Source organism: Pseudoxanthomonas sp. F37 (assembly GCF_022965755.1).
GTDB lineage: Bacteria > Pseudomonadota > Gammaproteobacteria > Xanthomonadales > Xanthomonadaceae > Pseudoxanthomonas_A.
In genome coordinates this window covers 3,630,252-3,686,826 of record NZ_CP095187.1, presented here as the reverse complement: position 1 = coordinate 3,686,826, position 56,575 = coordinate 3,630,252, and the positions used below count along the sequence as shown (strand labels likewise).

Below are 56,575 nucleotides of genomic sequence, written 5' to 3'. Positions count from 1 at the left end.
CGCTGCCAGGATTTCATCCGCCAGGAAGCGCAGCACGGCGTGGCGCACAAGCGCTATTGGGACAACCTGGATGCGCAGGGTTACGCCTATCGCGGGTTCGAGCGCATGGTGGACCGCTCGGTCTTCCGGACCATGGACCGTCTTGCGCCGCTTTGGTTTCGGGTTTCGCTGGTCAGCTGCGTCGAGCACATCAATGCCTTCCTGGGATACGAATTCCTGTCCCAGTCGATTCTGGCTTCCGCAGATCCGCGCATGCGCGACCTCATGGAATGGCACTTTGCGGAGGAGATCGAACACCGCGCGGTCGCTTTCGATCTGCTGCAGGCGGTTTCACCCCGCTATCCGGTGCGTCTGCTCGGCGCGGTCACGACGAGCACGCTGTTCTACCTGCTGATGACCGGGCTGGCGATGGCCCTGTTGGCGCAGGACCGCCGGCTCTGGTGGAGGGCCACCTGGGGGCAGGCGGTCCGGCATCTGGGTGCGGGCCATGGCATGGCGCGCCGCACGTTGCGGCATCTGCTGGACTACCTGCGGCCCGACTTCCACCCTTGCCACCTCACGGGCGCCGACGCGCTGGCAGCGGGCGTACTGGCGCGCCAAGCCAGCCGGCGGCCCCCTGTCGTCGTGCCGATGGGGGCTCGAACCTGAACGCCAGCTCGACCCGCGCCGGGGTGGACGCCCACCTGGCGCGCATTACGCGGCCAGTCCATCGCCAAGGCATTGATTGAGAAGGGGCTTTGGCGCTGAGTGGGAGGGAGGGCCATTGTTGCAGCGCTGGGACAATGGGGAACTTCCCATGTGGTTAGCAGTCGAACTCCCCGACTGCTACCATCCCTGCCCATGAGCCAGAACACCTCCACTACCGCCCTGGTCGCCAACAACCTGCCGATCCCCAGTGCCCTGGGCTCGCTCGACGCCTACATCAGCGCCGTGCACCAGATCCCGGTGCTGACGGTCGAAGACGAGCGCGCGCTGGCGCAGCGTTACCGCGAAGAGGAAGACCTCGATGCGGCCCGTGAACTGGTGCATTCGCACCTGCGTTTCGTCGTGCATGTGGCCCGCGGCTACAACGGCTACGGCCTGCCGCTGGGCGACCTGATCCAGGAAGGCAACATCGGCCTGATGAAGGCGGTGAAGCGCTTCGACCCCGACATGGGCGTACGCCTGGTGAGCTTCGCGGTGCACTGGATCCGTGCCGAGATGCACGAGTTCATTCTGAAGAACTGGCGCATCGTCAAGGTCGCCACCACCAAGGCCCAGCGCAAGCTGTTCTTCAACCTGCGCAAGTCCAAGACGCGCCTGGGCTGGATGAACGCCGAAGAAGTCAGCGCCATCGCCAAGGACCTCAACGTGTCCGAGCGGGAAGTCATGGAGATGGAGGCGCGCCTGTCCGGCCGCGACATCGGCTTCGACGCGCCGTCGGATGAAGACGAAGAACATGCGCCTCCGTCGCCGGCCAGCTATCTGGTCGCGCGCGACGAGGATCCGTCGCAGGCGTACGAGCGCGCCGACAGCGAAGACAACCAGCTGGAACTGCTGCGCGAAGGCCTGGCCAACCTGGATGACCGGTCGCGCGACATCATCAAGCGTCGCTGGCTGGATGGCGAGGGCAAGGTCACGTTGCAGGAACTCGCCGACGAGTACGGCATCTCCGCCGAGCGCGTGCGCCAGGTCGAGGCCAATGCGCTGAAGAAGATGAAGGCCCTGTTCGCCGCCTGATCCGCATCGGATGTCGTATTCGAAGAGGCCCCGCAAGGGGCCTTTTCCATTTGCGTGTTCATCGTCCGGCGGAAGTGTGGTCCACTACGCCGCGATCCGCCTTGGGCGGCAGACCGGCAAAGGAGTAGGGCATGGGGTGGGGCAACAGGCGGTGGGCGAGGTTCGGATGTGCGGTGGCGATGGCGTGGAGCCTGCTGGCATCGCCCGCGATGGCCGCCCTGGGTACGCAGGACAACGCGAACGAAAAGTCCGGCCAGACCGGGCGCGGCATCCGCTTCGGCATCGATCGCGAGGAATACGATGCGCAGGCGCGCGCGGCGATGCAGGTCGATCCGGTCGTGGCCGCGCAGTTGGGCGCGATCCGCAAGGTGACGCTGGACGAAGCGGCCAGCATGGACGAACCCGGCCCGGACGTGCTGGTGTTCGACGTGGAAGGAAGCCGCGGCAAGGGCCGCGTCACCGCGCGTTTCATCACCGTCAGCGCCACCCAGGAGGCGCTGGGGCCGGGCATGCTGGTGATGGCTGACGGCACCCGGCACGTGATCGAGGGCGACGCCGATGCGCTGGCGGCAGAAGAAGGCCACGCGCACGACCATGAGCATGATGAGGATGTCGAAGTGGGCGCCGGCCTCTTCACCCGGCAGGCACAGGAAGCCGCACAGCGCTATCCGCTGATCCGCCAGTACATCGGGCAGATCACCACGTTCGAGATCGATACCGAGGCTACCGGTGCCGCCCCCGGCATGAACACCTTCGTGTTCGACGTGGCGGGCGACAAGGGGCGCGGACGCCTGCAGGCCGATTTCATCACCGTCGATGCCGATACCGAGCGCCTGGGCAAGGGCGTGTTGACGCTAGCCGATGGCCGGCGGCTGCCATTCGAGGGCGAGCCGCCGGGCGATGACGAGGCGTCCGGCGAAGGCGCGGGCATCGACGACCTGTTCGGCGACATGCAGGACAACATCTTCACCCGCCAGGCCCGCGTGGCCGTGCAGCGCTACCCGCTGGTGCAGCGGTACATCGGCACGCTGCAGACCTTCGAGTTCGACATGGCCGCCACCGGCGAAGCCGAGGGCGTCAACGAGTTCGCGTTCGCACTGGTGGGCGACAAGGGCCGCGGGCAGATCGTGGCGGAGTTCATCACCGTCGATGCGGACACCGAACGCCTGGGCAAGGGCGTGCTGACGCTGGCCGATGGCCGCGAACTGCCATTCGAGGGCGAACCCCCGTTCCCGGGCGAACAGGTCGACGAGGACGTTCCCGAGACCTTCGCGCGCCAGGACGGCATCTTCGTGTTGCAGGCCAATGCGGCGATGCAGGCGCACCCGGTGGTGCAACGCCACATCGGCGACATCCGCGAGGCGGTCTTCGATCGCGACGCATCCTGGTCGGCAGAGGGCGAACGCTATTTCTTCGACCTGAAGGGCAGCAAGGGTCAGGGACGTCTGGAAGCCGAATTCATCACCGTCGACGCCGACCGCGAGCGCATCGGCGAGGGTGAGCTGGTCATGGCCGACGGCACGCGTTATCCGCTGGACTCGAACTAGGCCGGGCCCCACAAGATCCGGATAGCGCCGCCCCGGCGGGCGGCGCGAGCATGGCCTCCCGTCTTCCGGAGCCTGATGCCATGTCGTTCGTGATCCGCGGGCTGTCGCCCGACACCTTCCGGCCGTTGTTCGCGCTCGACGATGCGGCGCTGGCGGCGCGCAACATCCGCCGCGTCGTCGCCGATGCCGACCGGGGCTTTCCGTGCCGCGTCACCCTGGAGGACGCGCGCCAGGGCGAGACGCTGTTGCTGCTGCCGTTCCTGCACCACGACGTGGCGGGCCCCTATCGCGCCAGCGGCCCCATCTACGTGCGCAAGGCCGCCATGCAGCAGCCTGCGGCGGTGTTCCGCGATACGCTGCCGCCCAGCTTTCCGCGACGCCTGCTGTCGCTGCGCGCGTACGATGCGGGCGGGCTGATGCGCGATGCCGATGTGGTGGACGGAAACGACGCGCTTCCCCACCTGCGGCGCCTGCTTGCCCTGCCGGACGTCGCCTACCTGCACGTCCACAATGCGCGCCCGGGCTGTTACGCCTGCCGGGTCGACCCGGACTGATCCTCGCGATCCCCGCCCAGGATGATGCGCGCGCCGCGCTGGTAGCTCCAGTACGCCCAGAACCAGTTCAACAGCACCACCAGGCGGTTGCGGAAGCCGATCAGGAAGAACACGTGCGCGGTGAGCCAGAACCACCACGCCAGCAGGCCGGAGAACTTCAATCGGCCGAAATCCACCACGGCCGCCATGCGGCCGATGGTGGCCAGATTGCCGTAGTCGCGGTAGCGGAACGCACCGGGCGACGCACCGCCCGACAGGCGTGCGCGCAGCACCTGCGCCACGTGCCGGCCCATCTGCTTGGCGGCCGGCGCCACACCGGGCACCGGCTTCCCGTCCGCGGCCACCGCCGCCAGATCGCCGGCGACGAAGACGTCCGGATGCCCCGGCACGCTGAGGTCCGGCTGCACGATGACGCGGCCGGCGCGATCCAGCGGCACGCCGAGCGAGCTTGCCAGGGGCGATGCCGCCACCCCTGCCGCCCAGACCACGGTCTTCGCCGCAACGAACGTGTCGCCGAGCTGGTAGCCATCGGCGGTGATGTCGCTGACCGGGGTGCCGGTGACGACATCCACGCCCAGTTTCTCCAGCTGCTGGCGCGCCTGCTCCGACAGCGCGGCGGGGAACGAGGCCAGGACACGCGGCCCACCCTCCACCAGCCGCACGCGCGCCTGTGACGGGTCGATGCGGCGGAACTCGTTCCTCAGCGTATGCCGGGCGATCTCGGCCAGCGTGCCGGCGAGCTCGACGCCGGTCGGTCCGCCGCCGACGATGGCGAAGCTCAGCCACGCGGCGCGCTTCTCCGGATCGGTCTCGGCTTCCGCGCGCTCGAAGGCGAGCAGCAGATGGCGGCGCAGCTGCAGTGCGTCGTCCAGCGTCTTCAGGCCCGGAGCGTGCGGCGCCCACTCGTCGTGGCCGAAGTAGGCATGCGTCGCGCCCGTGGCCAGCAGCAGTGAGTCGTAGGCGATCATCGTGCCGTCGGCCAGCACGACCCGCTTCTCGTCCGGCGCGATCGCGGCCACCTGCGCCAGCCGCACTTCCACGTTGGCCTGCCTGCGCAGGATGTGGCGCAGCGGCGCGGCGATGTCGGGCGCGGACAATCCTGCAGTGGCCACCTGGTACAGCAGCGGCTGGAACAGGTGGTGGTTGTGCCGGTCGATCAGGGTGATGCGCACCGGTGCGGAGGCCAGGGCACGCGTGGCCCAGAGGCCGGCGAATCCACCGCCGACGATGACGAAATGGTGTGCTGCCTGCATGCCGTCTCCCGCGGCCACGAAGTGCGTGGCCAACCGCGGACGATTGTCGCATGCGGCCTGCCGCGGTCGCTCGGTCCGGGTCGCGGTCGATCAGCGAGGTGGCGCGCGTGTCCGGCATCCACAGGTACACCGGCAGGGAACAGGCGATGCAGGCGGTGACGTACCCATAGAAGCCGCTCTCCATGCCGTTCTTCTTGAACCACAGGGCGACCATGTCCGCCGTTCCCCCGAAGAGTGCGAGGGTCAGTGCATAGGGCAGGCCGACGCCGAGGGCGCGGATCTCCACCGGGAAAGAACGCTTCGGCGAAGTACAGCCAGAACGCCGCGTAGACGTACCCGTCGTACCACTCCACCAGGTTGCCGACCTAACCGCTGAAGATGCTGCGCAGGCGTTGGGCGGGCGTCAGTCCGGCACGCGACGCGGGCGTCATCAGTACAGGTCCATGGGGTCGACATCGAGCGACCAGCGCGTGCGGCGCGCCTCCGGCAGGGCGTGGATGTCCGGCAACGCCAGATCGAGCGCGCGATGCAGGGCGCGCCGCTCGGGCGAGGACAGCAGCAGCTGTACGCGATGCAGGCCGGCACGGCGCGGCATCGGCGCAGGCAGCGGTCCGTGCATCTCCAGCGCGGCGTCGTGCGCGCGCAATGCGCGCTTGGCCTCTTGCAGGAACTGCTGCGCGGCATCGACGTGCTGCGCTTCGGCGCGCAGCAGCGCCAGGTGCGCGAAAGGCGGAAAGCCGGCCATCCGGCGCTGTTCCAGTTCGGCTTCGGCGAAGGCGTGGTAACCGCCGCTGATCAACGTGTTCAGCAGCGGGTGATCGGGATGATGCGTCTGCAGCCACACGTCGCCGCGCTTGCCCGCGCGGCCGGCGCGTCCCGCCACCTGGATCAGCTGCTGCGCCAGTTTCTCGCCCGCGCGGAAATCGGTGGAGAACAGGCCCTCGTCCACGCCGACCACGGCCACCCGGGTGAGATGCGGCAGATCGTGGCCCTTGGCCAGGATCTGCGTGCCCACCAGGATGCCGGGCATCTCGCCCAGCTTCGACAGTTGCTGCGCCAGGCCGTCGCGCTTCTGCGTGGTGCCGCGATCCACGCGCAGCACCGGCACGTCTGCGAACTGTTCGGCCAGCAGTTCCTCCAGCCGCTCGGTGCCGATGCCCTGCGGTTGCAGCGCCAGGCCGCCGCAATCGGGGCAGGCCGGGGGCGACGCCTGCCGCGCGCCGCAGTGGTGGCATTGCAGCCGCCTGCCGCCCGCATGCACCGTCATGGGACTGTCGCAGCGCTTGCAGTGCGCGCTCCAGCCGCAGTCGTGGCACAGCAGGACCGGCGCGTAGCCGCGCCGGTTCTTGAACACCAGCACCTGCCCGCCAGCGTCCAGCGCCTGGCCGATCGCCTGCAGCGTGTCCGACAGCAGGCCCGCCTGCTGCGCGCGCTTGCGCATGTCCAGCACGCGCACGCTGGGCGGCTGCGCCTCGCCGGCACGCCGCGACAGGCGCAAATGCGCATAGCGGCCGCTGCGCGCGTTGTGCAGCGTTTCCAGCGAGGGCGTGGCGCTGCCCAGCACCACCGGCACGTCCAGCGCCTTGCCGCGCACCAGCGCGAAGTCGCGTGCGTGGTAGCGGATGCCGTCCTGTTGCTTGTAGCTGCCGTCGTGTTCCTCGTCGACCACGATCAGCCCGGCCTCCGGCAGCGGCGTGAACACCGCCGAGCGTGTGCCCACGATCACCCGCGCTTCGCCGCGCAGGCAGGCGGCCCAGGTGCGGGCGCGTTCGCCATCGTTGAGGCCGGAATGCAGCGCATGCACCGGCACGCCCAACCGTTGGCGGAAGCGCGCCAGCGTCTGCGGGGTCAGGCCGATCTCGGGCACCAGCACCAGTGCCTGGCGTCCCCGGCGCAGGCAGTCGGCGATGGCGTGCAGATAGACCTCGGTCTTTCCGCTGCCGGTCACGCCGTCAAGCAGGAGGGCGCCGAACCCCGTGGTGCCGATGATCGCGTCGGCGGCGGACTGCTGTTCGTCGTTGAGTGCCGGACCGGGCCGCGGCGACGCAGCGACGGCGGCAGGCAGGGTCGCGAAGCGCTCCGCCAACCCGCGCTTGCCCAGGTCGCGTGCGGTGGCGCGACCCGCGTCCACGTGCAGGTCCAGCACGTCTTCGTCCAGGGCGCCATGCTGCGCCAGCAGGTCGGCCAGCCGGCGGGGCCTGCTGCCTGCGCGCAGGCGCTCGCGCCCGGAAAGGCCGGCTTCGGTCAGGCGCCAATGCCAGGCATGGGTGTCGGGCAGTGGCTCGCCCTGGCGCAGCAGCGCCGGCAGGGCGGTGGCCACCACCTCCCCCAGCGGGGCATGCGTGTAACGGGCCAGCCAGTGCAGCGATTCCAGCGGTTCGCCCTGGAGCAGGGGGGCCGCATCCAGGATGGCTTCGACCGGGCGCAAGGCCAGGTCCGGGTCCGCCGCCGGGCCGGAGCCGGCGATGAAGCCGACGAGGGCGCGATTGCCGAACAGCACCTGCACCCGTTTGCCGACGTCCCTGTCTGAGGCGACATGGCCGGGTGGGGGGAGGTAGTCGAACAGCCGTGGCAGCGGCACGGGCAGGGCGACATGGAAGACCGGGAAGGGAGGCATCGGGGTGCAGTGTATCGGCCTGCCAAGGCAGGGGTCAGCCTCATGGATTTGCATCCATCTGCTGTCAGATTCTTGACGAAAATCACGCAAGTGCCGATCCCCAAAGGGGATTCCGGTTTATCCACACGGGCTGTGGATAAATCTGTGCATGGCGCGAATGCTTCACGGCGCAATGACGGTCCTGCAAGCCTCCGGGTCAGGTTGGCGAAAAAAACGCCAGCGCCATAATTCCAAATAGAATCAATGAGTTGATCGTGAAACCGAAATGAAACATGGGCGCCGGGGGCGGGTCAGCGGCCACGGATGACGGATCGATGACCGCTGTGCACAACGTTGTTTCGTGGAAACCCTTGTGCCATCGGGGAGAGCAGATTCCGGCGCGCTGTCAAGCGTCCGTATGGGCCGGATGGGTGACTATCATCGGCCATCCGCAACCGGTTCCATGATGGCCTCCCAAGACACCGTCGCCTCTCCCGCCCCCGCCGCCCTGGCCGCCTTCCTGCGTGGCTGCGAGCGCCGCGGCGCCGTGTTCGCCGAGCTCCAGTGCGGCGATCCGGACCACGGCGATGTCGCCCTGGCCGCTGCCTTGCGGGCCTTCCGCGGCAACGCTGCGGCGCTGCCGATGGCGGACTGGCCCGCCCGCTTCTGGTCGCTGCTGGCCGCCGCACCGCCGTTGCGGACGACGACCGCTGGCGCCCGATGGCCGGGCGCGCTGTCCGCCCTGGCCGCGGCCGCGCCGCTCGATCGCGCGGCGCTGCTGCTGCGCCTGGCCGGTGGCCTGCAGGAAGCCGACGCTGCCGCCGCCCTGGGGCTCGACGGCGCCGCCTACCGCGATGCCCTGGCCCGCGCCTGCCCCCGCGATGCGTTGGGCCACCCCGACGCGGCCGCGTGGCGTGCGGTGGCCGAGGCGATCCAGGCGCAGCTGCGGGAGCTCCCGCCGGACCGGCTGGCCAAGCTCGCCCGCCTGCGCGAGGACGCCCTGGCCGGCGTCCGCGTGCCGGCCGTGGTGCCGGTAAAGGTGCCAGAGTCCGGGACTGTCGATGCCCGGCGCCGCTGGCCGTGGATCCTGCTGGCCGGGATCCTGCTGCTGGCCGCCGCGGGCGCGGCCCTGTGGTGGTGGCAAGGGCAGGCGCCACCGCCGGCACCGACGCCGACAGGAGCTCCCGCCGCGGAAGAGGGGGTCTCGGCGCTCCCGCCTGATCCGGTCATCACGTCGGCACCCCTGCCTGCGGCCGAGGCGCCCGCCTTGCGCGCAGACAACATGATCGCCGCCGAGGCCCATGGGGATTTCGCGCTCCTGGCCGATGCCGATGACGAGGCATACGCCCGTGAAGCGGATTTTCTGGCCTGGTACGTCGCCGGTGCCGGCGCGACGTCGGCGACCGCTGCGCCCAACCCCGATGCAGGAGCCGCGGCCGATGCGGCGCGCTGACCGCAGGCGGGCGACTGCCATGCGCGCGATGGCCGTCATCGCCCTGTTGGCGAGCATCGGCGTGTTGCCCGCACAGGACGCAACGCACGCGACCCGCTGGGCCGCCATGTCGCCCACGGCGCAAACCGAGTGGCAGCAGCGTCGCCTGGCCTGGGACGCGCTGCCGCGGCACGAGCACGAGGACCGCCGCGCGCGCTACGCCGCGTGGCGCGCGCTGGACGAGATGCAACGCGCGCGGTTGCGCGCCGCCGCCAGCGAGATCGCCGCGCTGCCGCCGGAACACCAGGCCGCGCTGCGCACGCAGTTCGGCATGCTGGACGCGATGCAGCGACAGGGCTGGCGGTTGGGGCCGGACCTGGGCGCCGACTGGCCGCGCCTGCAGCCGTTGTTCGCTTACGTCCCGCCCGGCGAGCGCGATGGCTTGCTGGCGATCCTGCGACAGCTGGATGCGGAGCAGCGCGACGATCTGGCCGCGCTCGCGCAGCGGCTGCCGCCGCAGGATCGGGATGCGTTCCGGCAAGAACTGCTGGCCGTGCCCGCGGGACAGCGTCGCGCGTGGTTGCGGCAACGGCGGGAGCGCTAGCGTGGGAAGCGCGGGACGACTGATCCGCCAGGCGTGGACCCGCCGCACCACGCATTGCGCAGTCGATCGACGGGTCGCGACGGTCCGGGTACGTCCTGAAAGGCGCGTCCGGCCCTCCTAGGCGTTCACCAGGCTGGTCAGTGACAGCAGCACCATGGCCGTGACGACCAGCATGAAGTACAGCATGCCCAGCGCGAGGTACTTAACCAGCGTGAGGACCGGGTGCTGGCGATAGACGCGCTGCTGCATCCAGAACAGGTAGACCGGCATCCAGAACATGACCAGCAATTCGGCCAGCCACACCGGCGCGCGCGCCACGGTCGCCTGCGCGGGCAGCAGGCCGTCGATGAAGGAGAGCAGGAAGAACGCCAGCACGCACAGGCACAGGTAGGCGTGGCTGTAGAGCGCCACCACCAGGTGCTCCAGATAGAGCCGGCCTGTGCCGATGTAGGCCAGCTTCAACAGCAGCGCGAACACCGGCACCAGCACGAACAACGCGGACGGCACGGCGCCCATCATGGCGTTCTTGAACAGTTCCGGGTCTTTCTGCAGGCGCGGGATGTTGTCCTGCGCGCGCGCGATCTTCTTGTTCAACCAGCGGTTGCCGAACTCAGGAAGCCAGGCCACGCGCACGGGATTGTCGACCGGATGCCAGGGCTTGCCGTTCTGGGAGAACAGCGAGCCGGTGGTGTCGGGCATCGGCCCGTTCTCCGGGATCCGGTCGGGTTGGGCCAGCGCCGGATGGTCGGGCTGCAGTTCGGCGATGCGCGCGCGCGCCCGCGCCTGGGTGCCGCGGATGTTGTCTTCCACCCGTCCGCGCGCGAAAGCGAGCGTCGGCGGAATGGTGGCGCGGGCGGCCAGCAGCCCGTCGATAGTCCGGTCGCGCAGGCTCACCACTTCGTCGGGGTCGGTCAGGGTGTCGAAATCGACGCCTCCGTCCCCTGTACCGGTCACCTTCACGGTCGTGCCGCCCTTGCCGTCAGGGACGGCGGGCGGGCTCAATATATCGCCGCTGCCAGTGGCGAACTTGCCCACGAAGAACGTCAGCACGCTCAGGATGACGAACAACCGCAACGGCGCCACGTATGGCGCCCGGTGGCCGGCCAGGTAGGCGTTGGCCAGCCTGCCCGGCGACAGCAGCGTGCGCAGGGTGCGGAAAATGCGGCCGTCCAGGTGCCAGAACGATTCGAACACCTCCTCCACCGCATGCCCGAAGCTGCGCAGCGGGTTGTGTGCGTTCTGTCCGCAGACGTGGCAGAACCCGCCCTGCAGCGGCGTGTGGCAGTTCTCGCACGCGCTGGCGTGCACGGCATCGTGCGATGGGGTCATGGGGCGTTAGGGTGGCGCAGGTGGCGAGCGGGTAAGATACCGGCCTCCCGCGACCCGGTGCCAGCGCGAAACCGCGCGGCCGCAGTCCGGTGGTTGATCCCATGTCTGTTTCCCCCTCCCCGAGCCCGCGCTTCGGCCAGGAAGTGCGCGCGACGGCCACGCTCGCCCTGCCGCTGGTGCTGGGCCACGTGTCCACCGGCCTGATCGGCTTCGTCGACAACGTCATCGCCGGCCACCACGCCACCGCCACGCTGGCGGCGGTGACCGTGGGCACGGCGCTGCTGTGGCTGCCGATGATGGTGCCGATCGGCACGCTGATCTCGCTGACCGCCTCGGTCTCGCAGCTCGATGGCGCCCACCGGCGCGACGAGATCGCGCCGCTGTTCCGCCAGGCGCTGTGGCTGTCGCTGGGCCTGGGCCTGCTGATGTTCGCCTTCCTCAGCGTGGCGCCGCAGGCGCTGGCGGCCTTCGGCATCGCGCCCGACATCATTCCCGGCGCCACCGCCTTCCTGCACGGCATCCGCTGGGGCGTACCGGCGCTGACGTTGTACTTCTGCATGCGCTATCTCAGCGAGGGCACGCACTGGACGCTGCCCACGATGATCCTCGGCTTCGGCGGCCTGCTGGTGCTGGCCCCGGTGGGCTACGTGCTGACGTTCGGCAAGCTGGGATTCCCGGAATTGGGCGCAGGCGGCCTGGGCATCGCCTCGGCGCTGACCATGTGGCTGCAGGCCATCGCGTTCGCGACCTACCTGGCGCGCGCGAAGCGGTTCGCCGACCTGCACCTGTTCGCGCACTTCGATCCGCCGCGCCGCGGGCCGATCATGCGGCTGTTGCGCACCGGCCTGCCGATCGGCATCACGGTGCTGATGGAAGGCAGCCTGTTCATCGTCACCGCGCTGCTGATCGCACGCCTGGGGGCCACGCCCGCCGCCGCCCACCAGATCGCCATCAACGTGTCGGCGCTGTGCTTCATGGTGCCGATGGGCGTGGCCGAGGCCACTACCGTACGCGTGGGCCATGCGGTCGGTTCGGGCGACGTGGCCGGCATCCGCCGCGCCGCACATGCGGGTTATGTCATCGTGCTGGCCACGCAGGCGATGTCGGCGCTGTTCCTGCTGCTGGGGCACGACCTGGTGGTGGCCCTGTACACCGACGACTTGGCGGTAGCCGGGCTGGCCGGCACCCTGCTGTTGTTCGCGGCGGCGTTCCAGTTCCCCGACGGCATCCAGGTGCTGTCGGCCGGCGCGCTGCGCGGGCTGAAGGACACCCGCGTGCCCATGTGGCTGGCGGTGGTGTCGTACTGGGGTCTGGGCATGCCGCTGGGCGCCGGATTGGGCCTGGGGCTGGGCTGGGGCCCGCAGGGCATGTGGCTGGGCCTGATCGTGGGCCTGACCGCCGCGGCCGTGCTGCTGGGCTGGCGCTTCGAGCGCAGCAGCCGGCGCCGGACCGCCGTCATGTCAGCTTGACGGGTGACCATCGGGGCATGAAAGCCCGATGGCCGCACGCTACAGTGGTCCCAGTTTCCCGGAGTTCCCCATGAGCCAAGTCCCCCCGCACCCCGTCGCAGCCCGGTCGCCGCCTTCTTCGTCGGCCTGTGGGACGTGGCGAATTTCACCCGCAAGCTGGTCCTCAACCTGATCTTCTTCGGGCTGCTGTTCCTGGTCTTCATCTTCTTCATCATCGCCGCCGGCAGTGGCGGGGTGAAGCCGCTGATGGAGCGCACCACCTTCGTGCTGGCGCCGGAAGGCCGCCTGGTGGAGCAGTTCACCGCCGACCCGGCCACCCGCGCGCTGGCCAAGGCGCTGGGCGACAAGAGCGCGGAGGAAGTGCAGCTGCGCGACCTTCTGCGCGCCATCGAGGCGGCGCAGAAGGACGAGAAGATCGAGCGCATGCTGCTGCGCGTGGACCAGCTGCAACCCACCGGCTACGCCTCGCTGCGCGAAGTCGCCGCCGCGCTGGCGAAGTTCCGCGCCTCCGGCAAGCAGATCGTCGCCTTCGGCGAGAACCTCAGCCAGACCCAGTACCTGCTGGCCGCGCAGGCCGACGAGGTCTACCTGGACCCGATGGGCAGCCTGTTGCTGGAGGGCCTGGGCCGCTACCGCCAGTACTACCGCGAAGGCCTGCAGGACAAGCTGGGCGTGGATGTGCACCTGTTCAAGGTGGGCGAATACAAGTCGGCGGCCGAACCCTACGTGCTGGATGCGGCCTCCAAGGAAGCCAAGGAAGCCGACCTGTACTGGATGAACGACGTGTGGCAGCGCCTGCTGGCCGACATCGCCAAGGTCCGCAAGACCACGCCCGAAGCGCTGGCCGCCGGCATCGACACGCTGCCCGAAGGCATCGCCGCCGCCGGGGGCGACTTGGCCAAGTACGCCCTGCAGCAGAAGCTGGTGGACGGCCTGAAGACCCAGGAGGAAGTCGAGGACCTGCTGATCGAGCGCGGCGTGGCCGATGAGGATTCGGACACCGGCTTCCGCGCCATCGGCCTGACCGGCTACCTGACCCAGCTCGACGCCAAGATCAATCCGCTGGACAAGCGTCCGCAGGTCGCCGTGGTGGTGGCCGAAGGCGAGATCACCGACGGCGACCAGCCGGCCGGCCGCGTCGGTGGGTTGTCCACCTCGGCGCTGCTGCGCGAGGCGCGCGACGACGACGACGTGAAGGCCGTGGTGCTGCGCGTGGATTCGCCCGGCGGCGGCGTGTACGCCTCCGAGCAGATCCGTCGCGAAGTGGCCGCGCTGAAGAAGGCCGGCAAGCCGGTCGTCGTGTCGATGGGCGACCTGGCTGCGTCAGGCGGCTACTGGATCAGCATGAATGCCGACCGCATCTACGCCGACCCGTCCACCATCACCGGCTCGATCGGCATCTTCGGCGTGATTCCCACCGTGCCGCGCACGCTGGAGAAGATCGGCGTGCGCACCGACGGCGTGGGCACCACCCGCTTCGCCGGCGCGTTCGACATCACCCGTCCGCTGGACCCGGCCGTGGGCCAGGTGATCCAGTCGGTCATCGACAAGGGTTACGCCGACTTCACCGGCAAGGTTGCCGACGCGCGCAAGAAGTCCGTCGAGGAGATCGACGCCGTGGCCCGTGGCCGCGTGTGGAGTGGTGCGCAGGCCAAGGAGCGGGGACTGGTCGACGAACTGGCGGGCCTAGACGCGGCGCTGGCCGAGGCCGCGCGCCGCGCCGAGCTGGGCGAGGCCGGCAAGTACCGCGTGCGCTACATCGAGAAGATGTCCTCGCCGTTCTCGCAGTTCATGGGTGGCTTCGCGGGCAGCCGCATCGGTGCGGCCTGGCTGAAGGATTCGGACTTCGCGCGCGCGCTGCTGGCGCGCAGCCTGCCCGAGATGGAAGCACAGCTGCGCTTCGTCGAGGAGGCCGTCAACGACCGCCAGGGTGCGCCGGTGAAGTCGCTGGCGTACTGCTTCTGCGGTTTCTGACGCCGTCGACATCGCCCGATCCAGCGGGCCGCCCGGGTCACCGGGCGGCCCGTTGCGTTTGCGTCATGGGGTGGCCGACGCTCCGGCAATCCGCGTTGTAGGCAGCATCGACGGAGTGCGGGGTGCAGATGAAACGCATATTGGAGGCCGCGCTGGCGATGATCGCGCTGGCATGCGCGGGTGGCGCCCGGGCGACGCAGCCCGGCCTGCCCGACGTACCGTCCTGCGCGCACGCATCGGTGCCGGAAGACGCCGGCCTGGTGGCGACCCCGGGGGGCTTCATGCTGGTGCATCCACGCAACGCGGACCTGCCGGACGACTACACCGGCTGCAAGACGCTATGGGTGATGGATGTCGATCCCGAGCCGTGGCACTGGGCGACGTTGTGGTTCCGGGACGGCCGACTGCAACGGGTGGTGAGCACCTCGCGGGCTGCGCCAGCGCCGCGCGCATGCGACATGCCGGACATGGCGCTGCCTGAAGGATTCGCACCGGCACCGGTGTGCGAAGGCCTTGACGGTCATCCCTGGGTCGCCCTGCGCCTGCCGAGCTGGCCCCGTGCCTGCGCGGGCGGCGCGCCGCCGGCGGTCTGCGGGGGAGAACCGGAATGAGGCCGGTCATGCGCGCCGTCATGACGGCGGCGTTCGCATTCGTCAGCGCCGTGCCGTCCGCACGGGCAGTGGATGCCGACACGGAATTCGAGGCATTCCTCTTGCGCTGGCGCGCGGCCGTCATCGCGGACGATGCCGATGCGCTCGCACGGCTGGCCCAGGTCCCGTTCCTGTTCGAGGGGCGTGGCCATGACCGGGAGAGCATGAAGCAGTGGGTCGTGCCGGCCCTGCTGACCGCCGAGGTACGCCGCTGCCTGCGTACCGCGGCGCCGTTGCCCGAGGACGACCGTTACGTGCTGTCGTGCGCGCCGTACCTGTTCTACCTGGGGCGGGTGGACGGCCAGTGGCGCTGGGTCGAGTTCGCCGCCGACGGCGAAGGCTGAGGCTCAGGGCGCGCTGGCGCTGCCGGCCGCGTCTGCCTCGGCGGTCTCGGTCCGGTCGGCGGCGGCCTGCACCTGGGCTTCCACCGCCTGCGCCCGCTGCATGGGCGCCTGCATCGCGTCGCGCAGCTCGGTGCCGGAGGGCGTGGCGGACGCCGTGGCCTGGGGCTCCGGTGGCTCATCGGTGGGCGGCGGTTCGGGTGCGCGGCATGCGGTTGCGAACAGGGCGAGCGAGGCGAGCAGGGCGAAGCGGATCCCGGGCATGGCGACGATCCTCGTATGGCGTGGCGCTATGCTACGCCCAACGACGAAGGAGGCGCATGTGGCGGCTAACCGATGGCGTTTGGAGGGGCAGCGGGCGCTGGTGACCGGTGCCAGCGCGGGCATCGGACTGGCGACCGCGCGCGAACTGCTGGGCTTCGGCGCGGACCTGATGATGGTGGCGCGCGATGCCGACGCGCTGCAGGACGTGCGGCACGAGCTGGCCGACGAGCATCCCGAGCGCGAGATCAGCGTGCTGGCCGCCGACGTGGCCGACGACGAAGACCGCCGCGCCATCCTGGACTGGGTGGAAGACCATGGCGATGGCCTGAACATCCTGGTCAACAATGCCGGCGGCAACGTCACCCGCGCGGCGGTGGACTACACCGAGGACGAGTGGCGCGGCATCTTCGAGACCAACCTGTTCTCCGCCTTCGAACTGTCGCGCTATGCGCACCCGCTGCTCACCCGGCATGCTGCCTCTTGCATCGTCAATGTCGGCAGCGTGTCGGGCATCACCGCCGTGCGCAGCGGCGCGCCCTACGGCATGACCAAGGCCGCCCTGCACCAGCTGACCCGCAACCTGGCCGCCGAGTGGGCCGAGGACGGCGTGCGGGTGAATGCGGTGGCGCCCTGGTACATCCGCACGCGCCGCACATCGGGGCCGCTGTCGGACCCGGACTATTACGACGAAGTGATCGCGCGCACCCCGATGCGTCGCATCGGTGAGCCGGAAGAAGTCGCCGCCGCCGTCGGATTCCTCTGCCTGCCGGCCTCCAGCTACATCACCGGCGAGTGCATCGCGGTGGATGGCGGGTTCCTGCGCTACGGATTCTGATTGACGTTCGTTTGATGCATGCCCGCTAGCGTGTTCCCGTCACAGAGCGGGGACACGAAGATGGGACGCTGGATCAAGTGGATCGCGACGGCGTGTGGTGCGCTCGTCCTGGTGGTATGCATCGTCGGCTTCGCGTACATGCGCGCACTGGACCTGGACAGCCAGCCCGCCGCGGAAGCGCGAAGCACGGTGGCCGAGCTGGACTTCATGCGCAACGCGGTGGCCGGGTCGCGTGGCCGCATCCTCGCCGTGGTCACCAGCACGTCGCACTTTCCCGATGGCGGAAAGAAGGCCGGCTTCGAGCTGACCGAACTGGCGCGCGCGTACTACGTGTTCCTGGCCAATGGCTACGAGGTGGACATCGCCAGTCCCCGCGGTGGCCTGCCGCCGATGCGGCGGGATGACGAGGACATGGTCCCCGCCGACCATGCCTTCCTCAACGATGCCGGGGCGCGGCGGAAGCTGGCCGCGAGCCTGCGCGTGGCCGACGTGGATGCGTCGCGTTATGACGCGGTGTACTTCGTTGGCGGCAAGGGCACCATGTTCGATTTTCCCGACAATCCCGGCATCCAGCGCCTGGTGCGCCAGGTGTACCAGAGCGGCGGCGTCATCGGCGCCGTCTGCCATGGGCCGGCAGCGCTGCTCGAGGTGACGCTGGACGACGGCGAGCCGCTGCTGCGTGGCCGTCGCGTGGCGGCCTTCAGCAATGCCGAAGAGCTGTTCCTGATGGAGGATGCGCGCGCACGGTTCCCGTATCTCCTTCAGGACCGCATTCTCCAGAAGGGTGGGCGCTACGTGGAAGGCCCGATGTATCTGGACAACACGGTCGTCGATGGCCGCATCGTCACCGGGCAGAACCCGTGGTCGACCTGGTCGACGGCGGAGGCCATGGTGCGTGCGCTGGGCCATGTCCCGGTCACCCGGGCGCCGGGACGCGACGAGCAGGCGGTGCGGGTGATGGCGGCCTACCACCGGCACGGCATCGCCGCCGCGCGCAAGGTGCGGGCCGCCCTGCCCGAGGCGGACAAGCGCCTGTTGCTGATGCACGCCTTGGTCGCGGCCATGCAGGGGCGTGCGGGCGATGCGTGGCATCTCCAGGCGCTGGCGCTGGGCTGACGCGGAACTACTCTCCGCAGTCGCTTTCGGACAGGATGCGCGCCACCCGCTGGTACTCGGCGCGGTTCCTCTCGACATTCTCGCGGCGCGCGAAGCGCCAGGCCACTTCGGTTTCGTCGCGGCGCTTCCTCCACGCATCGCACAGCGCACCGTCCGGCACGCGGGCGCAAGTGTCGCGCACCACTTCGCAGGCCTGGCCCGCGCCGCCCTGCGGGTTGCCGTCCAGTCCGGTCGTGCGCAGCGCGACGCAGCGCGAGGCGGGCTCGCTGTCCTCGGTGACGTAGGTGTCCTTGTCGTAGGTGGTGCACTGGAACAGGACCGGTGGCGGCAGTCGGGGCGCATCGGCCGCGGGTGCGGCGGGTGCGGGCTCCCGCGTCGTGGGGCTGGACGGGGTGGCCGGGGGCCTCTGCGCGGCAGCCGGGGGCGCAGCCGGGCTCGCCGGCGCCATCGGCACCGTGTTGACGCCAGGCAGGGTGCGCTGCTCCTGTTTCATGCCCTTGGGGCACGGTGCGTTCTGCAGCGTCAGCGCGCCGCTGGCGTCGGTGCAGCGATAGATGACGACGTCGCCAGCCCGTGATGCGGGCGCGATGGCGGCGCCAAGGACGATCGCCAGCGCCAGGCGGCGGGCATAGGAAGCGGGGATGCGACTCATGGGTTCCTGCAGTCGTTGGCGATGCGCGCGTCGATGTCGCGCTGTTCCAGATCCAGCGCGCGCCGCTCGCTCGACATCGCGCTGCCGTAGCGCCGGAGTATTTCATACCGGCGGTCGGACAACCGTGCGCAGACTTCGGATTGCGGCAGTGCGTGGCAGGTGTCGCGGATCCATGCGCCGCCCGGTGCGTACCCGGCGCCGCCGTGGCCCGGCCGGGGCGGATGGGGCGGGCGTGGCGGTCGGGGATCGCCGCTCTGGAACGACAGCGTGCCGTTGCCGATGGAGAGGTTGCCCGACACGCTGGCGGAACCCGTGTGGCGGTCGCGTGGCCATGCAGGGGTGCCGAGCGACCAGTACGGTATCCAGCGCGGATTGCCCTCGCCATCGTCGCTGGTGTAGGTCTCGCCTTCGGGCGTCACGCACTCGTACAGGGGGCGGGGCGGGGTGACATACACCACCTGGACGGTGGTGTTCGCGACCGGTGCGGCCGGCGTTGGCGGCGGTGGGGCCGGCGGCGCGGACGGCGCCGGATCGCGCGGGCGCTGCATGGTGCGGACGTCCTGCTGCTCGCCCTTCAGGCAAGGGGAGTCGCGCAGCGTGAGCGCGCCGCTGGCGTTCGTGCAGCGGTAGATGGTGACCTCGGCGGGGACGGCCGCTGGCTTCGCCGGCTGCGCGGAGGACGGCGTCGGGATCAGGAAGACCGGCAGCAGGAGCAGGGCAAGGCGCGGCATGCCGCCATGGTGCGCGCCTGGACAGGGGATGGAAAGCCGGGCGCCGCGGGCGGCGCGCCGCTATTCACGCAGCGCTTGGCCGGTCAGTGCGTCGCGGATGGCGGTGGGACGGGCCAGGCCGCCGGTCTGGCCGGGCACGGTGGCATCCACGCGCGTCAGCAAGGCCGGGTCCAGTGCGCCGTAGTCGCTGACCGCGGGCCGGCCGCTCAGGTTCGCGCTGGTGGACACCAACGCACCGCCATAGGCCTGGCACAGGCCGACCACGGTGGGGTGCCCGCTGACGCGCACGGCGATGCCGCGATGCTGGCCGGTGATCCAGCGGGGTGCCTGCGCGGTCGCCGGCATCACCCACGTGTAGGGCCCCGGCCAGCTGGACAGCACCTCGGCCAGGCGGTCGGTGGGAACGGCGGCGAAATCGATCAGCGGACGCAGCTGTTCCAGCGTGGCCGCGATCAGGATCAGGCCCTTCTCCACCGGCCGCTGCTTGATCGCGAGCAGGCGGTGCACGGCACCCTCGTCGAACGGATCGCAGCCCAGGCCCCATACGGCCTCGGTGGGATAGACGACGATGCCGCCGCTGCGTATCACTTCCGCGGCTTCTTCGATGGTCCGTTCGATGGGCATGGCGCGTGCGTCGTCCGTCAGAAGGGCGCGTCGTCCCCGGCCGCGGCCTTCTTGGCCACTTTCTTCGCCACCTTCTTGGCGGCCGCCTTCTTCGTGGCCGTCTTCTTGGTGGCCTTCTTTGCCACCTTCTTGGCGGGCGCCTTCTTCGCCGCCCCGTCGGCCTTCACCGCCGCCTTCGCCGGGGCCTTCTTCGCGGCGGCTTTCTTGGCGCCGAAGCCGCGGCGCACGGGCTTGCCGGTTTCTTCCAGCAGCTTCTGCACCTCGTCCAGCGTCAGCGACGCCGGCTCGCGGTCCTTCGGGATCTTGCCGTTGAGCTTGCCGTCGCTGATGTACGGGCCGAAGCGGCCGTTCAGCACCTGGATGTCGCTGCCGTCGAATTCCTTGATGATGCGGTTGCGTGCGATCTCTTCCTTCTCTTCGATCAGGAACACCGCACGCGCCAGGTCGATCGTGTACGGGTCGTCTTCCTTCTTCAGCGAAGCGTAGGTGCTGCCGCGCTTGGCGAACGGGCCGAAGCGGCCGATGCCCACGCTGACCTCTTCGCCCTTGTCCTGGCCCAGCTTGCGCGGCAGCTTGAACAGCTCCAGCGCGTCTTCCAGGGTGATGGTGTGCATGGACTGGCCGGGGCGCAGCGAAGCGAACTCCAGCTTCTCGTCGGTGTCCTTGTCGCCGATCTGCGCGTACGGCCCGTAGCGGCCCAGGCGCACGCTGACCGGCTTGCCGGACTTGGGATCGGTGCCCAGCTCGCGTGCGCCGGTGGCTTCGCTGCGGTCCACGGTTTCGGCCTTCTCGGCCACCAGTTCCTTGAACGGGCCCCAGAACTTCTCCATCAGCGGGATCCACTCTTCCTCGCCACGGGAGACGGCGTCCAGCTCGTCCTCCAGCTTGGCGGTGAAATCGTAGTCCACGTATTGGGTGAAGTGGCCGGCCAGGAACTTGCTGACCGCGCGGCCCACGTCGCTGGGCTTGAAGGCACGGCCTTCCATTTCCACGTACTTGCGGAAGATCAGGGTCTGGATGATCGAGGCATAGGTGGAGGGACGGCCGATGCCGTATTCCTCCAGCGCCTTGACCAGCGCCGCTTCGGTGAAGCGCGGCGGCGGCTGGGTGAAATGCTGGTCGGCGTGGATGCGGTCCAGCGGCACGCTGTCGCCGGGCTTCATCGGCGGCAGCTTGCGGCCTTCGTCGTCGTCCTCGGCGTTCTTCTGGTCCTTGCCTTCCTCGTACACGGCCAGGAAGCCGGGGTCGACCACGGTGGTGCCGCTGGCGCGGAAGCTGTGCTGGCTGCCGGCGGCCAGGTCGACCGACACCGTGTTGAGCGTGGCCGGCACCATCTGGCAGGCGACGGCGCGCTTCCAGATCAGATCGTACAGCTTGCGCTCGTCGTCGCTCAGGTGCCTGGCGACCTGCGCGGGCGTGCGCAGCGCGCTGGTCGGGCGCACGGCTTCGTGCGCTTCCTGCGCGTTCTTGGACTTGGTGACGTAGACGTTGGGCTTGTCGGGCAAGGCCTGGGTGCCGTAGTCGCGCGCGATGACGTCGCGGATCTCGGCCAGCGCTTCGGCGGACAGGCTGACCGAGTCGGTACGCATGTAGCTGATCAGGCCGACGGTGCCTTCCTCGTCGCCGATGTTGACGCCTTCGTACAGCTTCTGCGCCACCTGCATGGTCTTGCGGGTGGTGAAGCCGAGCTTGCGCGAGGCTTCCTGCTGCAGCGTGGAGGTGGTGAAGGGAGGCGCCGGACGACGCTTGCGTTCCTTGCTGCTGACATCGGTGACGTGCAGCGAGCCCTGCGCGGCCTGCTGGATGCGCAGGCGCGCGGCTTCGGCGGTGTCGCCGTCGGTAACGGTGAACTGTTCGAACTTCTGCCCGTCGAGCTTCGTCAGCTTGGCGGTGAAGGGCTGGCGCGGATGCGCGCACTCGGCTTCGATGCTCCAGTATTCGCGGGCGACGAAGGCTTCGATCTCCTCCTCGCGCTCCACGATCATGCGCAGGGCGGGCGACTGCACGCGGCCGGCGGACAGGCCGCGCTGCACCTTGCGCCACAGCACCGGCGAGAGGTTGAAGCCGACCAGGTAATCCAGCGCGCGGCGCGCCTGCTGGGCATCGACCAGGTCGCCGGCGATCTGGCGCGGCTGGGTCATGGCTTCCTTGATGGCGCGCGGCGTGATCTCGGTGAACACCACCCGATGCAGCGGCTTGTCCTTCAGCAGGCCGCGTTCCTTCAGGATCTCGGCGATGTGCCAGCTGATGGCTTCCCCTTCGCGGTCCGGGTCGGTGGCCAGGAAGATGTCGTCGGCGCCCTTGGCGGCCTTGGCGATGGCGTCGACGTGCTTCTCGTTCTTGTCTATCAGGTCGTAGCGCATCGCAAACCCGTTGTCCGGGTCCACCGCTCCTTCCTTCGGCACCAGGTCCCGGACGTGGCCATAGGACGCCAGGACGGTGAAGTCCTTGCCGAGGTATTTGTTGATCGTCTTGGCCTTGGCGGGCGACTCGACGATGAGCAGGTGCTTGGGCATGTCAGGGGTTCAGGGGAGTTCGGGTGGGCCGTCCGGGGCCGGCTAGGGTGGCCCAAATGCGGGCGCCAGAGAAGCGGACGCCCGGGGCGCGGGCCCCGGGCGTTCAGATTTCCTATTTATAGTGGTGTCACGGCCGCCCCCGGCCTGTCAAGCCGGCACACCCGGGGCCGCCCGGGTTCCGTGACCCGGGTCGCGGCCTGGAACGGTGGCTCAACGGCCCATCGAGGCCAGTGCGGCGAAACCCACCACCATCAGGATGAAGACACCCACGAGCAGCACGCCGCCCAGGATCAGCACGACCAGTGCCACCGTGCCCAGCTCTTCGCGCTGGCGCTCGGGCTGGGCGGTGAAGGCCCACTTGTCGACCACCAGGGTGTCGCAGACCATGTCGTGCAGGGCCTGCTTGCGGGCCGTGAAGGCAGCCATCAGGTAGCCGATGCCGATCAGGATGGCCGACAGCAGTGTGGCCCAGTAGCGGCCGAATCCGCGCAGGAAGGAAATCTTGTCGCCGTCGGTGCGCACCACTTTGATGCCGATGGCGAGTTTGCCGGGCGTGGCCATCAGCCCGGCGGCAGAGTGGAACCAGCCGTAGGCGAGAGCCGAGAGCACCCAGGAGATGCCGCTTTCACCCGGATTGAACGCATTGGCCGTGCCGGAGAACCCGCCGGCGAAAGAGCTTCCCAGGCCCAGAAGTCCGGCGATGATAGCCGCCACGATTCCTACCGGGATACCGATGGCGAAGGCATCGATGATGCTGGCCGCCACGCGCTTCCAGAAACCTGCGTAGACCACATGGCCGTCCTGCACCGGCGCCGCAAAACGGGTGCCGGCTATCTCGGCCCGGGGCGCCGCATACGGCGATGCCGCAGTGGCCGCAGCCGCGACGGCACCCACCGGGCCCGTCTGCGCAGGGGTGTGCTGAGCGTAGCTGGGCTCACTGGCCGTGAAGACCGCGCGTCCTGTCAGTGGCCGCTCGACCACCGGTTCGGCTGCGGGCGCGGGGGGCGGGGGCGCGGCGATGGGCGCGGGGCCGGCCAGGCCGAGTTCGCTGCCGAGTTCGCCCAGCGGCGTCCACTGGCCCATGCCTTCGCGCCAGGCCAGCGAGGCATCGTTGAGCGCGCCGCTGCGATGCAGCTTCACCAGCGCATCCTGTGGCACCGGGCCCTGGCGCTGGTGCAGGTTGTCGACGTAGTACCACTCGGTCATGCAGGGTCTCCGTGGCTCTTTCAGGATTGCAGGGCCATCGGAATGACGATGGCGGCGATCACGGCGATGAACATCAGCCCGTACAGCACGCCGGCGATCGCCAGGATGACCTTGGTGACGGTGCCCAGCCCGCGCTGCTGCCAGTCCGGATGCGCCGTGTACGCCCAGCGGTCCACCACCAGCGTGCCCACCACCATGTCGTGCAGGCCCTGCTTGCGTTCGGTGAAGGCGGCGATCAGGTACCCGATGTACAGCGTGATGTAGTTGAGGAACACGGCCAGCCACCGCAGCAGCGCGCGGCCCAGGGTCAGGCGGCGGCCTTCGGTGTCGGTCACCTTGATGCCGACCGCCATCTTGCCCAGCGTCGCCTGCTTGCCCGACGACTCGAACCCGGCGTAGTACGCCGCGCTGATCACCGGGTACAGCAGGTAGACCAGCGCCATCATGCCGAACATCGCGGCCATGCCTTCCGTGCTGTCCTGGTTACGCAGCAGCAGGCTGCCACCGACGCCCAGCACCACCACGGCGACGATCAGCACCAGGTAATACGCGAAGCCCACCACCATCGAGTCGATGAACAGGGCGGCCAGGCGCCGCCAGAAGCCGGCCAGCACCACGTCGCCACCGGCGACAGGCGGCTGTTCGGAGGCGAGCTGGGCCGTCGGTGGCGCGTAGGGCGCATCGGCGGCGGGCAGCGCGGCCGGTTCTGCCGGCATGGCCGGTGCGCCAACGGCGATGTCCAGCTCGGACGCCATCGATGCCAGGGGCTGCCATGTCTCCATGCCGTCGCGCCAGACCAGCGAATGGGCGGCCAGACGTTCCGCCCGGACGTGTCCGGCCAGCTCCTCGGCGCTGAAAGGCCCCTGCCGCTGCCCTTCGGCATCGGCGTAATACCAGTGCGTCATTCCTTCATTCCCCGGTGCAGGGCGTGGCGTCGCCACGCCGACGTCGATCAGCCGCGGCAGTCCAGCGGCAGCCACTTGTCGTCCACTTCCGACGAACAATGCCACTGCGCGTTGTCGCTGCCCATGTCCCACCAGAGCTTGCGCCCATCGATCTGCGCGTTGCCGGTGTTGCCCAATTCCAGTTCCAACCCGCACGTGCCGTCATCGAACTCGCCGATGGTGGCGCGGGTGACGTAGGTGCCGGCGTAACTTTCGGGCGTGCCGAAATCGCCTTCGCCGTTGGCCGGGCAGCGGCCCTGGTCGAGACGGAACATCTGCACATCGGCCTTCAGCGCCTGGACCTCGGCATTGGCCTGGACGATCTTGGCGCGCACCGTGTAGTCGTTGTAGGCCGGGATGGCGATGGCGGCCAGGATGCCGGCGATGCCGATGCACGGCACCACCATGACGGCGGCCACGATCAGCGCGATCTTGCCGCCGGACATGCCTGGCTTGCGTGCCGGCGCTACCGGCGTGCGCGGCGGCGAGGGTTGCGCCAGGGGCGGCGCGGCCGGCGGTACCGGAGGCGGCGCGGGGGCCGCCTCCACCGGCGCCGGATCCAGGCCCAGTTCGTCGGCGAAATCGCGCAACGGCCCCCATTGCGGCAGACCTTCGCGCCAGACCAGATCGCCCAGCGCGATGCGCCCGAAACGGTAGTGCGTGACCAGCTCGTCCGCCGTCACCGGACCGTGCTGTTCACGGTTCCGGTCGGCGTAATACCAACCCGACATGCTTCCCCCTGAAGCGGATCAACGCCTCAGTGTACCGGTTCGGGCTCGTCGGCAAACATCTGGGTTTCCATCCAGGCGTAGGCGGCCTCCGAGCCCGGCTGGTTGAACAACACCATCAGCACGACCCATTTCAGGTCGTCCAGGTCCAGTTCGTCCTGGTCCAGCGCCATGGCGCGGTCCAGGACCAGTTCGCGCTGGTCCGCGTCGAGCACGCCGTGCTGCTCCAGGAACAGCAGGAAGCCGCGGCACTCCACGTCCAGCTTCTCCAGCTCGGGACCATGGAAGACCCGGGTCGGACCGCCCACGCGGGGGGTGGAGGCGGCCGGCCGCTGGTCGGCCAGCGCGTCGAGCCAGTCGAAGGCCTTGCTGATTTCGGCGGGGCTGAAACCGGCCTGGATCAGGCCGTTCTGGAGAGAGTCGCGGTCGCGGACCGGGTCCGCGTCTTCGGTGAAGTAGTGTTCGAACAGGTACAGCAGTACATCCAGGATGCTCTCTTTCATTGCCCCTCGGCCTGCGTCGTGGACGCTGTGGAGGTGAAGAAACCGGTCTTTCTCTGGTATCGGCCATGCTCGGCCGTTACTAAGCCATCCAGTTCCATGACCAGCAGCATGGAGGACAGTTCCGCGGCCGTCAATCCAGTGCGTGAGACGAGCTGATCCATACCTGTAGGGTCATGGCCAAGCCCCTCCCACAATCGCTGGTAGTCAGGATCGAGGCGGAAGGGCGTCTCGCCGTTGCCTGCGATTGTCGGGGATTCAGTCTCCCCCAGCCGCACGCGCAGCGCATCGGCCAGGTTGGCGGCCAGCGGCACCAGCGCGGTGATGATCTCGGTGGCCTCTTCCACCAGCGCCGCTCCCTCACGGATCAGCCGATGGCAGCCGCGGGCCCTGGGATTGTGGATCGAGCCGGGAATCGCGAACACCTCGCGACCGGCCTCGCCCGCCTGGCGGGCGGTGATCAGCGCGCCGGACTGCTCGGCCGCTTCCACCACCAGCGTGCCCAGGGTCAGCCCCGCCAGGATCCGGTTGCGGGCGGGGAAGTGGCTGCGCACGGCAGGCGTGCCGGGGGGATGCTCGCTGATCACGGCCCCTTCGCGCGCCAGGCGTTCGCGCAGCCGGTCGTGGGCGGGGGGATAGGTGAGGTCGGGGCCGGTGCCGACGACGGCGAAGGTGCTCCCTGGCCCGCAGGCCAGGGCCGCCTCGTGCGCCGCCGCGTCGACCCCGCGCGCCATGCCGCTGGCGACCACGATGCCCGCCGCCGCCAGTGCGCGGGCGAAGGCGTGTGCGTTGTCGCGGCCGCCACTGGTGGGCGTGCGGCTGCCCACCACCGCCACTGCCGGTCGCCACAGCAGGGCAGGGTCACCGTCGATGAAAAGCGCCAGCGGCGGGCTGGAGAGGGTGCGCAGCGGTGGGGGATAGTCGGGGTCGAGCCAGCCCACCAGGTGATGGCCGGGGACCTGCAGCCAGTCCCGCGTGCGCGCCAGGGCTTCGCCGGTGGCCGGGTCCTGAAGCGCTGCGATCTGCGCCGGGTCCAGCCCGGACGCCCGCCATGCGCCGACGCCCGCGGCGAGGGCCGCCGCAGGCGAGCCGTGGCGGTCGAGCAGCTGTCGCCGGCATTGGGCCGGGCCACCGGCCAGTACCAGCCGGGCCAGGGCGATCGCGTCGTCGAAGGACATGCGGCCAGCGTAGGGGCCAGACGACGACGGCGCCCTCGGGCGCCGTCGCGGTGTTGCGTAGGATTTGCCCGACCCGGGTCAGTAGGTCGCGTCGGGGTGCTTCAGCTCGTAACCCACGCGGGTGGCTTCCACGCCTTCCATGACCAGCGCGTAGCTGACCTTGTCGAAGGTGCGGAACACCATGGCGTGGCTGGCGTATTCGTCCGGCAGGGTCACGCGGCCCGCGCCCGACTTCGGCGACTCGCTGATGCGCGAGGATTCCGGGTGCGCCATGCGGTTGGCGGTGTGGCTGCCGTTGCGCCAGACCGAGAACACCGTGCCGTTGTCAACGCCGTCCAGGCGGCCGCCGGAGATGGCGATGACATCGCGCGGGCCGCCGGAGGTGAGGGCATCGGCCACGGCCAGCACACGCAGCTTGCCGGCCGGATCGCGGGCGGGCGGATGCGGGAAGAAATGCAGGTCGTACGGCTGCGCATCGACGGGGATCAGGCGGTCGCCGACGCGGATCTCATGTCCGCCGATATCGGCCACCAGCGTGCTCACCTCGGTGCCCGGCACCACGCCGCGGGTGAAGGTGGCCACGTTCACCTTGACCAGTTCGTAGCCCAGGAACGCGCCCTTGCCGGTCTGCTCGGTGACGTCCTTCCAGATGTCCACTTCGCCGCGGATCGTCCTGCCGCGGAAGTCCAGGTCCTGCGCGCGCGGATTGTCGGTGAAGCGCGCGCTGGGACGGACCACCGTGAAGCGCTGGCCGGGCTGGGCGCCGTCCAGGCCGCGCACGTAGATGTTGTGGCCACCGGAACTGCGCAGGCGGTCCTCGTCCAGGCCGGCCACGTGCGGCAGGCCCTCGAAGCTGTCCACCACGCGGCGGTCCTTCAGGAACGGCTCGATGTCGGACAGCGGGATGGCGTTCAGCGGCGCTTCCTCGCGCGGGCCGGGCTGCACCGCCACGCGGTCCAGGTAGGCCAGGCTGATCACGTCGCCGGGATAGATGAGGTGCGGGTTCTGGATCTGCGGGTTGGCCTGCCAGATCTCGGGCCACAGCCACGGCTTCTTCAGGAAGCGGGCGGAGATGTCCCACAGCGTGTCGCCGCGCTTGACCACATAGGTGTCGGGATGGCTCCCCGCCATCTCGGCGGCAGCCGCATAGGTGCCGACGGTCAGCACCGCGACGGCGAAAACCGTACGAAAACATTTAAACATGGCGGTATCTACCTGATTCCCCGACAGGTGGTCCGCACTATAGTCCAGAAAACCCGGCGCAACGCAAGCGCCCGCGTTAGAATTCGTGAGGCCTTGCCGGATTCCACTGGCGCCCCCATCCCGAGACGTACCATGGCCCTGCTCCCCATCCTCGAATTCCCCGACCCCCGCCTGCGCACCAAGGCCGTGCCGGTGGAGGCTGGAAACGTGACGACGCCCGACTTCCAGCGCCTGCTCGACGACATGTTCGAGACCATGTACGACGCGCCGGGCATCGGCCTGGCCGCCAGCCAGGTGGACGTGCACCAGCGTTTCATGGTGATCGACATCAGCGAGGAAAAGAACCAGCCCCAGGTCTTCATCAACCCGGAGCTGAGCGACAAGGCGGGCGAGCAGGTGTACCAGGAAGGCTGCCTGTCCGTGCCCGGCATCTTCGCCGACGTGACCCGCGCCGACGAGATCACCGTGCGCTTCCTCGACCGCCAGGGCCAGCCGCAGGAGTTGCGGGCCGACGGCCTGCTGGCCGTCTGCATCCAGCATGAGATGGACCACCTGGATGGCAAGCTGTTCGTCGATTACCTCTCGCCGCTGAAGCGCGAGATGGTGCGCAAGAAGCTGGCCAAGCAGCGCAAGCACGTCGCCTGAGGCGGCGGGGCGCAGGCGGGAACGGCACCGGGCATGACGGTCCGCTGCCGCTCCGGCGGTCCCGTCGCCGCCACCGCCGCCGCCTGCCATTCTCCGTTCCCCACTCCCCATTCCCCGCCTCCATGAGAATCATCTTCGCCGGCACGCCGGCGTTCGCCGTGCCCAGCCTGCGCGCCGCGCATGCCCACCATGAAGTGGTGGCCGTCTACACCCAGCCCGACCGGCCCGCCGGCCGCGGGCGCGGCCTCACGCCCTCACCGGTGAAGCTGGAGGCGATCCAGCGCGGCATTCCCGTGCTGCAGCCGCTGTCGCTGAAGAAGAAGTCCACCCAGGACGCGCTGCGCGAACTGCAGCCCGACGTGATGATCGTGGTGGCCTATGGCCTGATCCTGCCGCAGGCGGTGCTGGACATCCCGCAGTACGGCTGCTGGAACGTGCATGCCTCGCTGCTGCCCCGCTGGCGCGGCGCGGCGCCGATCCAGCGCGCCATCGAAGCCGGCGACGAGGAAACCGGCGTCTGCCTCATGCAGATGGAGGCCGGCCTGGATACCGGACCGGTACTGCTGGCGCAGAGCCTGGAGATCGCGCCCGAGGAAACCGGCGGCCAGCTGCATGACCGCCTGGCCGACCTGGGCGCCCAGGTCCTGCGTGATGCGCTCGGGCTGCTGCGTGCAGGCGTCCGGCTGCCGCCGCATCCGCAAGCGGAGGCCGGCGTGGTCTATGCGCACAAGCTGGACAAGGCCGAAGCCAGGCTCGACTGGACGCAGCCGGCCGACGTGCTGGCGCGCAAGGTGCGTGCCTTCAATCCCTGGCCCGTCGCCGAGGCCCAGGTCGCCGGCGAACGCCTGCGCATCCACGGCGCGGTGGCGGTCGAGCAGGCGCAGAGCGCCGCGCCCGGCACGCTGCTGGCCGCCAGCCGGCAAGGGCTGGACATCGCCTGCGGCAGCGGCGTGCTGCGGTTGCGGGTGGTCCAGCGCGAGGGTGGCAAGGCGATCACCGCGGCGGACTACCTCAACGCCCGGCGCGACCTGGTGGCGCCGTGACCACCCAGGCGGGCGTGGCGGTGCGGGTCATCGCGACCCGCGTGGTCGATGCGGTGATGCATCGCGGCCGCTCGCTGAAGGCCGAACTGGCGGCCAATCTTCCCCGGGTGGAGGACGCGCGCGATCGCGCACTGCTGGAGGCGATCTGTTTCGCGGTGCTGCGTTCCCGTGCCCGCAGCGAGGCCGCCCTCGCGGCCTGGATGGCCAAGCCGCTGGGGCGCGGCGACAACGAACTGCGCGCGCTCCTGCATGTGGGCATCGCGCAGGTGGTGGTGATGGGCCTGCCCGCCCATGCGGCGCTGTCGGCCACCGTCGAGGCCGTGCGCGCGTTGGGACGCCCCCATCAGGACAAGCTGGTCAATGCCCTGCTGCGACGTGCGCAGCGCGAGGGCTTGCCGGCGGTGCCGGCCGATGCCCTGTGGCCGGCGTGGCTGCGGCAGCAGGTGCGCCAGGACTGGCCCACGCAGGCCCATGACATCTTCGCGGCCAGCCAGCAGGAGGCGCCGCTATGGCTGCGGGTCAACCGGCTGCGTGGCAGCCGCGATGCCTATCGGCAACGGTTGTCGGACACGGGGATCGACGCTGAAGTGCCGGACCGCCTGCCTGATGCGCTGCTGCTTCGCGTTCCGGTGGCGGCGACGGGCCTGCCCGGATTCGCCCAGGGCGATGTGTCGGTGCAGGATGGCGCCGCGCAACGCGTGGCCGACCTGCTGGACGGGCTGCCCGCGGGTGCGCGGGTGCTGGACATGTGCGCGGCGCCGGGCGGCAAGTCCGCGCACCTGCTCGAGCGCGACCGTACGCGGCGCCTGCTGGCCATCGACGTGGACGCGCGCAGGCTCCAGCGCGTGCGCGAGACCTTCGACCGCATCGGTGCGCAGGCCGACATGAAAGCCGCGGACGCGGCCGAACCCCCGGCATGGTGGGACGGTGAGCCCTTCGATGCCGTTCTGCTGGATGCCCCCTGTTCCGCCACGGGCATCGTGCGCCGCCAGCCCGATGTCCTGCTGCATCGGCGTGCCGACGATCTGGTGGCGTTGACCCGCCTGCAGGCACGCCTGCTCGATGCCGCGTGGCAGGTGCTGCGTCCGGGCGGGCGCCTGGTCTACACCACCTGCTCGATACTGCGCGCGGAAAATGCACTGCAACTGGAGGCCTTCCGCGCGCGCCACGCCACCGCCGTGGTCGAGCCGCTGGACGAAAGCTGGGGGCACGCCGATGGGGGCGGTCGGCAACGGCTGCCGGGCGAATGCGACATGGACGGGTTCTTCTACGCCGTCCTGCGGAAAGTGTGATCCGCATGGCAGGATGCGGCGTGGCCACGCTGCCTGGTGGTGCTCGTTGGCGGCCCATTCCCCGAATGCGCGATACTTGAGACGAAGGCAGGCGCCGCTGTTCACCTCACCTTGACGTGAAGGGAACGGAGAAGGCGCAGACTCGGGCATCACGATGGGGTCCCGCTCGCCGCCTTCATGAACGTGTCGTCGTACAGCGCAGGATCCAGGGCAATGCAAGGCAGGAGCGATCATCGACAGGATGTCGCGCGCATGTTCGCGTGGCTGTCAGGGTTCAGCGCCCCGGCATTGCTGGTGGTGCCCAAGGGGTTGTCGGTGTTCGCCGTGCTGATGCTGGTGGCCACGCTGTTGGCGTTGCCGGAGGCCTGGCGTGGCCGTGACGAGCGCGCACCGCGCGCATTGCACGTCCTGCTGGGTGCGGCATTGGCTGTCCTGGGCGTCGCCTCGCTGTCCATGTGGGGCAGCGGTGCAGGCACGTCCGCACTCGACAATCCGGCGCGCGCCCTGTTGCTGCCGTGGTGTGCCTGGCTGGCCTGGACGACGCGCGTGCGCGTGACGAGTCTCTGGTATGGCGCGCTGGCCGGCTTGGCGCTCGCATTCGCGGTCTCGGTGGTGCAGGCGTCGTTGGGCGCGGACCGTGCGGGCGGCGAGGCCAACCCCATCGTGTTCGCGAACGCCGTGCTGGCGCTGCTGGTGGTGGGCATGTTCTGCCGGCCGCCCCGCAACGGGTTTCCCATGCAGCTGCTGCTGGCCGTGCTGGTGGCGCTGGCCGTGGTTGCGGTGATCCTCAGCGGCAGCCGTGGCGTGCTGCCCGGCCTGGGGCTGGTGGTGCTGATGCTGCTGGCAGGCGGCGAGGCAGGGCATCGTGGGTGGCGGCTGGGCGCCACCGGCACCGCGCTGGCTTTGCTGCTCGCGGCGTTGTGGACGGTGCCATGGCTGTCGACGCAGTTCCGGCTCGACCAGTTGCACGCGGACGTGGCGGGTTATGCACGGGGCCAGGTGGATCAGCCGATCAGCGCCCGCCTGGCGTTGTGGTCGGTGGCGTGGGATGCATTCCGCGAAGCGCCGCTCACGGGTGCGGGGATCGAGGCCTTCGCGTCGCGGGTCGACGCCAGCACCTACTGCCAGGGCGCGTCCCGGCATTTCTGTGGACTGGAGCATGCGCACAACGATGTCGCGCAGTGGGCCGCCACGATGGGAATTCCGGGTTTGGCCGCGTTGCTGGCGCTGTACGGGGTGCCGTTGGTGGTCGCGGTCCTTCAGGTACGGCGCAATCGGTTGCGCGCACCCGTCGGTCCGTCCTGGGCCGCGGTGATCCTGGTGACGGCCTACATGGTGTCCGGGCTGACCCAGTCGATGTTCTCCCATGCCCTCAGCACCAGCGCCTACGTGGTGCTGGTCGGACTGTTGCTGGGCATGGGGATGGCGCCTGGCGACGCCGCAGCGCCTTCGAACCGTTCAATCGGCCCGGCGGCGGAGAACGGCCCGGGATAGGGGGGCCAGCGGAGACGGGCAGGAAGGCGCGAGGCGTGGGCTCGGCGCGGTCCATCCGGAGGCTCCCGACGCGTTGCCATGACCGGATTCGGTGCGCGCGCTTACCCGACCCTCGGTGGGCCGGCCGCTGGTCGGGGTGAGGCAGGCATGTCGGGCGTCCGCACAGTCCTGCGACGCCGCGAGTGGCCTGCTTCGCCGCTGAGCCTGTCCGGGGACGCCGGGTCCCGGTCCGGACCACGCTCGGAGTCGGGCGCGGGTGCTCCTTGCAGCAGCCGCGCATACACGGCCTCGGTGTGATCGAGAAAGGTCCCGATACCGAACTCGGCGATCGCGCGGTGGCGGGCAGCCCTGCCGCGACGCAGGACTTCTTCGCGGTCGTTCAGCATGTCGCGCAGCGCCGCTGCCATTGCCGCATGCCCATGCACCGGCACGATCCAGCCATCGGTACCGGGGCGGACGTTTTCCGGCAGGCCGGCGTAGTCGGTCACCATCACGGGCTTGCCCATCGCCATCATCTCGCGGCAGGCGAAGGAGATCGTCTCGATGTCATGGGACAGAACGAAGCCGGCATCCAGGCGGGCGATGGTGGGGCGGACGTCGTCCAGAAGGCCGGGGAAATGGAAGCGGTCCTGCAAGCCGGATCGCGCAAGCATCTGCCGTTGGGCCGCCGACGGTGGGTGGCCGGCAATGACGACCTGGATGCGCTCGCGCTCGTCCGGCGCCAGCAATGCCAGGGCTTTCACCAGGTCGGTCCATCCCTTGTAGTCCGCCGTCCCGGCGTTGCTGCCGATCCAAAGCTGTCGGCCATCCGTGCGGCGGTCCGCTTCGGCGGGGGAGAAGAACGCGGTGTCCACGCCGTTGTAGACGGTTTCCGGCTGGCAGCGGCGATACGGAGTATGGCTCAGCTGGCGACGCACGAACTCGCACACCGCGATCACCTTGTCGGTTCCAGCGCGTGCACGCCACACGTGTTGCAGGCCGCGCATCGGTTTGGTGTTGTGCTTGGTCAGCACGACCAGGGGGCGCGGACGCAGGCCTCTCAGGGCCGCGATCACGAGGCGATGATCGGCTGACCCATTCACGTGCACGATATCGAAGCGGTGTTCCTCGAGGTACGCGTGCAGGCGTGCGCAGGCGCGCCTGCGGGCAGGCAGTGTGCGCAGGCCGTTGGGATAGGTCTGGGCGAAGGCATGGAGGCCGGGGATTCCCCTGGCTTCGTGCAACAGCCGGCTGTCCTCCGGCGCCGCGACGTGCACTTCGTGCCGCCCCGACAACCCGCGCGCGAGTTCGCGGATGTAGGTGGTGTGTCCTCCGCCGCTGCCGCTGTGGAAATTGGTGTAAAGGAGTTTCATGCGGCGGTCGGGGCGGAAAGCGGCTCACGCGCAGGGTCGCGCCAGCGATTATGGCGGCTGGGGACGACCTCGGCATAGGCATCACCACGCAGGCAACGGTCCAGCGCGGCCAGTTGTGCTTCGTTCCAGCGCTGCGCATCGACAAAGGCCGCCAGGCCAAGCGACCGCCGCAGGCCCGCGTCCTTCGACAGACGGATGATGTGCTCCGCGAAAGCGTCATGGTCGTGGTCGGGCACTACCAGCAGCCCGTTTCGGAATTCCATCCCCAGGCCCCGCGCTCCGGTGGCCGTGGAGACCGTGGGCACGCCGGCCCCCATCGCATCCAGGAGTTTGATGTTGATGCCCGTGCCGGCGACCGTCGGATTGACCGACAGCGGGGTGCGGGCGAAGGCCAGACGCAGGTCGTCGACGAAGCCGAGCTTTTCCACATGGGGGAGATCGGGCGCCCAGTTGCAGATCGAGCCCGCCAGTCTGAGCTTGAAGTCCGGGACCGCACTCACCACGCGTGGCAGCACCTGCTCCAGGAACTGCCGCAGCGAAATCTGGTTCGACAGCATGTTGGTGCCGACATAGAGCGCGGCATTGTCGGCGCTGTGGTCGGGCACGGGCTGCTCCAGGCCGATGAAATGACTGACGACGGCGATCTCGGGATTGCGTTCGCCCGCTCCGTGCATGGCCAGCTGCTCCCGGAAATGCTCGGCTTCCTGCGCCTGGATGGCGATCGCCGCGTCGGCGCGGCGCAGGCCCCGGTTCTCGTCCTCGGGCGTGAGTGAAACCCAATACCCCTTCCGGAAACCGCGCGCCACGAAAGGGCGATGCCGGTCTGCAAAAGCGTCGTGGGTATCCAACAGTTTGCGCGTCGAGGCCGGGAATGCGTCGAGCGCACGGGAGTTGAAGGCGTATTCGACGAGGACGGCATCGAACCGGCGATCCATGGCCCGCAGCTGATGGGTCCACGCCTCACGCCAGTTCTCGTCGAGCCGGGAATAGTGTCCATGGTCGTACCCGAGCCCCCCCAGGATCTTGCGCCAGCGACGCCGCAGTTTTCCGCGCAGCCAGAAGGCGGCGCGCGCCCGTCGTGGGCCATTGTCCAGATGCAGATAGTGCTGCGTCCCGAAGAAGGCGACATGCGACGCCGTGTCGGGTTTCTGCGTGTCCAGCTTGGAGGTGACGTGGACGAAGGTCAGTTCGTGGCCCAGCGCCTTGATCGCCTTGCACAGTTGCAGGATGCGCACGCTGTGCCCGGCTTTCGCCGGGAAGACCGGCGTCATCGAGACGAGCGCGACCTTCATGGGGGGTGTGGTCGAGCCGGGCAGGAGGGCATCGCAGGCGGATCCTGCGTCATGCATCTCGGGATGCCGCGTCGATGAGGGGACAATCATCCGTGGTGGGCCGGGGTCTGTTGACGGATGCGATCCGGGAAAAAGGACTGGGCCCTGATCCGAATCCGCCGTTGGGGGTGGCGCCAATTCTCCGAACCTCGGATGGCGGCGCCAGCCGCCGCCTGCCAGCAAGACAGCCCCCAGTCAGATTGACGCCTCGCAAGCCGCATGAACGGTCAGCGTGGGCCCCATGATGCGCACCGGGCGCGTGCCAGCCCCAGCGCAGGGCGTCCGTCCAGGGAAATCCCGGAGTGGAAGGATGACCTGCCGCCAGTGAGGGGGGCGATGGCGCAGCAACGCCGTGCCGGTCACCTTACCGCCAGGCGTCCCTCCACGCCTGGAACATCAGCACACTCCAGAGATGCGTGTGCCATTTGCGCTGGCCGCCCAGGAAGTCCGACCACATCGCGCGGACCGGCGCGGCCTCGAAGTGCCCTTCTTCCCGCAGCCTGCGCTCGTCGAGCAATGCCTCGGCCCATTCCCGCAAGGGGCCACGCAGCCAGTCGCCGACGGGGGCGCCGAAGCCGGACTTGCCGCGGTACACCAGCGTCTCGGGCAGATAGCGGCACAACAGCTTCTTGGGTAGGTACTTCAAGGTGCCGTTGCGGTACTTGAGCGACAGGGGCAGGGACCACGCCAGTTCCACCACACGCCAGTCGAGCAGGGGCGCGCGCGCCTCCAGGGCGACGGCCATGCTGGCGCGGTCCACCTTGGTCAGGATGTCCTCCGGCAGATAGCAGGCGAAATCCATCGCCATCAGCTGGTCCGCCGGGGTGCCGTTGCGGAGCAGGGCGGCAGGATCGTCGTACGCCGTGGCCAGCGGATGCGCACCGCGGACGACGCGCTCGGGACGCCGCCAGCGGCTGATCCGGTGACGGGCGACATCCTGCAGGTTGCGCGTGGACAGTTCCGCGCGCAATGCGGACACGCCGCCCAGGCGCGCACGCTCGCCCGGATCGCCCGCCAGCCTGGAGAGCAGGCGCCGGGGCAGGCGTTCCAGGCGCGCGTCGTTGCGCAGCGCGCGCAGGTAACGCCCGTAGCCGAAGAACAGCTCATCGCCGCCGTCGCCGGACAAGGCCACGGTGACGTGCTGGCGTGCCAGCCGGCACAGCAGGGCGGTCGGCAACTGCGAGGAGTCGGCGAACGGCTCGTCGTAAATGCGCGCAATGCCCGGCACCAGGTCCAGCGCGGCACGGCCGTCGGCGCGCAGCTCGGTATGGTCGGTCCGCAGGTGGCGCGCCACCGCGGCGGCGTGCGCACTCTCGTCGTGGACGGCGTTGTCGAACCCGATGGAGAAGCTGCGGACCGGCCGCGTCGCCTGGGCCTGCATCAGCGCGGTGACCAGCGAGGAATCGGTGCCGCCGGACAGGAAGGCGCCCAGCGGCACGTCCGCCTCCATGCGCAGGGCCACGGCATCGCGCAGCAGGGTGTCCAGCGCTTCCAGCGCGCCGTCTTCGTCGCCCTCGAACCCGGCGTCGATCGCCGCCTCATGCCTTGCGTGCGCGTCCCACCAGCCATGCACGTCCGGCAGGGCGCGCCCGTCGGTTCGTGTCGCGTCGATACGCACCAGCGCGCCCGCGGGAAGCTTGCGCACGCCCTTGAGGATGCAATGAGGGGCCGGTATGTAATCCAGCCTCAGCAACAGTGCGAGCGCATCCGGATCGATCTCCGTGCGAAGGGAGGGGCAGGCGCGCAGCGCGGCCAGTTCGCTGCCGAACAGGAACGTACCGTCCCCGGTCCAGCCGTAGTACAGGGGCTTCTTGCCGATGCGGTCCCGTGCCAGCCACAGCGTTCGTGCATGCCGGTCCCACGCGGCCAGGGCCAGCATGCCGTTGCTCCGGGCGAGCGCGGCTTCCACGCCCCAGTGCGCGATCGCGGCCAGCAGCACCTCGGTATCCGAGTGGCCGCGGAATGCCTGGCCGTGCGCGGCGAGTTCGCCGCGCAGCGCACGGTGGTTGTAGATCTCGCCGTTGAAGGCGATCACCCAGCGCCCGTCGTCGGACACCATCGGCTGGTGGCCCTCCGGGCTGAGGTCCACGATGGCCAACCGGCGGTGCGCCAACACCAGGCCGGCGGCCGCGTCCGTCCATGTCCCGGCGTCGTCGGGGCCGCGATGGGCGATGGCTGCGCCCATCGTGGTGCCCAGCTGGCGCAGCGCCTGTTCGTCGAGGCGACCAGGAGGCGCGATGGCGCCGGCGATTCCGCACATCGGCCCGTCCTCAGTCTTCGGTCGGCGGCGACGCGACCGGGAGCCCCTGCTGGAGCATCCACAGCATGATCGCCTTCTGTCGCACGTAGTTGGCACGCACGTACGCGTAAACCAGCCCATGCCAGCCATCGCGGAAGCCGCCGCGCAGCAGGAAGCCGCGCCAGAAGCGCCAGGCGGGAGACAGCACCAGCCCGGTCAGCGTCGCGCGTCGCCCACGGGCCAAATCATGCTCGGCCATCATCCGCGCGTAGCGCTGGGTCTTGGCCAGCTGTTGCTCCAGGGACCGGTAGGGGTAGTGGATCAGGTCGCCGGCGAGGGTCCGCACCGGGCCATCGACCGAGGCGGCCTCGTGCACCTCGCGCGTACCCCGCCAGCCACCGAGCCGACGATCGAACAGCCGCAGCACCCGGTCCGGGTAGGCGTTGCCGTGGCGCAGGAAGCGGCCGAAATAATCGGACAGCCGCGCGAAGCGGTAACCCGCGGCCGTGCCGAAGCCCTCCGCGCGCGCCTGCAGGATGGAAGCCCGCAGCGTGTCGCCCACGCGCTCGTCGGCGTCCAGGCACAGCACCCAGTCGTGCCGTGCCTGTTCGACGGCGTACTGCTTCTGGCTGCGGAAGCCGTCGAAGGGCCGCTGCAGCACGCGCGCGCCCATCGTCTGCGCGATCTCCACCGTCCTGTCGGTGGAATACGAGTCCACCACCACGATGTCGTCGCAGAAATCCAGCGACGCCAGGCAATCCCCGATGCGGTCGGCCTCGTTGAACGCGATAATGCAGGCCGATATCGCAGCCGGGCGGGATGAGGACACGTTGATGGCGGAGTACCTGCTGTTCGGGACCGAGCGCTATGCGCTGCCCATCTTGCAACCGCTGGCGGACGCCCTGCAAGACGCCGGGCACGGCGTGCATGCCTGGTTCGTCGGCGGGGCGAAGGGCGCCGCATTGCGCGGCGGCGTGCGCCCGGTCGCCCACGCGCGCGGGGCGGTGGCCTTGCGGCCGCGGGCGGTCTTCAGCGCGGCCAACGGGGTGCCCACCTTCGTGTCCGGCGCCAAAGTGCAGGTGTTCCACGGTTTCAACGTCGAGAAGCGCGATGAAGCGCGCGGACATTTCCGTGTGCGCGGCCTGTTCGACCTCTACTGCACCCAGGGGCCCGCCACCACCGCGCGCTTCAGCGAGCTGGCCGCCCGGGAGGGCCATTTCAAGGTGGTGGAGACGGGATGGCCGAAGCTGGACCCCGTGTTCCGCGGCGACGACCCGCTGGCCGACGGTTGGCGCGCGGCCGCACAGGGGCGGCCGGTGGTGATGTTCGCATCCACCTTCACCGAACGCCTGAGCGCTGCGCCGCACCTGTTCGACGCCATCGCGGCGGAGGTGGCCCAGGGAGGACGGTTCTGGCTGCTGACGCTGCATCCGAAGTGCCCACCGTCGCTGTTCGACCGCTACCGCAGCCTGTGCGGGCCCCATGCGGTCTTCGTCGATCCATTGGACCTGGTCAGCGCGCAACGCGCAGCCGATGTGCTGGTCGCCGACACCACGTCGGTGGTCAGCGAATTCGTGGTGCAGCGCAAGCCGGTGGTGACCTTCCGCAATCGCGCGCCCAAGCCGCACATGCTGGATTTCGATGCGCCCGACCGGCTCGGCGCGATGCTGCGGCAGGCCTTCGACCCTTCCCCCTCGCTGCGGGCGGCACTCGCGGCCTACGCCGACGACATCCATCCGTTCCGCGATGGCTTGTCCTCGCAACGCGTCATCGCGGCGACCGAGGCATTGATCGCGGGGGAGTTGGGCGCGCTGGGCCGGAAGCCGGTGGCGAGCCTGCTGCGGCGGCTGCAGATCCGGCGCGATCTGGGCTACTGGGGCCGGGCGGCACGCACGCCGTCGCGCTGACCGCGCGAACGAAGCCGGCACCGATGCCCGGTCCCGCGCCCGTGCCGGATCACCACCGCAACCGCCGGCGCGCCAGGGCCAGCGACAGCCGTTCGAAGGCATCGCGCGCCTCGGCTTCGGGGACGAAGCGCAGGGCCAGCGGGGCGGCGATGCCGTTGGCGCCGGCGGTGTCCAGCCACAGCGATGCGGTGCCGCAGGCGTGGTCGAGCGGCGAGCGCGACAGACGCAGCGCCTGCAGCTTGTCGATCTCGGCGAACCGCCAGTAGCGCGACCACCAGCCGCTGCGGACCGCGACCAGATGTCCGTCCAGCGACCAGCCCATCCGTGACGACTGCCGGTGTGCGGCATAGGCCGCCGCCGGCAGCCAGGCCAGGGCGCACCAGGCCCAGGGACCCAGGTGCCATGCGGCCAGCGCGGTCGCCGGCAGCAGCCAGGTGAAGGTCGGCAACACCAGGCGCCAGCGGGCGGAAGCGGCGACCGGCCGCCAGTCCGCGCGCGGCCATGCCGCATGCGGCAACAGGTGGTTGACCAGCGCATCGCAGGCCTCGGGCGTGGCGATCGGCGCCAGGTCCTTCAGCGCGCGCTGGTCCTGCTGGCCGGCCTTCTCGGCCACCGCCGTGTCGATGCGCAGCGAGCGGCGGCCGAACCACCGGTGCAGCACGCCTTCGTGCAGCGTCCACGCCTGGATGCGCCGGCGCGCCACGCTGGTGCGCAGGCGCGCCAGCAGGCCGCGCTCCACCATCAGCCGGCGTGCGTCCTCGCTCAGGCGGAACCCGTGGAACTGCAGCAGCGCCAGCACCACCGACAGCGCGCGGACCAGGGCCAGCGCAAGCACCACCAGCGCGGCGACGCCCGCGGCGCCGGCCAGCCAGCCCAGGTGCAGCTGTTCGGCATACCCGAAGGCCTGCTTCGCGCCCTGGCGGAAGAACTGTTCGATCATCCGCTCCGGCAGGATCTGCCAGGCCGCGCCGAAGCCCGCCGCCACCACGATCATGCCGCGGTTGGAGATCAGGCCCAGGCGGATCACCTCCGCCGTCGACAGCGTCAGCAGCGTTTCCTCGCCCGCCTGCGGCGGACCGTCCGGTGAGGCGGCCTGCGCCGCCGCGGGGCCGCGGGCCTGGTGGCGCGCCAGGTCTTCCAGCGCCAGCGCATCGCGCAGGCCCAGCACGCGCATCTGCGCTTCCGGCTTCTGGCCGCCTGCGGATTCCAGCCGCACCTCCGCCACGCCGAACATCCGGTGCAGCAGCGACTGGTGCACCACCACGTTGTGGATCCGGGAGAAGGGAATCTCGCGCCGCGAACGGTGCAGCAGGCCCTCGCGCACCGTCAGGCCGTCGCGGCCGATCACGTAGCGGTAGGTGAAGTACTGCAGGATGGCCAGCACCACCAGTACCGCGATGCCGATCACGGGCGCGAACGCCAGCCAGGGGTCGCCGTCGTCGCCCTTGCGGGCGCCGAACACCAGCAGCGCGACCAGCGGGAACACGAACTGCTTGAGCTGCTGCAACAGCACGAACAGCCACGACCACGGGTGCAGGCGGCGTTCCTGCGCGTGGGCCTCCACGGCGGGTCCGTCACTCACAGCGCGTCGTCGTGGTCGAGCTGCGTGGCCAGGCGTTCGCGCAGGCGCTCGGCGTCGTCCGCGTCCAGCCCCGACAGCGACACGGCGGCCATGCGCGTGCCGGCGGTGTGCACCACCAGCGTGGACAAGCGCGCGCTGCGTTCCAGAGGGCCGCGCTTCACGTCCAGGTGCTGTACGCGCGAGATCGGCACGTGGGTTTCGCTCTGCCACCAGTTTCCGCGGCGGACCGCGAAGCCCCGGTCGTCCAGCCGCCAGCGCGTGCGCCGGTGCCGCTTCACCGCGATCCAGGCGCCCAGCAGCGCGCCCACGCCCGCGGCCACCGGCACGGCCAGCCACGGCGACACCGCATCGGTGGCCCGGGAGACGAAGAAGACGGGAAAGGCCAGCGGGAACAGCAGCGCCGCGCCGCCCAGCGCGGCCAGCCACGCGCCGCGGGCCGGCAGCGCCTGCCAGGCGTCGGTGGGCGCCAGGGGCATGGAAGTGTCCGTGTCGGTCTGCATCACAGCCTGCCTGCCCTCATCTCGTCGATGGCCCGGTAGTCCAGCACGTAATCGCGGCCGTTGCGATACTTGCCCAGGCGCGCGCCCATCCGCTTCCGCGTGGGGCCGCGCAGGTCGCGGGAGAGTTCCTCGTCGGCGAGCATCTTCTCGATGGCCAGGGTCTGGAACTGCGTAGCCTTCGCGAAATCGCCGCTGGCGGCCAGCGCGGCGGCCACGGTGTCCAGTTCGTGCCACTCCAGTTCGTCCCTGCGCTGGATCATGAACTGAGCCAGCTCGAGGGCGCGGGCGGTGTCGCGCTGGCCCGGTACCGGGCAGGTAGCCAGGATCCACACGCGTTCGTTGCGCGCCTGCTTCGCGCCGGCTTCTTCCGCGCGCGCGGCCCACTCCTCGGCCCGCCGGCAATCGCGCGCCATGCCTGCCAGTCCATCATGGTGGTACTGCGCCATGGTCAGCAGGGCCTGCGGTTCGGTGCCGAGCGCGGCGGCGCGCGCAAGATGGGGCAGGGCGCGCTGCATGGCGTCTTCGGAGAACCCGCCAGTCTCGGTGATGGCCACCGAAGCGAGCCAGGCGGCCTGCCCATGGCCGCCTTCGCTGGCCTTCTCCAGCCAGGCCAGGCCCTCTGCGGTGTCCTTGGGCACCATCTGCGGCATGCCGCCGCCGTACTGCAGCGCGCCGAAGACGAACTGGGCGAACGCATCGCCGGCCTCGGCCTTGCTGCGCACCGCGCGCAGGCGCCAGCGCAACGGCGCGGCGTAGTCCGGCCAGGCCTCGTTGAGGCGGGTGCGCCTGGCCGCCTCGTCCAGCGGGGTGCGGTCCAGCAGCGCCAGACGGGGGGGCTCGCCTTCCAGCATCGTCGCCAGCGCCAGCTCCATGCTGCGCACCTCGCCCATCCCGGACTGCCTGAAGGCCTGGTCCATGAAGGCCGAGACGTCCGGCATCATCGACTCGTAGCGGTAGCGCCACTGTCCGCCCTCGCGCACCAGCACGGGGCCGAACTGGAACTGGCTCTCTGTCGGCGGCGCCACTTCGCCCACGGCCAGGTCATCGATGACGGTGACATTGGACAGCGCCAGCAGGGGCTGGTCCTCGCCGGCGGACTGCACCCCGGACCAGCCCTCGACCATGCACAGCGTCGCCACCGCGCGGTCGTCCATCGCCTTGAGCGCGTCGGGTGGCTGGGTGGCGCGCAGCAGGTAGACCACGAAGCGGTCGCCGCTGGGCAGCCTGCGCAGCTGTTCCGGCGAGGCATACAGCGCCATGTCGCGCAGGAAGCCGAAGTGGACCAGGCTGGACGCCGCCAGCAGGTCGACGCTCTCCGGCTTTTCCTGGCTGCTCAGCTCCGCGTAGCGGTCCCACGCCTGCGAGACTTCGTTCAGCGCGGCCGGCCCCTGCGCCGCCATCGCCGGTACCACGACCCATCCCGCCAACCATCCTGTCAGCCATCCGCGCACGCGCATCGATTCCCCCTTGTCCATCCCCTTCAGCGGTAGGGATTGTCCTCGCCGCTGCTTTCCGGCCGCAGGGTATAGCGTTTGTAGGTCCACTGGTACTGCGCAGGATCGCGGCGCGCGATGCGCTCGACGGCCTGGTTGAGCACGGTCACGGCGGCGACCGGATCCGGATCGGCGATGCCCGGCGGCGCCGGCTCCACGTGCAGCGCGAAGTCCGGCCCGGGCCCGATCCGCTCGCACCAGGCGAACAGCACCGTCGCGCCGGTGCGCTCGGCCAGGCGCGAGACCAGCGTCATCGTCAGCGCCGGCGTGCCGAAGAAGGGGGCGAACTCGCCATCGCCCGCCTTCGGCTGCTGGTCGGGCAGGATGCCCACCGCGCCGCCGTCCTTCAGGACCTTCCAGAGCTGGCGTACGGCGGGGCCTTCCGCGCGCACCTGGCGGATGTTGTCCGCGCCGCGCACCCGCAGCAGGAAGGCGTCGCCGGCCGCAGACTCCGGCGGACGGTAGACGATCGCGATGGGCCCGCGCGAGGCCAGCCACTGGTTGAGCAGTTCCCAGTTGCCGAAATGCGGGGCCGCCACGATCACGCCCTTGCCGCTGGCCAGCGCCGCGTCATACAGCGCTTCGCCGTGCCGCTCGCGCAGCAGGCCCAGGTTCTCGGCCGGCGGCCGGGTCCAGAAGCGCAGCGTCTCCAGCGCCTGGCGGGCGGTGGTGCGCAGGATTGCCCGGTGCAGGTCCTCGCGCTGTCCGGGCAACAGGTCCGGAAAGGCGATCTCCAGGTTGCGCCGCGCCACCCGGCTCTCGCGGGCGTCGGACCGGCGCCAGGCCCAGGCCATCGCATCGCCGAGCGTGCGTAGCCAGGGCCAGGGAAGGCGGCCGACCAGGGCGGCCGCGTGGTAGGCGAGGGAGGCGAGCGTGGCAGGTCTCATCGGGGCAGTGTAGCCAACCGGGCCGCCCCCCCCGGCGCGCCGGCGCGGGCGAAGGCTGCGGCTATGCTGTCGCGCCGTCCCGCGGAGCCCTGCCATGCTGTCCCTGATCCAGCGCGTCACCTCGGCCACCGTCACCGTGGACGGCGAGGTCGTAGGGGCTGTCGGGGCCGGCCTGCTGGCGCTGGTGGGCGTGGAACCGGGCGACGGCGAGGCCGTGATCGCCCGCATGGCCGAGCGCCTGCTGGGGTACCGGGTATTCGCCGACGAGGCCGGCAGGATGAACCGGTCGCTCGTCGATACGGAGGGTGGCCTGCTGCTGGTCAGCCAGTTCACCCTGGCGGCGGATACACGCTCGGGCATGCGTCCCAGCTTCACCACCGCCGCCCCGCCGGAGGAAGCTGAACAGGGATTCAACCGGCTGGTGGAAATCTGCAGGCAAAAGCACCCGGGACGGGTGGAAACCGGCCGCTTCGGCGCCCATATGGTGATCAGCCTCGTCAACGACGGGCCGGTGACCTTCCTGCTGCGGCCGTGACGTTCTTCCCTTGTCGGTGGCCGGGATTCAGGAACCCAACCCGGTCCACGCTGGTATAATACGGGGTTCTCCCTTCCTTACTCCCCGGTGGCGCAACCTCCATGGCCAACGAACGTCCTGCCCAGCAGTCCGACATCAAGCTCTTGATCAGCAAGGGCCTGGAGCAGGGCTATCTGACTTACGCCGAAGTCAACGATCACCTTCCGGACGACCTGGTCGACCCGGAGCAGATCGAGGACATCATCGGCATGATCAACGGCATGGGCATCGATGTCCATGAAGTCGCGCCCGATGCCGAAACCCTGCTGCTCGCCGACGGCAACACCGGCAACCGCGAAGTCGACGAGACCGCGGCCGAAGAAGCCGCCGCCGCCCTGACCTCGCTGGACACCGAGGGTGGCCGCACCACCGACCCGGTGCGCATGTACATGCGCGAGATGGGCACGGTCGAGCTGCTGACCCGCGAGGGCGAGATCGCCATCGCCAAGCGCATCGAGGAAGGCCTGGCCCAGGTGCAGGCCTCGCTGGGCAACTTCCCGTGGTCCATCGAGCTGCTGCTGGAAGAGTACGAACTGCACAAGGCCGGCAAGAAGCGCCTGGCCGAGGTGGTGGTCGGTTTCAACGATGTCGAAGAGCCGGTCGAAGAAGTGCCGGCTCCCGAAGAGGTCGCCGATGCGGCCGAAGACGCCGATGACGACGAGGAAAGCGGCGACGACACCGCCGAGGAAGCGGCGCCGACGGGGCCGGATCCGGAAGAGGTCGCGCGCCGCATGCAGGTGCTGGCCGACGGCTACGCCAAGTTCAAGAAGTCCCACGCCAAGAACGGCCCGGACAACAAGGCGGTCGCCAAGCTGCGCGCCGAGCTGGCCGAGACCTTCGTCACCCTGAAGCTGCCGCTGCCGCTGACCGACACCCTGGTGCGCAAGCTGCGCGAGGTGATGGCGCAGATCAAGGACCACGAGCGCCGCGTGCTGCACCTGTGCGCCAACGTCGCCAAGATGCCGCGCAAGGAATTCCTGCGTGCGTGGGAAGGCAACCAGACCAACCTGGGCTGGGTGGACGAGGTGCTGAAGCGCAAGCAGAAGTGGTCCTCCGGCCTGCGCGACGTGCGGGAACAGATCGTCGCCGAGCAGGAGGCCACCATCGCCGTCGAACAGGCGATGCACCTGACCCTGGCCGACATCAAGGACATCAGCCGCGCGATGGCCTATGGCGAAGCCAAGGCGCGCAAGGCCAAGAAGGAGATGGTGGAGGCCAACCTGCGCCTGGTGATCTCCATCGCCAAGAAGTACACCAATCGCGGCCTGCAGTTCCTGGACCTTATCCAGGAAGGCAACATCGGCCTGATGAAGGCCGTGGACAAGTTCGAATACCGCCGCGGCTACAAGTTCTCGACCTACGCCACCTGGTGGATCCGCCAGGCGATCACCCGCTCGATCGCCGACCAGGCGCGCACCATCCGCATCCCGGTGCACATGATCGAGACCATCAACAAGCTCAACCGCATTTCCCGCCAGATGCTCCAGCAGTACGGCCGCGAGGCCACGCCGGAGGAGCTGGCCAAGGAAATGGACATGCCCGAGGACAAGATCCGTAAGGTGATGAAGATCGCGAAGGAACCGATCTCCATGGAAACCCCGATCGGCGACGACGAAGACTCCCATCTGGGCGACTTCATCGAGGACACCAACGTGGAGTCCCCGATCGAGAACACCACCAACATCAACCTGTCGGAAACGGTCCGCGACGTGCTGGCCGGCCTGACGCCGCGGGAAGCCAAGGTGCTGCGCATGCGCTTCGGCATCGACATGAATACCGACCACACGCTGGAAGAGGTCGGCAAGCAGTTCGACGTCACCCGCGAGCGCATCCGCCAGATAGAGGCCAAGGCCCTGCGCAAGCTGCGCCACCCGTCGCGTTCGGAACAGCTGCGCAGCTTCCTCGATATCGACTGACGCGGCGCGCGGCGATGCACCCGCCAGGCGCGGCCCTTCGGGGCCGCGCTTTTTTTTGGTGCGTCGATGCGCGCCGCATGTTTTTGGTGCATCGATGTGGCCCGCATGCGGCGCGCCTTGTCATGGTCCTCACATCACGCGCTCTACACTGTGCGCTTCACCACGGTCAGAGAACCGCGTGCAGCGACGGGACGCACTCAGGAGCGCGCTCGCCATGGCACTGCTGGGCGGCATGCCCCGTGTGCTGGCGCAGGCGACGACATCGGCAGACGCCGGCACGACTTCGACACGCTTCACGGTGGAAACGGTTCCAGCCCTGGCGCGCTCGCTCGCCAGGCAACCCTATCGCGCACCGGACCAGACGCTGCCCGCCTCGCTGGACACCGGCTACGACGCGTACCGCGACCTGCGCTTCGATCCGCAGCAGGCGATCTGGCGCAAGCAGGGCCTGCCGTTCCAGTTGCAGATGTTCCACCGCGGCTTCCTGTTCAAGCAGCGCGTCGAGCTGTACCGCGTGGACCAAGGCCGTGCGACGCCCATCGCGTATGCGCCGGAACTGTTCTCGTTCCCGCCGGGAACCAAGCCCGAACTCGCCGGCGATCTGGGCTTTGCGGGCTTCCGCGTGCATACGCCGCTCAACTCGCCCGGCGTCTACGACGAACTGGTCGCCTTCCTGGGCGCCAGCTACTTCCGCGCGCTGGGCAGGGGACACGCCTATGGCCTTTCCGCGCGCGGACTCGCGCTGGGCAGTGGCGATGCCGGCGCCGAGGAGTTCCCGGTCTTCCGCGCGTTCTGGATCGAACAGCCGGCACCCGGGGCGGATCACCTGGTCGTGCATGCCCTGCTCGACAGCCCCAGCGTGGCCGGTGCGTTCCGCTTCGACATGAAGCCCGGCGCCGAGACCGTGATCGACGTGCGGTCCAGGCTGTACCCGCGCGTGGATCTGGCGCGCGCCGGCATCGCGCCCCTGACCAGCATGTTCGAGTTCGATGCCGGCGATCGCGTGGGCACCGACGACTACCGTCCCGCCGTGCACGATTCCGATGGCTTGGCGATCTTCAACGGCCACGGCGACCAGATATGGCGCCCGCTCAGCAACCCGCCGCGGGTGCAGGCCAGCGCCTTCATGGACATGCATCCGCGCGGCTTCGGCCTGATGCAGCGCAAGCGCGGCTTCGGCGACTATGCCGACATCGAGGCGCGCTACCACCAGCGCCCCAGCCTGTGGATCGAACCCCTGGGCGACTGGGGCAAGGGCGCGGTGACGCTGGTGGAGATTCCCACCGGCGACGAGTACCACGACAACATCGTCGCGTTCTGGCGGCCCGAGCGCCCGTTGCGCGCCGGCCGCGAGCACCGCTTCGACTACCGCATGCATTGGTGCGACATGCACCGCTGGAAGGACGGCCTGGCCATCGTCAGCGACACGCGCATCGGCGCCGCGCCCGATCCGGCGCGCCGGCTGGTCGTGATCGACCTGGAGGGCGGCCGCCTGGCCTCGATGCCGCGCGAGGCGACGTTGAAGCCCGATGTCTGGGCGGCGCGCGGCGAAGTGAGCGGTGCGGTCGTGTATCCCAACCCGGAGACGCAGGGCTGGCGGCTGAGCTTCGAGTTCCGCCCCCAGGCCGACACCGCCGACGGACGCGATGTCGAACTGCATGCGCGCGTGCTGGAGGGGCACGTGCCGCTGTCCGAAACCTGGCTGTACCGCTGGAGCACCTGAGCATGAGCCACTCCCCTACCGACGACGTCTCCGCATCGCAGTCGTGGCTGCCCCCCGAGTCGCCGCTCGCCATGCCGGTGCAGGATCTGGCCGCGGGCCGCTTGTCCACGCGCCGGTTGCCCACCTCGCCCCGCGACATCGGCGGACGCCGCGCGGTGGTGATCGGTGGCGCGGCATCGCTCACGCTGCTGGCGACCTACCAGATCTGGTGGGTGTTGCGGGGCGGTGGCATCGACGTGCTGGAAGGCGTGGTGCTGCTGCTGTTCGTGGCGCTGTTCGCATGGGTCGCGCTGGCCTTCTCCAGCGCGCTGGCCGGCTTCATCCAGGTGGTGTCGCGTCGCGCGATGCCGTTAGGCATGGATCCCGAGGCGCCGCTGCCCGCGCTAGCGACGCGCACGGCGCTGCTTCTGCCCACCTACAACGAAGATCCCCATCGTCTGCTGGCAGGGCTGCGGGCGATGCACGAATCGCTGGCGGGCACGGGGCAGCTGGATCGTTTCGACTTCTTCGTGCTCAGCGACACCACCCGGGCGCAGGTCAGGCAGGAGGAGGTGCGCGCGGTCCTGGAGTTGAAACGCCGGCTGGGCCCGACGGCGCGGGTGTACTACCGGCGCCGTGAGGACAACACCGAGCGCAAGGCGGGCAACATCGCCGAGTGGGTACGCCGGTTCGGCGCCGCCTATCCGCACATGCTGATCCTGGACGCCGACAGCCTGATGACCGGCGACACGCTCGTGCGCCTGGTTTCGGCCATGGAGAAGCATCCGCAGCTGGCCCTGCTGCAGACGCTGCCTATGATCGTCAACGGGCGCACCTTCTTCGCGCGCATGCAGCAGTTCGCGGCCCGCGTCTACGGCCCCGTCGTCGCCCAGGGCGTGGCATGGTGGCACGGCGCCGAGGGCAATTACTGGGGCCACAATGCGCTGATCCGCACGGCGGCCTTCGCCGCGCACGCGGGCCTGCCGCACCTGGGCGGCGGCAAGCCGTTCGCCGGCGCCGTGCTGAGCCACGACTTCGTCGAGGCCGCGCTGCTGCGCCGGGGTGGCTGGGCCGTGCACATGGTGCCCGGCCTGCAGGGCAGCTACGAGGAAGGTCCGCCATCGCTGACCGACATGCTGGTGCGCGACCGGCGCTGGTGCCAGGGCAATCTTCAGCATGGCGCGGTGCTGCCGGCGCGCGGCCTGCACTGGGTCAGCCGGCTGCACCTGCTGGTGGGCATCGGCCACTACTTCACCGCACCGATGTGGGCCATGCTCATGCTGGTGGGCCTGGCCATTCCGCTGCAGCAGGCCGGCTTCAACCTGGGCCAGCTGCAACTGGAGGGATTCACGCCCGCGCTGTACTGGCGCGGGGGCGACCCGGAGCGGGTCCTGTGGGTCTTCTACTTCACGATGGCGGTGCTGCTGGCGCCCAAGGCCATGGGCTGCCTGGCCACGCTGTCCGATCCCGCCCTGCGCCGTGCATGCGGTGGCGCGGTACGCATCGTCGGCAGCGCGCTGCTGGAGACGGTGATGGCGGCATTGATGGCGCCGGTCACCATGTACGTGCAGTCGCGTGGCGTCGCCGAGGTGCTGGCCGGGCGCGACTCGGGCTGGGAAACGCAGCGCCGCGACGACGGCAGTGTGCCGCTGGGCAGTCTGCTGCGCCGGTATGCGGGCCTGACGCTGGTCGGTGCGTTCGCCGGCGTGCTCGCGTACCTGGTGTCGCCGGCGCTGGCCGCCTGGATGGCGCCGGTGGTGCTGGGCATGGTGCTGTCGGTGCCGATCAACCTGCTTGCATCGTCCGCGTCCGCGGGCCAGTACCTGCGCGCGCACGGATGGTTGCGCACGCCCGAAGAGACTTCGCCGCCGCCCGTCGTCGCGCGCGCCCTGCAGCTGCGCGGTGCCCCCGCCGACCCCGCGATCGACCTGGCCCCATCCGGTACAATTCCGGCACAACGGGCCTATAGCTCAATGGTTAGAGCAGAGGACTCATAATCCTTTGGTTCCAGGTTCGAGTCCTGGTGGGCCCACCACGCCGGAAAGTAGTTTCGCGTAGAGCGCCGCGCCGTAGTGCGGGTCGTGGCATGGCGTGCGGAGATCGAAGGAGGATGACGCCGCTCGAAGGGCGGAGGCGAAGGGGTGCAGCAGCAGGTCGCCGCTGCTGAAGGCGCCCCCCGAGTACGACACGGGAACGGTTTCGCTCTCCATGAAGCCCAGACGGTCGCGGATCGCGATGACGATCCGGGCCAGTTCAAGGCCTGCGCGGTCGTATATGTCTTGCGAGGCGGTATCGCCCGCCCGCGCGGCCTCGGCGACGATGCGTGAGATCTGCGCGATGTCGGCCCGCGAGCCGGCGTTCGGCCCATAGATGCGTGCGCAGAGGTCCAGATCCGTCGCAAGGTCCAGTCGCTGGTTGATCAGGGCGTGCAACGCGCCCTTCGGCAAGCGCCCATCACTCATCCGCGAGTAGGCATTCAAGCCCTGCACGGCGATCCAGTAGGCGGAGCCCTCGTCGGAGAACGCCTCCCCCCAGCCGCCCCCGCGGGCACCCACGCCGCCGCGCTGGCCATAGCCGATCGAACCCGTGCCGGCGACGATGTTGATGCCGTCCGCGCAGGCCAACGATCCTGCCCAGCCGCACACCATGTCGTTGTCGCAGCGATAGCGTCCATGGCCCAGCAACCGCGCGGGGATCGCATCCAGGCGTGCAGTCGCGATCGGGTCTTCGCCATGCGCCGGCAGGCCGAAGAAGGCGTACTCGATGGCATGCGCGTCGTGCAGGCCTGCCTGTTCGAGCACCAGGGCGATGCCATCGGCCAGGATCCTGGCAACGCCGTCCAGGCCGACTTCGGGGTGGTAGGTGGTCCCCGTCTGGGCCTGCCCGACCAGCTGGCCGGCGTCGCCCATCAGGGCGAACCGCGTCTTCGTGCCGCCGCCGTCGACGCCCAGGTAGAAACGTGGGTTCATGGCACCGTGTGCAGCCGGACGCCCTGCACGACGCGATTCACCGTGCCCTGCTTGTTCGGGTTGTCGGGCGAAAGGCCCAGGGCACGGGACATATGGAAGGCGAACATCTGGGCGACGGTCACGTAGGGCCAGAGCAGATCGACATCGGCTGCCTCGGCGAGGAGCGGCACCGCGATGGTATCGCCGCCGGCTTCGGCACGCGGTTGCGCGCTCACCTCGATGACGCGGCCCGCCACCCGGTCCTGGCGCAGCTCGTCGATCAGGTCGTGGTCGTACTTGCGCGTGAGGGGATCATTGGACACGAAGACGACCACCAGCGTGCGCGCCTGCAGGAACGTCTTGGGGCCGTGGCGGAAGCCCAGCGGCGAGTCGTAGCAGGTGGCGACGGCGCCGTTGCTCAGCTCGCCCAGCTTCAGCGCCGCCTCGCGCGCCAGGCCCTGCATCACGCCGCTGCCAAGGTAGACCACGCGCTCATACCCGGCCAGCGCCAGCGCCTGGGTGGTCGCGCCGGCGCCATCGATGGTCTGCGCAGTGGCCTGGCTGATGGGCTGGACGCGCGACGCCAGCCGGGAGGCGCCCACGCAGGCGGCGAGCGTGGCGTACATCATGCAGCTGAAGCTGGATGTCATGGCGAAGCTGGCATCGTGCGTTTCTTCCGGCAACTGCAGCGTCAGCAGGTGGCGGGCCGGTGCACGTCCGAGCGCGCCCTCCGGATTGCAGGTCACCACCAGGTGGCGCACGTCGGCGACCATGGATTCAACCAGCGCGACCGTGGCAAGGCTCTCCGGGCTGTTGCCCGAGCGGCCGAACGAAACCAGCAGCAGGGGCTGTGCGGGATCGAGGTAGAGGTGCGGTGCGCTCACGATGTCGGTGGTCGGCACCGCATCCACCCGGGCCGGGAGGCGACGGTCGAGCAGGGGGGCGAGGCACTGGCCGATGTAGGCGGACGTCCCGGCGCCGGTGAGGATGACGCGCGCACGCGCATCCTGCGCGACCGGGCCGATGAAGGCATCGATCTGCGCCTGCAGTCCGGCGAGCAGCGTGTGCGTGCGCACCAGCATGGCCGGTTGCTGTTCGATCTCGCGCGCGGTCCATAGCGCGCCGCCGGCGAGCAGGTCGGATTCGGGTATGCCGAGAGGGTCAGCGGTCTTCATGGGGATGGCAGGCATGGTGGTAGTCGTCCAGGACGGCACTGACATGCGCCATGGCCAGCGACTGCGGATCGAGTGTCGCGCGGCCGTGGCGGAGGGCATGCAATGCATGGGGGAGGTGTTGGCTGACCAGCGGAAGCGGCGGTGGCGTGTTGCGCAGGTTGGCGAACAGGCGGGCGCGCGCCTGTTCGATCACCGGATCCGGCCAGTAATAGCGGATCCGGTCGCTGAGGCTGTACTGCAGGTCGATGTCCAGCGCGCGCCCGTCGCCGTGGTAGTAGCGACGCCAGTGGAGGGGGTGCTCGTGCAAGCGCCTGATGGCGACCTCGCGCAGGTTGGCACGTGCTTCCGGAGCGATCCATTCGCGCTCGATCGCGTCCAGCGCCCACAGGGCCTCGCGCAATGCGAATGTCAGGCCAGGGCCGACCTTGAGGATGGCGAAATGGTCCCGCACCAGCGCCTGCAGCGCTTCGCGTGTCTGGTAGTCGGTGGAATGCGCTTCGTACACCATGCCCGGCATCGGCACGATGGCCTCGCTCAGTGCGCGCGCCTTCTGCGGCAGGTAGTCGATCACCTCGTGGTGGTCGAACTCGACGCCCGGCTGTACGACCGAGGCGATGACACGTTCCCAGGCGCGCTGCAGGCCTGCGGCGTGGAAGGCCTCGCGATGCGCCTCGATGGTCGCGCGTGCGGCGGCCGGCGTGGTGGTTTCCAGTCCTTCGATCGCTTCGGTGGCGCCGCCAGGCACCGGCACTTCCGTACCGATCACGTATACCGGCGGCTCGCCGCCGGCCATCCCGTAGGCGGCTTCCGCGGCGCGGCAGAGGCGCACGGCGCGGCGGACGATCTCGCTTTCCGGCACCGGCGTGGGATCGCCAGAGCAGGCCATCGAGCAGTCGAGGTGGATCTTGCGGAAGCCGGCGGCGACATAGGCCGCCACCATCACCTCGGCCTTGTCCATCGCGGCGCCCGCGTCCAGCGTGGTCCATGGATTCGGGCCCAGGTGGTCGCCGCCCAGCGCGATGCGCGCGCTATCGAAACCGACGCGTTCGGCGATGCCGTGGACGAAGGCGACGAAATCCGCCGGTGTCATGCCGGTGTAACCGCCGTCCTGGTTGACCTGGTTGCAGGTCGCCTCGAACAGTACGAGCGTCGATGCTTTAGCCATGGCGTGGCGCAGCGTGGCTTCGATCACGATCGGATGTGCGGAGCAGACCGAAGTCACGCCGAGGGCGTGGCCTTGCTTGTGGCGTGCGACGAGGTCGAGCAGGGCGTGCATGCGTGCGTTCCGGTCAGGCGTCGTGCGCGGCGGGGGCGCGTTCGGGTTCCAGCACCAGCAGCAGCGAGGCCACCAGCGCCAGGGCAAGTCCCGCCATCTTCAGCGGACCGGGCACCACGCTGGCGAACACCAGCGACAGGGCCGCGGTCACCAGCGGCGCGCCCGCGTTGGTCAGCGGGGCCACGACGATCGCCTTGCCATAGCGGAAGGCGTAAACCAGCATCAGAGCACCGACGGCATTCAGTACCTGGATCGCCGCCGTCATCCATGGACCGTCGAGGCCGATGTTGATCGGCTGGCTCCAGTCGGTCATCAGCCAGGCCACCGGCGTCAGCAGCAGCGCGCCGACCATCATGTAGAAGAAGATGCTTTCCGCGCTCACCGTGTGGTTGGCCAGCTTCATGAAGTAGGCCTGGATGCCCCAGGCGGCCATGATGATCAGCGCCAGGGCGAACCAGCCCAGCCCCTGTGGGCTACCCGCGCCGAAGGACAGGTCCAGCAACGGCAGGGCGATCAACGCCAGGGCGATGCCGGTCGCGCCCATCCAGCCGGTGCGCTCACGCAGCAGTACGAATGACAACGCGATGGTGATCACCGGCGACAGCGAAATGATCGGGAAGATGAAATAGGCCGGACCGAGGGTGAGCGCCTTGAACAGCAGCATCTGGCCACCGGCGCCCAGCAGGCCGATGGCCATGCCATAGGCCATGGCGCGTGGCGAACGGTCCAGCCGCCAGTTCGCGCGCCACAGGATGAACAGGGCCGGCGGCACCATCGTCAGGGCCCAAACGCAGTACACCAGCGTGTCCGGGAAACCCCGCTGCGCCGACAGGCCGGCCAACGCGCCCCAGACGCCCCACAGGGCGACGGTGGTCAAGGCATAGGCCAGCCAGCGGCGGCGCGGCGCGGTCTGCACGGTGCTCATGCGGCCGTCTCCGGCGTGGCCCGCAGCAGCAGGAAACGGTCGAAGCCCGCGCGCAGCGTGTTCGCTTTCGCGTCGACGGTGCCGAGGTCTCTGTCGTTGAACAGGTCGCGCACGCGGTACCGTCCTTCGCCCAGGCCCCGCAGCTCCAGCGTACCGTTCCATTCCTTCGCGTAGAAGGCGTAGTACATGGCGCCGTCCTTGGCGATGGCGTGCGTTTCGGGCGCGTCGAAGCCGATGTCGTACAGATCGCCGCGGTAGTCGCCCAGCGGCAGCATGTGGGTGCGGTACAGGGCCACCCACTTCTTCCACAGCACCTCTTTTTCCGGCGTCAGCACATAGCCGCCCTCGGGCAGCGGTGCGGTCGGGTTCTGCGTATCGCGCGGCCAGGTGAACTTGGACGAGATCACCGCGCCGATGCCCACGCTGGAGGCGAAATCGTCGCGGCCGTCGGCCAGCTCCACATGGTCGCCGGCATAACTGCTGCCGCCACCCATCAACGCCTTGACGCTCTTGCCCTTGCTGCGCACCTGCCACGACGACAGCGGATCGGAGGAGGGGAACTGGTCGGTCGCCGGCAGGTTGTGGAAGGCGAACGCCGTGCCGCAGGGGCACAGTTCCACCACGGCCTGGGGATTGGCATCGTGCGCAGCCTGGTAGATCGCATTCCAGAAGTCCGGCAGCTTCTCGCAGGAATCCAGGGTGCTGGCATGCTTGTGCGCGGGGTTGTAGCAGGGCGCGACCGCGTTCAGGTGCTGGCCGTCCAGCTTGATGCCCTCGAACCCCCAATCGCCGATCGCCTTCTTCACCAGGGCGACGTAGTAATCGATGGTGGGCTGGTAAGCCGGGCACTGGGTCAGCGCATTCCACCAGCTGACCTTCTGGAAGGCGCCGTATTCGTCCAGCAGCAGCATGTCGCTGTGCCTGTACAACACCTCGCTGCCGGGGTCGGCGGCCAGGGGTGCCAGCCACAGGCGCGGGCGCAGACCTTCGGCGCGCACCGCCTTCACGAAGGCACGCATGTCCTCGTCGCCGCGCGGGAACTTGCGCCGGTCGATCTGCCAGTCGCCCTCGTTGGTCTGCCAGCCGTCGTCCAGGACGGCCCACTGGAAGCCGACCTCGCGCACCTTCGGCAGCGTGGCCAGGATCTGTTCCACGGTGAAGTCGCGCTCATAGCCCCATGCACACCACGTGGATTCGAAGGCCGACGTCGGCGCCTTGGGCGCCGCGATGCCTTCGGCCTTCATGAAGTCGCGATACAGCACCAGCGGCGCGAAGTGGTCGCCGGTATGGGCGCACAGGAACGTACGCTCGGTGGCCAGCGCCTGTCCGGGCGCGAGCGTGATGGCCTGCCTGCCTTCCACGGCGATGCTGGCGCCCTTGGCGGTTTTGCGTACCGGCAGGTCTAGCTGGCGAGGCACCGCTTCGACGTGGCCCACGGCCAGGCCGACATCGCGACGCCAGATGTTGGCGACCGGCGTCCCGCCGCCGTAATCCGACGCATCCATGCCCAGCGTATTGCGCTGGTCGAAGTCGTCGCCGAGTGGCTGTACCCAGTCGCGGCGGTCCTCGTGCGTGGTGCCGGAGAAACTCCAGAAGCCGCCCGGGGCGTCGCCCAGTTCGTGGGCGGCCGAGCGCCAGCCCGCCACCCCGACCGGCTGCGTGCCGGCGTTGCGGTAACGCACCTGGATCAGCGCGAGCCCGGGCGAATGTTCGAAGAACGTCACCGCCACCTGCTTCTCGATGCCCTGTTCCGACACGCCGGTAAAGACATGGCGCAGGCCGGCGCCGTGGCGCGCGTCGGTCACGGGCTGCCGGTCTTCGCTGCTGAAGGCGAAGGTATCGATGGCGCCGCCGTCCTCCAGCAGCAGCACCTCGCTGGCCTGGAACGGGGTCAGGGCCTTGCCCTTGTAGGCGACGCGCGTGCGCAGCGCGCGGTCGAACTGCAGCGAAAGCAGGGCATCCTGGGCCGTCATGGCGGTGCCGCCGACCGCCAGGGCGCGGCCGGGCATCCAGGGCAGGGCGGCCAGGGCGGTGCTGCCGACGGCAAGCTTCAAGACGGCGCGGCGACCAAGAGGGGGCATGGACGGCTTTCCGGTTGAGGTGCGACCGATTGTGCGCGAGGTCGGACAGTTGATGCAACAGTTTTGTTGCGATATGTTTCGTTTCAGGTTTCGTTACGGTGCAGGTGGCGTGATGGGCAAGGCATGGCGGGGGGTGGTCCTGGCGGCGTTGGTGGGCTGGACGGGTGCCGGGGTGGCGCACTCGATGTCGGCGTCGAACGCTTATGGGATGGACGATTTCAGGCGCGTCCCCAAGTTCGATGCGCACG

Annotated in this window: 49 protein-coding genes and 1 tRNA gene (2 of these 50 only partly in view); 23 read left to right on the top strand and 27 right to left on the bottom strand. The window is 69.6% G+C overall.

Annotated features, from left to right (window positions below):
• From MUU77_RS17165 to MUU77_RS17150, 4 genes are all read left to right on the top strand, one after another.
• On the top strand, positions 1-648 hold the 3' portion of the coding sequence (locus MUU77_RS17165; protein WP_245089513.1) for a metal-dependent hydrolase. 195 nt of this gene lie to the left of the window's left edge; 648 of the gene's 843 nt are visible here — the last part of the coding sequence; its start codon lies beyond the left edge, outside the window; the stop codon is at positions 646-648.
• A 192-nt stretch (positions 649-840) separates the two neighbouring features.
• Complete coding sequence (rpoH, locus tag MUU77_RS17160) at positions 841-1,719, top strand: RNA polymerase sigma factor RpoH (protein ID WP_245089510.1); 879 nt, start codon at positions 841-843, stop codon at positions 1,717-1,719.
• A gap of 131 nt (positions 1,720-1,850) precedes the next feature.
• Positions 1,851-3,266 (top strand): hypothetical protein, encoded by a 1,416-nt coding sequence (locus MUU77_RS17155; protein ID WP_245089507.1) that lies wholly within the window; start codon positions 1,851-1,853, stop codon positions 3,264-3,266.
• Between the two features lie 80 nt (positions 3,267-3,346).
• The gene (locus MUU77_RS17150; RefSeq protein ID WP_245089504.1) at positions 3,347-3,820 is read left to right on the top strand and encodes a DUF1203 domain-containing protein; all 474 of its coding nucleotides are present in this window, start codon (positions 3,347-3,349) and stop codon (positions 3,818-3,820) included.
• Here MUU77_RS17150 and MUU77_RS17145 read toward each other — a convergent pair.
• Both MUU77_RS17145 and MUU77_RS17140 read right to left on the bottom strand, forming a co-directional pair.
• Positions 3,793-5,073 (bottom strand): NAD(P)/FAD-dependent oxidoreductase, encoded by a 1,281-nt coding sequence (locus MUU77_RS17145; protein WP_245089501.1) that lies wholly within the window; start codon positions 5,071-5,073, stop codon positions 3,793-3,795. The two genes, MUU77_RS17150 and MUU77_RS17145, sit on opposite strands and share 28 nt — an antisense overlap.
• A 430-nt stretch (positions 5,074-5,503) precedes the next feature.
• Positions 5,504-7,690: a primosomal protein N' gene (locus tag MUU77_RS17140; RefSeq protein WP_245089498.1), complete on the bottom strand. Its 2,187-nt coding sequence runs from the start codon at positions 7,688-7,690 to the stop codon at positions 5,504-5,506.
• Positions 7,691-8,132: 442 nt separating this feature from the next.
• On the opposite strand from MUU77_RS17140, the gene MUU77_RS17135 reads away from it, so the two are divergent.
• Both MUU77_RS17135 and MUU77_RS17130 read left to right on the top strand, forming a co-directional pair.
• On the top strand, positions 8,133-9,122 hold the full coding sequence (locus MUU77_RS17135) for a hypothetical protein (RefSeq protein WP_245089495.1): 990 nt from the start codon (positions 8,133-8,135) through the stop codon (positions 9,120-9,122).
• Between the two features lie 19 nt (positions 9,123-9,141).
• Positions 9,142-9,705 carry a DUF3106 domain-containing protein gene (locus MUU77_RS17130; protein ID WP_245089492.1) on the top strand — a complete coding sequence of 188 codons (564 nt, stop codon included), beginning with the start codon at positions 9,142-9,144 and terminating at the stop codon, positions 9,703-9,705.
• A gap of 117 nt (positions 9,706-9,822) precedes the next feature.
• Here the strand turns inward: MUU77_RS17130 and MUU77_RS17125 are convergent, their stop codons facing one another.
• Positions 9,823-11,034, bottom strand: coding sequence for a DUF3667 domain-containing protein (locus MUU77_RS17125; protein WP_245089490.1), 1,212 nt, complete (start codon positions 11,032-11,034; stop codon positions 9,823-9,825).
• Between the two features lie 101 nt (positions 11,035-11,135).
• On the opposite strand from MUU77_RS17125, the gene MUU77_RS17120 reads away from it, so the two are divergent.
• The 4 genes from MUU77_RS17120 (at position 11,136) to MUU77_RS17105 (ending at position 15,471) form a co-directional block, all read left to right on the top strand.
• Complete coding sequence (locus MUU77_RS17120; protein WP_245089488.1) at positions 11,136-12,503, top strand: MATE family efflux transporter; 1,368 nt, start codon at positions 11,136-11,138, stop codon at positions 12,501-12,503.
• Between the two features lie 126 nt (positions 12,504-12,629).
• A complete protein-coding gene (sppA, locus tag MUU77_RS17115) occupies positions 12,630-14,477 on the top strand; it encodes a signal peptide peptidase SppA (protein ID WP_245094627.1) in 1,848 nt (615 codons plus the stop codon).
• A 128-nt stretch (positions 14,478-14,605) separates the two neighbouring features.
• Positions 14,606-15,088, top strand: coding sequence for a hypothetical protein (locus MUU77_RS17110; protein ID WP_245089485.1), 483 nt, complete (start codon positions 14,606-14,608; stop codon positions 15,086-15,088).
• 8 nt (positions 15,089-15,096) lie between these two features.
• Positions 15,097-15,471, top strand: a complete 375-nt coding sequence (locus MUU77_RS17105; RefSeq protein ID WP_245089483.1) for a hypothetical protein — start codon at positions 15,097-15,099, stop codon at positions 15,469-15,471.
• Positions 15,472-15,474: 3 nt separating this feature from the next.
• On the opposite strand, the gene MUU77_RS17100 is transcribed toward MUU77_RS17105, so the two are convergent.
• On the bottom strand, positions 15,475-15,732 hold the full coding sequence (locus tag MUU77_RS17100) for a hypothetical protein (protein WP_245089480.1): 258 nt from the start codon (positions 15,730-15,732) through the stop codon (positions 15,475-15,477).
• Between the two features lie 58 nt (positions 15,733-15,790).
• Between MUU77_RS17100 and MUU77_RS17095 the strand changes: the two genes are divergently transcribed.
• Positions 15,791-16,567: an SDR family oxidoreductase gene (locus tag MUU77_RS17095; RefSeq protein ID WP_245089477.1), complete on the top strand. Its 777-nt coding sequence runs from the start codon at positions 15,791-15,793 to the stop codon at positions 16,565-16,567.
• A 60-nt stretch (positions 16,568-16,627) separates the two neighbouring features.
• The gene (locus MUU77_RS17090; protein ID WP_245089474.1) at positions 16,628-17,683 is read left to right on the top strand and encodes a type 1 glutamine amidotransferase domain-containing protein; all 1,056 of its coding nucleotides are present in this window, start codon (positions 16,628-16,630) and stop codon (positions 17,681-17,683) included.
• Between the two features lie 7 nt (positions 17,684-17,690).
• Here MUU77_RS17090 and MUU77_RS17085 read toward each other — a convergent pair whose 3' ends face one another.
• From MUU77_RS17085 to MUU77_RS17040, 10 genes are all read right to left on the bottom strand, one after another.
• A complete protein-coding gene (locus MUU77_RS17085) occupies positions 17,691-18,335 on the bottom strand; it encodes a DUF4124 domain-containing protein (protein WP_245089472.1) in 645 nt (214 codons plus the stop codon).
• Positions 18,332-19,066 carry a DUF4124 domain-containing protein gene (locus tag MUU77_RS17080; RefSeq protein ID WP_245089470.1) on the bottom strand — a complete coding sequence of 245 codons (735 nt, stop codon included), beginning with the start codon at positions 19,064-19,066 and terminating at the stop codon, positions 18,332-18,334. The genes MUU77_RS17085 and MUU77_RS17080 overlap by 4 nt, the downstream gene beginning before the upstream one ends.
• 60 nt (positions 19,067-19,126) lie before the next feature.
• A complete protein-coding gene (locus MUU77_RS17075; RefSeq protein WP_245089462.1) occupies positions 19,127-19,690 on the bottom strand; it encodes an L-threonylcarbamoyladenylate synthase in 564 nt (187 codons plus the stop codon).
• A gap of 17 nt (positions 19,691-19,707) precedes the next feature.
• Positions 19,708-22,206 (bottom strand): DNA topoisomerase I, encoded by a 2,499-nt coding sequence (locus MUU77_RS17070; RefSeq protein WP_245089458.1) that lies wholly within the window; start codon positions 22,204-22,206, stop codon positions 19,708-19,710.
• Positions 22,207-22,416: 210 nt separating this feature from the next.
• On the bottom strand, positions 22,417-23,412 hold the full coding sequence (locus MUU77_RS17065) for an RDD family protein (RefSeq protein ID WP_245089455.1): 996 nt from the start codon (positions 23,410-23,412) through the stop codon (positions 22,417-22,419).
• A gap of 20 nt (positions 23,413-23,432) precedes the next feature.
• Complete coding sequence (locus MUU77_RS17060; RefSeq protein WP_245089452.1) at positions 23,433-24,317, bottom strand: RDD family protein; 885 nt, start codon at positions 24,315-24,317, stop codon at positions 23,433-23,435.
• Between the two features lie 47 nt (positions 24,318-24,364).
• Positions 24,365-25,087 carry a pilin gene (locus MUU77_RS17055; RefSeq protein WP_245089449.1) on the bottom strand — a complete coding sequence of 241 codons (723 nt, stop codon included), beginning with the start codon at positions 25,085-25,087 and terminating at the stop codon, positions 24,365-24,367.
• 26 nt (positions 25,088-25,113) lie between these two features.
• Complete coding sequence (locus MUU77_RS17050) at positions 25,114-25,587, bottom strand: DUF494 family protein (protein WP_142123186.1); 474 nt, start codon at positions 25,585-25,587, stop codon at positions 25,114-25,116.
• The gene (gene dprA / locus MUU77_RS17045) at positions 25,584-26,762 is read right to left on the bottom strand and encodes a DNA-processing protein DprA (RefSeq protein ID WP_245089446.1); all 1,179 of its coding nucleotides are present in this window, start codon (positions 26,760-26,762) and stop codon (positions 25,584-25,586) included. The genes MUU77_RS17050 and dprA overlap by 4 nt, the downstream gene beginning before the upstream one ends.
• A 78-nt stretch (positions 26,763-26,840) precedes the next feature.
• Positions 26,841-27,965 carry a LysM domain-containing protein gene (locus MUU77_RS17040; RefSeq protein WP_245089443.1) on the bottom strand — a complete coding sequence of 375 codons (1,125 nt, stop codon included), beginning with the start codon at positions 27,963-27,965 and terminating at the stop codon, positions 26,841-26,843.
• 132 nt (positions 27,966-28,097) lie between these two features.
• Here MUU77_RS17040 and def point away from each other — a divergent pair, with 132 nt between their 5' ends.
• From def to MUU77_RS17020, 4 genes are all read left to right on the top strand, one after another.
• Positions 28,098-28,610 carry a peptide deformylase gene (gene def / locus MUU77_RS17035; protein ID WP_245089440.1) on the top strand — a complete coding sequence of 171 codons (513 nt, stop codon included), beginning with the start codon at positions 28,098-28,100 and terminating at the stop codon, positions 28,608-28,610.
• Positions 28,611-28,732: 122 nt separating this feature from the next.
• A complete protein-coding gene (gene fmt / locus MUU77_RS17030) occupies positions 28,733-29,653 on the top strand; it encodes a methionyl-tRNA formyltransferase (protein WP_245089429.1) in 921 nt (306 codons plus the stop codon).
• Positions 29,650-30,945 carry a 16S rRNA (cytosine(967)-C(5))-methyltransferase RsmB gene (gene rsmB / locus MUU77_RS17025; protein ID WP_256452059.1) on the top strand — a complete coding sequence of 432 codons (1,296 nt, stop codon included), beginning with the start codon at positions 29,650-29,652 and terminating at the stop codon, positions 30,943-30,945. Before fmt ends, rsmB begins: the two co-directional genes overlap by 4 nt.
• Positions 30,946-31,197: 252 nt before the next feature.
• Positions 31,198-32,439, top strand: a complete 1,242-nt coding sequence (locus MUU77_RS17020; RefSeq protein ID WP_245089426.1) for an O-antigen ligase family protein — start codon at positions 31,198-31,200, stop codon at positions 32,437-32,439.
• 101 nt (positions 32,440-32,540) lie between these two features.
• On the opposite strand, the gene MUU77_RS17015 is transcribed toward MUU77_RS17020, so the two are convergent.
• The 4 genes from MUU77_RS17015 to MUU77_RS17000 form a co-directional block, all read right to left on the bottom strand.
• Positions 32,541-33,695: a glycosyltransferase family 4 protein gene (locus MUU77_RS17015; RefSeq protein WP_245089423.1), complete on the bottom strand. Its 1,155-nt coding sequence runs from the start codon at positions 33,693-33,695 to the stop codon at positions 32,541-32,543.
• A 92-nt stretch (positions 33,696-33,787) separates the two neighbouring features.
• Positions 33,788-35,083 (bottom strand): glycosyltransferase, encoded by a 1,296-nt coding sequence (locus tag MUU77_RS17010; protein WP_245089420.1) that lies wholly within the window; start codon positions 35,081-35,083, stop codon positions 33,788-33,790.
• 403 nt (positions 35,084-35,486) lie between these two features.
• Entirely contained in the window at positions 35,487-37,382 is a 1,896-nt protein-coding gene (asnB, locus tag MUU77_RS17005) for an asparagine synthase (glutamine-hydrolyzing) (RefSeq protein ID WP_245089417.1), read from the bottom strand.
• Positions 37,383-37,392: 10 nt separating this feature from the next.
• Entirely contained in the window at positions 37,393-38,190 is a 798-nt protein-coding gene (locus MUU77_RS17000; RefSeq protein WP_245089414.1) for a glycosyltransferase family 2 protein, read from the bottom strand.
• A gap of 1 nt (position 38,191) precedes the next feature.
• Between MUU77_RS17000 and MUU77_RS16995 the strand changes: the two genes are divergently transcribed.
• Positions 38,192-39,268: a CDP-glycerol glycerophosphotransferase gene (locus MUU77_RS16995; RefSeq protein ID WP_245094621.1), complete on the top strand. Its 1,077-nt coding sequence runs from the start codon at positions 38,192-38,194 to the stop codon at positions 39,266-39,268.
• A gap of 49 nt (positions 39,269-39,317) precedes the next feature.
• Here the strand turns inward: MUU77_RS16995 and MUU77_RS16990 are convergent, their stop codons facing one another.
• From MUU77_RS16990 to MUU77_RS16975, 4 genes are read right to left on the bottom strand one after another with little or no spacing between them, the layout of a single operon-like run.
• Complete coding sequence (locus MUU77_RS16990; protein WP_245089411.1) at positions 39,318-40,850, bottom strand: PH domain-containing protein; 1,533 nt, start codon at positions 40,848-40,850, stop codon at positions 39,318-39,320.
• Positions 40,847-41,326, bottom strand: coding sequence for a PH domain-containing protein (locus MUU77_RS16985; protein WP_245089408.1), 480 nt, complete (start codon positions 41,324-41,326; stop codon positions 40,847-40,849). Before MUU77_RS16985 ends, MUU77_RS16990 begins: the two co-directional genes overlap by 4 nt.
• A 23-nt stretch (positions 41,327-41,349) precedes the next feature.
• On the bottom strand, positions 41,350-42,825 hold the full coding sequence (locus tag MUU77_RS16980; RefSeq protein ID WP_245089405.1) for a hypothetical protein: 1,476 nt from the start codon (positions 42,823-42,825) through the stop codon (positions 41,350-41,352).
• A 5-nt stretch (positions 42,826-42,830) separates the two neighbouring features.
• The gene (locus MUU77_RS16975; protein WP_245089402.1) at positions 42,831-43,730 is read right to left on the bottom strand and encodes a lauroyl acyltransferase; all 900 of its coding nucleotides are present in this window, start codon (positions 43,728-43,730) and stop codon (positions 42,831-42,833) included.
• Positions 43,731-43,824: 94 nt separating this feature from the next.
• On the opposite strand from MUU77_RS16975, the gene dtd reads away from it, so the two are divergent.
• From dtd to MUU77_RS16950, 5 genes are all read left to right on the top strand, one after another.
• A complete protein-coding gene (dtd, locus tag MUU77_RS16970; protein WP_245089399.1) occupies positions 43,825-44,265 on the top strand; it encodes a D-aminoacyl-tRNA deacylase in 441 nt (146 codons plus the stop codon).
• Positions 44,266-44,366: 101 nt separating this feature from the next.
• Complete coding sequence (rpoD, locus tag MUU77_RS16965) at positions 44,367-46,220, top strand: RNA polymerase sigma factor RpoD (RefSeq protein WP_245089396.1); 1,854 nt, start codon at positions 44,367-44,369, stop codon at positions 46,218-46,220.
• Positions 46,221-46,434: 214 nt separating this feature from the next.
• The gene (locus MUU77_RS16960) at positions 46,435-47,943 is read left to right on the top strand and encodes a glucan biosynthesis protein G (RefSeq protein ID WP_245089393.1); all 1,509 of its coding nucleotides are present in this window, start codon (positions 46,435-46,437) and stop codon (positions 47,941-47,943) included.
• Between the two features lie 2 nt (positions 47,944-47,945).
• Entirely contained in the window at positions 47,946-49,919 is a 1,974-nt protein-coding gene (mdoH, locus tag MUU77_RS16955) for a glucans biosynthesis glucosyltransferase MdoH (RefSeq protein WP_245094619.1), read from the top strand.
• A tRNA-Ile gene (locus MUU77_RS16950) sits at positions 49,882-49,957 on the top strand. The genes mdoH and MUU77_RS16950 overlap by 38 nt, the downstream gene beginning before the upstream one ends.
• On the opposite strand, the gene MUU77_RS16945 is transcribed toward MUU77_RS16950, so the two are convergent.
• The 5 genes from MUU77_RS16945 to MUU77_RS16925 are packed head-to-tail and all read right to left on the bottom strand — an operon-like array spanning position 49,914 to position 56,327.
• Positions 49,914-50,831, bottom strand: a complete 918-nt coding sequence (locus MUU77_RS16945) for a BadF/BadG/BcrA/BcrD ATPase family protein (RefSeq protein ID WP_245094616.1) — start codon at positions 50,829-50,831, stop codon at positions 49,914-49,916. The genes MUU77_RS16950 and MUU77_RS16945 overlap by 44 nt on opposite strands.
• A 56-nt stretch (positions 50,832-50,887) precedes the next feature.
• Complete coding sequence (locus MUU77_RS16940; protein WP_245089390.1) at positions 50,888-52,045, bottom strand: SIS domain-containing protein; 1,158 nt, start codon at positions 52,043-52,045, stop codon at positions 50,888-50,890.
• Positions 52,032-53,321 carry a D-tagatose-bisphosphate aldolase, class II, non-catalytic subunit gene (locus MUU77_RS16935; RefSeq protein ID WP_245089336.1) on the bottom strand — a complete coding sequence of 430 codons (1,290 nt, stop codon included), beginning with the start codon at positions 53,319-53,321 and terminating at the stop codon, positions 52,032-52,034. Before MUU77_RS16935 ends, MUU77_RS16940 begins: the two co-directional genes overlap by 14 nt.
• A 13-nt stretch (positions 53,322-53,334) precedes the next feature.
• Complete coding sequence (locus MUU77_RS16930) at positions 53,335-54,246, bottom strand: DMT family transporter (protein ID WP_245089332.1); 912 nt, start codon at positions 54,244-54,246, stop codon at positions 53,335-53,337.
• Positions 54,243-56,327, bottom strand: coding sequence for a glycoside hydrolase family 36 protein (locus MUU77_RS16925; RefSeq protein WP_245089329.1), 2,085 nt, complete (start codon positions 56,325-56,327; stop codon positions 54,243-54,245). Before MUU77_RS16925 ends, MUU77_RS16930 begins: the two co-directional genes overlap by 4 nt.
• A 112-nt stretch (positions 56,328-56,439) precedes the next feature.
• Here MUU77_RS16925 and MUU77_RS16920 point away from each other — a divergent pair, with 112 nt between their 5' ends.
• Positions 56,440-56,575 carry the 5' end (the start) of an amidohydrolase family protein gene (locus MUU77_RS16920; RefSeq protein ID WP_245089326.1) on the top strand. 965 nt of this gene lie beyond the right edge of the window, so only the first 136 of its 1,101 coding nucleotides appear in the window; its start codon is at positions 56,440-56,442; the stop codon falls past the right edge of the window.

What these genes read in the sequence shown, in the direction of transcription:
- rpoH (WP_245089510.1), top strand. Translation starts at nt 841, where the DNA reads ATGAGCCAGAACACCTCCACTACCGCCCTGGTCGCCAACAACCTGCCG.
- MUU77_RS17155 (WP_245089507.1), top strand. Translation starts at nt 1,851, where the DNA reads ATGGGGTGGGGCAACAGGCGGTGGGCGAGGTTCGGATGTGCGGTGGCG.
- MUU77_RS17150 (WP_245089504.1), top strand. Translation starts at nt 3,347, where the DNA reads ATGTCGTTCGTGATCCGCGGGCTGTCGCCCGACACCTTCCGGCCGTTG.
- MUU77_RS17145 (WP_245089501.1), bottom strand. Translation starts at nt 5,073, where the DNA reads ATGCAGGCAGCACACCATTTCGTCATCGTCGGCGGTGGATTCGCCGGC.
- MUU77_RS17140 (WP_245089498.1), bottom strand. Translation starts at nt 7,690, where the DNA reads ATGCCTCCCTTCCCGGTCTTCCATGTCGCCCTGCCCGTGCCGCTGCCA.
- MUU77_RS17135 (WP_245089495.1), top strand. Translation starts at nt 8,133, where the DNA reads ATGATGGCCTCCCAAGACACCGTCGCCTCTCCCGCCCCCGCCGCCCTG.
- MUU77_RS17130 (WP_245089492.1), top strand. Translation starts at nt 9,142, where the DNA reads ATGCGCGCGATGGCCGTCATCGCCCTGTTGGCGAGCATCGGCGTGTTG.
- MUU77_RS17125 (WP_245089490.1), bottom strand. Translation starts at nt 11,034, where the DNA reads ATGACCCCATCGCACGATGCCGTGCACGCCAGCGCGTGCGAGAACTGC.
- MUU77_RS17120 (WP_245089488.1), top strand. Translation starts at nt 11,136, where the DNA reads ATGTCTGTTTCCCCCTCCCCGAGCCCGCGCTTCGGCCAGGAAGTGCGC.
- MUU77_RS17110 (WP_245089485.1), top strand. Translation starts at nt 14,606, where the DNA reads ATGAAACGCATATTGGAGGCCGCGCTGGCGATGATCGCGCTGGCATGC.
- MUU77_RS17105 (WP_245089483.1), top strand. Translation starts at nt 15,097, where the DNA reads ATGCGCGCCGTCATGACGGCGGCGTTCGCATTCGTCAGCGCCGTGCCG.
- MUU77_RS17100 (WP_245089480.1), bottom strand. Translation starts at nt 15,732, where the DNA reads ATGCCCGGGATCCGCTTCGCCCTGCTCGCCTCGCTCGCCCTGTTCGCA.
- MUU77_RS17090 (WP_245089474.1), top strand. Translation starts at nt 16,628, where the DNA reads ATGGGACGCTGGATCAAGTGGATCGCGACGGCGTGTGGTGCGCTCGTC.
- MUU77_RS17085 (WP_245089472.1), bottom strand. Translation starts at nt 18,335, where the DNA reads ATGAGTCGCATCCCCGCTTCCTATGCCCGCCGCCTGGCGCTGGCGATC.
- MUU77_RS17080 (WP_245089470.1), bottom strand. Translation starts at nt 19,066, where the DNA reads ATGCCGCGCCTTGCCCTGCTCCTGCTGCCGGTCTTCCTGATCCCGACG.
- MUU77_RS17075 (WP_245089462.1), bottom strand. Translation starts at nt 19,690, where the DNA reads ATGCCCATCGAACGGACCATCGAAGAAGCCGCGGAAGTGATACGCAGC.
- MUU77_RS17070 (WP_245089458.1), bottom strand. Translation starts at nt 22,206, where the DNA reads ATGCCCAAGCACCTGCTCATCGTCGAGTCGCCCGCCAAGGCCAAGACG.
- MUU77_RS17065 (WP_245089455.1), bottom strand. Translation starts at nt 23,412, where the DNA reads ATGACCGAGTGGTACTACGTCGACAACCTGCACCAGCGCCAGGGCCCG.
- MUU77_RS17060 (WP_245089452.1), bottom strand. Translation starts at nt 24,317, where the DNA reads ATGACGCACTGGTATTACGCCGATGCCGAAGGGCAGCGGCAGGGGCCT.
- MUU77_RS17055 (WP_245089449.1), bottom strand. Translation starts at nt 25,087, where the DNA reads ATGTCGGGTTGGTATTACGCCGACCGGAACCGTGAACAGCACGGTCCG.
- MUU77_RS17050 (WP_142123186.1), bottom strand. Translation starts at nt 25,587, where the DNA reads ATGAAAGAGAGCATCCTGGATGTACTGCTGTACCTGTTCGAACACTAC.
- dprA (WP_245089446.1), bottom strand. Translation starts at nt 26,762, where the DNA reads ATGTCCTTCGACGACGCGATCGCCCTGGCCCGGCTGGTACTGGCCGGT.
- MUU77_RS17040 (WP_245089443.1), bottom strand. Translation starts at nt 27,965, where the DNA reads ATGTTTAAATGTTTTCGTACGGTTTTCGCCGTCGCGGTGCTGACCGTC.
- def (WP_245089440.1), top strand. Translation starts at nt 28,098, where the DNA reads ATGGCCCTGCTCCCCATCCTCGAATTCCCCGACCCCCGCCTGCGCACC.
- fmt (WP_245089429.1), top strand. Translation starts at nt 28,733, where the DNA reads ATGAGAATCATCTTCGCCGGCACGCCGGCGTTCGCCGTGCCCAGCCTG.
- MUU77_RS17020 (WP_245089426.1), top strand. Translation starts at nt 31,198, where the DNA reads ATGTTCGCGTGGCTGTCAGGGTTCAGCGCCCCGGCATTGCTGGTGGTG.
- MUU77_RS17010 (WP_245089420.1), bottom strand. Translation starts at nt 35,083, where the DNA reads ATGAAGGTCGCGCTCGTCTCGATGACGCCGGTCTTCCCGGCGAAAGCC.
- asnB (WP_245089417.1), bottom strand. Translation starts at nt 37,382, where the DNA reads ATGTGCGGAATCGCCGGCGCCATCGCGCCTCCTGGTCGCCTCGACGAA.
- MUU77_RS16985 (WP_245089408.1), bottom strand. Translation starts at nt 41,326, where the DNA reads ATGCCCCTGGCGCCCACCGACGCCTGGCAGGCGCTGCCGGCCCGCGGC.
- MUU77_RS16980 (WP_245089405.1), bottom strand. Translation starts at nt 42,825, where the DNA reads ATGGACAAGGGGGAATCGATGCGCGTGCGCGGATGGCTGACAGGATGG.
- MUU77_RS16975 (WP_245089402.1), bottom strand. Translation starts at nt 43,730, where the DNA reads ATGAGACCTGCCACGCTCGCCTCCCTCGCCTACCACGCGGCCGCCCTG.
- dtd (WP_245089399.1), top strand. Translation starts at nt 43,825, where the DNA reads ATGCTGTCCCTGATCCAGCGCGTCACCTCGGCCACCGTCACCGTGGAC.
- rpoD (WP_245089396.1), top strand. Translation starts at nt 44,367, where the DNA reads ATGGCCAACGAACGTCCTGCCCAGCAGTCCGACATCAAGCTCTTGATC.
- MUU77_RS16960 (WP_245089393.1), top strand. Translation starts at nt 46,435, where the DNA reads ATGGCACTGCTGGGCGGCATGCCCCGTGTGCTGGCGCAGGCGACGACA.
- mdoH (WP_245094619.1), top strand. Translation starts at nt 47,946, where the DNA reads ATGAGCCACTCCCCTACCGACGACGTCTCCGCATCGCAGTCGTGGCTG.
- MUU77_RS16945 (WP_245094616.1), bottom strand. Translation starts at nt 50,831, where the DNA reads ATGGGCGACGCCGGCCAGCTGGTCGGGCAGGCCCAGACGGGGACCACC.
- MUU77_RS16940 (WP_245089390.1), bottom strand. Translation starts at nt 52,045, where the DNA reads ATGAAGACCGCTGACCCTCTCGGCATACCCGAATCCGACCTGCTCGCC.
- MUU77_RS16935 (WP_245089336.1), bottom strand. Translation starts at nt 53,321, where the DNA reads ATGCACGCCCTGCTCGACCTCGTCGCACGCCACAAGCAAGGCCACGCC.
- MUU77_RS16930 (WP_245089332.1), bottom strand. Translation starts at nt 54,246, where the DNA reads ATGAGCACCGTGCAGACCGCGCCGCGCCGCCGCTGGCTGGCCTATGCC.
- MUU77_RS16925 (WP_245089329.1), bottom strand. Translation starts at nt 56,327, where the DNA reads ATGCCCCCTCTTGGTCGCCGCGCCGTCTTGAAGCTTGCCGTCGGCAGC.